This is a genomic window from Rhizobium sp. P1_C7, assembly GCF_056406295.1.
The window spans coordinates 111,898-168,226 of the sequence record NZ_JBFUAL010000001.1; the positions used below are offsets into that span (position 1 = coordinate 111,898).

Genomic DNA, 56,329 nt, shown 5'->3' on the forward strand with positions numbered 1-56,329 from the left:
GAAAGGGTGTGGAGGTTCGAGTCCTCTTCTGGGCACCATTCCATTTTGAGAAAGCCCTATTTCTCAGCATATTCAATGGTTGGATACCTCCGGTTCGCCGGAGGAACCATTCCCGGAGAACGAGCCGGGACGATGCGCGTGCTTCTGGAAATTCTCAAAACAGTTCGTGATGTGCTCGTCGCGCCGCACGCCATTTGCTGGTTAGCGAACCGGCTGATAGTGGCCGCGGCGCGGCACCTGTGTGCCCGTCGTCGCGATGCCGTCGCGGTCGCAGACGTAGACGAGTGTCGGCATGCCTCCGGAGCGGAATACCTCGTCGTAACGGCGGCGGATCAGTCTCGTTTCGGTCCGGCAGGTGAACTGCTCTTCCACGGTCTTGTCGGGCTGCTCCTTCACGCCCGGCAGATCCTGGTAGGGATAGAGCGGCGGAACGCGTGTCTGACCCGCGCGGTTCCAATCGGTCGCAGACGCGGTGGCGGTCAAGCCTGACGCCAGGGTTAATGGCGCCAGGGTCAGCGCCGCCAGTAGCATCGTCACAATTCGCATCGCATGGATCTTCTTCCGGAAGTCTGGCAGTGGTTTCCTTCATTGCATGTAGGCAGGCGCGGGGTTGGCATCAAGCCAATGCAGTTGCGCACAATACCACGTCGCAGAAACGTGAGCTCAGGCCGGCCTGCGGATGTAGCCCCTGACAACCGGATGCGCGAGGAGGCTTGCGAGGATTGCAAATCCTGCGCCGGCGGCAAAACCCGCCAGAAATCCGCCAATCACACCGGCGATAAGCAGCAGCTTCTTGCCGGGACCGTCAGCCTTCACTGGCAGCTCGGCTTCGGAAATGATGCGCATATTGTTGCGCGCCAGATTTTGCTCCTCGGTCGTCTGATCGGAGCGCTTCAGCAGCGCCTCGTAGATTTCGCGCGCGGCTGCTGCTTTGCGCTGCAACTCGTTGAGCTCAACCTGTTTGTCGGAGGTGTTGACCTGAAGCGCCTTCTGTGCGGAGAGCTGCTTGGAGACGGCCTCCTCTGCCTTCCTGGCCTGGTCGTATTGCGAGCGGGCCGATGTGGCGATCCGTTCCAGCTCGCTTCGGACCTCGTTGGCGATACTCTGCAGCGAGGACCGCGCGGCCAGCAGCCGCGGATGCCGGGCACCCAACTGGCTCTCCAGATTGCCGATGAGCGCCGCTTGCGTCGCATATTGCTGGCGCAGGCTGGCGAGTGCCGTCGATGTGGCGTTCTGGTCCTGCTGGCTGCCGGCGACGACCTGCTCGAAACTGAGCTTGGAGGCGGCATCGGCACGGGTCTTGGCCTGGATTGTCTTGTCCTGCGCCGCGACAAGCAGCGTATTGAGCGATGTCAGGCGTTGATCGGAGATCAATCCCTGCTGTGTCGAGGCCATGTCGTTGTCGGCGCGGTAGGTTTCCACCGCTTGTTCTGCCTGCTGCAGCTTCTGGCGCAGATCGGTTAACCGGCCGTCCAGGGCAATTGCCGTGTTTTCGTAAAGACCGGTGGATGCGTTGCTTTCCTCCCGCAGGAAGGAGGAGACCACCTGGTTGGCAAGCTTCGCGGATTTCTGCGGATCGCGCGTTGTCGCCGCCAGAGAGACGACATAGGTCGTTGCTTCCCGCGTAATGACGACCGCCTTTTGCAGCGCGCTTATGACAGCCGCTCCATCCGAGCGGCCGGCGGTGAATTCCGGATCCTGATAGAGGTTCATAGCATCGGCGACGCGCCGCAGCACGTTGCCGGAGGTCAGGATCTGGGCCTGGCTGTCGACGAGCGCGGACATCATTTCGGGAGATGAACCCGAAGATGAAAACGATTGATCGGCCACACCGATCGGGCGGGGATCGAAATAGAGGCTGGCCTTCGCGGTGAACTTCTGTGGCGCCATGGGTACGACGACGCCGCCTGCAAGCGCGCCAAGAAGCGAGAGGCCGAGCACGATCAAACGACGGTTCCAGATGGCGGAGATCGCCGATCCGAGGTCCAGGAGCGGCACGGCCGCTGGTGTTCTCTGTACTTCCGGCATGGACGTGCGCGCAGGAGCGGAGGGTTCCGCACGGGCTTGCCGCGGCTGCGGGATCGCTCGGTCCGGGGCGGGCAGGACGTAGGGCAGGAGCGAATCGGGCGGTATGTCTGCGGGGGGCTCTCTCACAACGGCGACTGGTCGCGGCTGGGCAAAGTCGCTAGGTCGCAGCGCAGGGCCGCGCGCCGGTCGCTTTGGCGCCAAGGCATCGTCGTGCTCGTAGCTGCGCCATTGCGGCAGCCGACTGACCTTGCTTTTGTCGAACTGATTCATGCCTTGACTCCGGCGCTCCGGCCGGTTTCAGCCGCACTCCCCGTACTTTAGAAATTCTTAGCTAACGGACCGTTAAGCTGTGTAAACAACGTCGTTTTCAAGAAGTGTCGCAAATGATTCGCCGCAAATCAAAGGGGTTCCGGACGATCGCGGTCGCGATGGCTGTCTTTGCGGGATCGACTGGCGTGAAGGCGTCGCAGGACCAACCTCTTTGCTACCGGGGTGTCAATCTGTCTGGTGCCGAATACGGCGATCGCTCCGGCGTTTACGGCACGAACTACACCTATCCTTCCGAGACGACGATTGGTTATTTTGCGGGCAAGGGCATGACGGTCATTCGCTTGCCGGTCCGCTGGGAGCGCCTCCAGCCTACGCTGAATGCTGCTCTTGATGTCGATGAACTGCAGCGCTTGGCGGATACAGTCGCGCTGGTACGCAAAAGTGGCATGTCGGTTGTCATCGATCCCCACAACTTCGCCTATTACGACAAGACGCGGATCGGCAATTCGCCGGTCACCAACGGCGCCTTCGTTGATTTCTGGGCGCGGCTTGCCGCCGAATTCTCCAATCAGGATGGCGTGCTTTTTGGACTCATGAACGAGCCGCACGATATTCCCTCGGAGGACTGGTTGAAGGCGGCGAACGCGGCGATCCGCGGTATCCGAGCGGTTGGAGCCAGGAACCTGGTTCTCGTGCCGGGAACGGCGTGGAGTGGCGTTTCGACATGGCAGAATGACGTCGTCGGCGGTGCCAACGGCCGGGTGATGGTCGGCGTTCGCGACCCCGCCAACAACTATGCCTACGAGGTGCATCAGTATCTGGACGCTGATTCGTCGGGAACGCATGCGACCTGCGAAGGCGCCGACGCCGCGATCGATGCTATCGGCCGGATGACGTCGTGGCTCAGGCAAAATGGCAAGCGCGGGTTCCTGGGCGAGTTCGGCGTATCCTCCATGACGCCCTGCGTTCAGGCGCTCGATGTGATTCTCCGGCAGATATCCGACAACAGCGACGTTTGGCTCGGCTGGTCTTATTGGGCCGCCGGCGAATGGTGGCCGCCCTCGGAGCCATTCAATGTGCAGCCGCCGCATGACGGCAGCGAGCGACCGCAAATGACGACGCTCGCCCGCGCCTCCTTTGCAGACGGCAAGCCGCCGGCAAGCTGCGCCGGCGTGGCGCATCCGGGAGACTGAGGATGGATGCTGCATCGGCCTCGTCAGGGCGCAGGGAAGGCACTCATGAGCTGTCGCTTCGGCCGGGGCGTGCGGCTGTGGTATCGGCCGCAAAACAGCCCATCGACTATTCGATCCTGACCCTTGGGCTACTGTCTGTGCTCTATAACGGGCTTCTTGCCTACATAAACCACAACATCACGCTACTCTCGATGACGCACGTCGCCGCGATGGAAGGCGTCATCATGGTCTGGTCTGTCGCCTATCTCCTGAAGAGAGGCATATTCGAGGACGACCTCCCGACGCTTTTCTTCATGCTCTTCACATTGTTCGTGTCGGTCTACATCAGCGTGCTCAACAAGATGGCGTTCGTTGACCATTTCCGGAACGTCCTGATCATTTTCTGCTTTGCAGGCCTTGGTAGCTGGTGCAACGAGCGGACGCTGAAGCTCGTCTTTCGCATTGCCGCGCTGGTGGTCTTCGTCTTTCTCCTGTTCGAGATTGTCGATGTGAAACTCTACGTCAGCCTCGTGCATCCGTCGGACTATTTCGCCAATACACGCGGCCTGAAGCCCTACAGCTTCAACACGACGGGTCTTTTTCAGAATGCGCTTGGCTTCCCCGGACGGTTCTCCTTCGGAATCATCGATCACAGATCGTCATCGATCTTTCTCGAACAGGTCTCGCTTGCAAATTTCTGCGGGGTCATGGCGATTTATCTCGCCTCGATGTGGAACAGGCTCGGCCGCGGTGACCGCACCCTCCTGATCGCGACCGCAGTGCTGATCCTCACGACAAACGACACCCGCACGATGCTGATTTTCAGTCTGGCATGTATCGGCGGCTATTTTGTTTTTCCGCTGATTCCGAAATTCTGGAATCTGGCGCTGATGCCGCTGATAGTCGCTGCTGGATTTCTGGTTTTCTCGGTCAATCCGAATGCGACCGGAGACAACTTTACCGGCCGTATCAATCTGACGATGCACAAACTGATGGAAGTCGATTCGCTGGCGCCGCTTGGCCTTGCGGCCGATCGCATCGCCGAGTTTGCCGACAGCGGCTATGTCTACCTCATCTATGGAGCGACCGTCTTCGGTGTCATCGCCTTCTGGCTTTTCGTCTGCCTCTACCCTGCGGGTCACACGCCGGCGCAGCGTCGTGCGGCGCATTCACTTTCTCTTTTCATTTTCCTGAATATGATGATCGGCGGAACCGCAATCTTCTCCATGAAGATCTCCGGGCTCCTCTGGCTGCTGATAGGCCATATGCGCTTCACCGATAGGCCGCGGGTCGCTTAACGTTGTTCGAATACTGTATTGCGTTGATGTGTGGTGCCTCACGCGAAGATGGTGCCGCTGGATCGAAGGGAGCGCTGGGCTCGATGCTGTTCCAGCTTCAATATCTAAGAGCGATTGCCGCACTGCTGGTGGTCTATTTCCACTCCGTGCTGCAGTTTCAGAAGGTCGATGCCGGCTTCGATCCGGTGCCCTACACGTTCGGCGAGACCGGCGTGGACATCTTCTTCGTGTTGAGCGGCTTCGTCATGTGGCTGACGACGAGGGGGCGTGCCATGACGCCTGTCGAATTCTATCGCCGCCGCATCAAGCGCATCGTGCCGCTTTACTGGCTCGCCACCCTGTTTTCGGCCGCAATCGCTTTCCTGGCGCCACGGCTGTTGAAGTCGACCGAGTTCGATCTGCCGCATCTTTTAGCCTCGCTTTTCTTCATCCCCTGGCTAAATCCCGCCGATACGACGCTGATCGCCCCGGTTGTCGTGCCCGGCTGGACCCTGAACTACGAGATGTTCTTCTATCTCGTCTTCGCACTGCTCCTGCCGATTCCGGAGCGCTGGCGCCTTCCCGCACTCGGTGCGGCTTTCGCCGGCATCCTGGCCATCTGCCACATTTTGCCTGCAACGACGGCGACCGAGTTCTATGGCAAGCCGATTATCCTCGAGTTCCTGGCCGGCGTCGCGCTTGGATGGCTCTATTCTGAAAAGACACTCCTGCCAAAAAACCTCGCGTGGCTGGCGCTTGTCGTGGGCGCGATTTTCCTGTTGTTGAACGAGAAGCTGACAGGACCTGGCAGCCGCTTCTACGCGTGGGGAATACCTGCGGTCTTTATCGTCTATGGTGCGGTTTCCATCGATTTTTCCAGGCTGCCGTTTATCGGCTGGCTGAACTATCTCGGGGATTGTTCATACAGCATCTATATCACGCATGCCTTCACGCTTGCCTTCCTGAGGATCGCCTCCGGGCACCTGCCCACAGGCCTGCTGCACCACCCCGTCTCTTTCGTTGTCGCTTGTCTTTTGCTGTCGTCCATCGTCGGCGCGATCATCCACGAGATAACCACGCCACGGAAAAAAGCGGCGCTCGCCGTCTGACAATGCCGACGCGGCGGGGATACGCGTCTCTACGGCGCAAGCGGAACGGAGTTTTGAGCGCGCTGTCGTAAGTTGATGCGGGTGGTGGGCGGCCGGCTGGCATCAGTGGGACCGTTTCTCCAGTAAATCGCTGCGCGCCTGAGAGCGTCTGCTTGATCGGCTGCTTCGCTTTGATCTAAGCAGGCCTGCCGGCAGATGCCGAAAGAGGAATGGAAAGCATGACGAAGTATGTATTGACGGTCACGTGCAAATCGACGCGCGGCATTGTTGCGGCCATTGCCAACTATCTCGCGGATCAGGGCTGTAACATCATCGATTCCTCGCAGTTCGATGATCTGTCCACCGGCAAGTTCTTCACCCGCGTTTCCTTCATTTCGGAAGAGGGGGTAGCGCTACCCGTGCTGAAGGAAGGTTTCAGGCCGATTGCCGAGAAGTTCGGCATGGACGCCGAAATCCATGACGGCGAGCAGCGCATGAAGGTATTGCTGATGGTGTCCCGCTTCGGCCACTGCCTCAACGATCTGCTCTACCGCTGGAAGATCGGCGCGCTGCCGATCGATATCGTCGGCGTCGTCTCCAATCATTTCGACTATCAGAAGGTCGTGGTGAACCACGACATTCCCTTCCACCACATCAAGGTGACGAAGGAGAATAAGCCGCAGGCCGAAGCGCAGATCCTCGATCTCGTCGAGCAGACGGGAACCGAACTCGTCGTCCTGGCGCGCTATATGCAGGTATTGTCCGACGCCATGTGCAAGAAGATGTCCGGCAAGATCATAAACATTCACCACTCCTTCCTGCCAAGCTTCAAGGGCGCAAACCCCTACAAGCAGGCCTATGAGCGCGGCGTGAAACTCATCGGCGCGACGGCGCACTACGTAACGGCCGATCTCGACGAGGGCCCGATCATCGAACAGGATACGGCCCGCATCACCCACGCACAGAGCGCCGACGACTACGTATCGATCGGCCGCGACGTCGAAAGCCAGGTTCTGGCGCGTGCCATCCATGCCCACATCCACCGCCGCGTCTTCCTCAACGGCAACCGCACGATCGTCTTCCCGGCAAGCCCCGGCAGCTACGCTTCCGAGCGCATGGGCTAACTGGCGCGGGAACGTCGCGATGGTCCGAAGGGATGTGATCTGACCGCTTGCCGATAGCAAGCATTCGATTATCTGCTTATTGTGCAAGATCGAATCGCGCGGTGGGGGATATCATGACCGATGAAACGCTTGCTCGGCGTCTCGAGCTTTCGCGTCCGGATGTGACGGCCGCGGAGGCCAGCGACATTCTCCTGTCGCGTTATGGTCTATCCGGCGCGATCAACGAACTTGGCAGCCAGCAGGATCGCAACTACCGGGTCGATACCGGCGAGCGTCGCTATGTGCTCAAGATCTGCAACGTGGATTACCAGACGGTGGAGCTGGAGGCGCAGAATGCGGCGATCCGGCATCTGGGCGCAAAAGACGACGCACCGCGCGTTCCCCGGGTCGTCGCGTCGACGGATGGGCAGGATATCGTCGCGGTTACGGTTCGCGACCAGACATTCCAGGTTCGCCTGCTGGAATATCTCGAAGGCGAAGGGCTGACACAACGCAAATATCTTCCGAAGGAATCCGTCTCCGCACTCGGAGCGCTATGCGCGCAGTTGGCGCGGTCGCTTGCGGATTTCGATCATCCGGGCCTCGATCGCACTCTGCAATGGGATCTCCGTCGCGCCGGACCGGTGGCCGTCCAGCTGCTCTCGGCGATCACCGACAGCGCGGCCCGCGATCGTATCGCCAAGACCATGGTTGCAGCGGTGCGCCGCATTCAGCCGTTCGCGACCGCGCTTCGCCTGCAGGCGGTGCACCACGACGTGACCGGCGACAATGTCGTCAGCCGCCGTGACGCGCATGGCCGCCTGATTCCGGACGGCGTCATCGATTTTGGCGATATCATCCGCGGCTGGCTGGTCGGCGATCTTGCCGTCACCTGCGCATCGCTTCTGCACCAGGCGGACGGCGACCCCTTCTATGTGTTGCCCGCCGTCAAGGCCTATCACGACGTCTATCCGCTGAAGGACGAGGAGTTGAAGGCACTCTGGCCGCTCGTCGTCGCGCGCGCCGTTATTCTGGTTGCCAGCAGCGAGCAGCAGATTTCCATCGATCCGGACAATGACTATGTCCGTGGGAATCTCGAACTGGAAAGGCGTATCTTCGATGTGGCCATGTCCGTTCCGTTCGAGCTGATGGAAGTTGCTATCCTGAAAATCGCCGGGATCGAGGTGGCGAGCGTTGCGACAGACGATTGGCAGCCATTGTTCACCGATCTCGATCCGGAACGTCTCTCCTATGTCGATCTCGGCGTCCAGAGTCATCACTTTGTTGCAGGCAACTGGTCGCAGGGCGATATGGACTGGCGGCTGCTCGCACGCGCGGCTGCCGAAAGTGGAGCGGCCGCGACCCGCTATGGCGAGTACAGGCTGTCGCGCGCCAGCCTGCGAAGCGCAAAGCCGTCCGCTACCTTTGCGCTGCATGCCGACATTTGTTTACCCGCCGGAAGCACCGTTGCGGCGCCCTTTGCCGGCAAGATCGGCTGGCAGGATCATCATCTCGTGCTGGCCGGCGAGCGGATAAGCCTCCATCTTGATGGTTTGGACCTTGTCGCCGGCGATGGCGCCGAGGTCGAGCCGGGCCAGGAAATCGGCACCGTCTCCGGCGAACCATCATCCCTGGGAGGGTTGCGGGTGCAGCTGTCCACGCTTCGGGGAGCAGAGCCGCCGCTCTTTTGCGTGCCGTCCGAGGTTTTTGCCTGGGCCGCACTTTGCCCGTCTCCCGCGGCCCTGCTCGGCGCAGGTGTCGAGGCGCCGGCGCCTTCGACGACAACGCTCTTTGCTCGTCGCGAGGCGCATTTCGCCCACCCCCAGAAGCACTACTACAATGCCCCGCCGCAGATGGAGCGCGGCTGGAAGGAGCACATGTTCGATGTCGAGGGGCGCGCCTATCTCGACATGGTCAACAACGTCACCACTCTCGGCCATGGCCATCCGCGCCTGGCAGAGGCGGTCAGCGAGCAGTGGTTGCGGCTCAACACGAATTCGCGGTTCCACTACGCAGCGATTGCCGAATTCTCGGAGCGTCTTGCGTCTCTGGCCCCGGAAGGATTGGACACCGTCTTTCTCGTCAACAGCGGCTCGGAAGCGAACGATCTGGCGCTGCGGCTTGCCTGGGCTCACACCGGCGCCCGCAACACACTTTGCCTGCTGGAGGCCTATCATGGCTGGTCGGTGGCCAGCGATGCGGTCTCGACCTCGATTGCCGACAATCCGCAGGCTCTAACGACAAGGCCGGAATGGGTGCATCCCGTCATCTCGCCCAATACCTACCGCGGGCAGTTCCGCGGTCCGGATTCAACCGGCGACTATCTGCAGAGCGTGCTGACGGCAGTGGAAGAGATCGAAAAGAGGGGCGAGCGGCTCGCCGGCTTCATCGCCGAGCCGGTCTACGGCAACGCCGGCGGCATCGCGCTTCCGAACGGGTATCTGGGTGCCGTCTATGCGCAGGTGCGCGCCCGTGGCGGCCTCTGCATCGCCGACGAGGTGCAGGTCGGCTATGGTAGGCTCGGTCACCAGTTCTGGGGCTTCGAGCAGCAGGGAGTCGTACCCGATATCATCACCGTCGCCAAGGGCATGGGCAATGGTCATCCGCTCGGGGCGGTCATCACGACGCGCGCCATTGCTCAATCGCTCCAAAAGGAAGGCTACTTCTTCTCCTCGACAGGCGGCAGTCCGGTGAGTTGCGTCGTGGGAATGACCGTGCTCGACATCATGGCCGACGAGCGGCTGCAGGAGAATGCGCGCGAAGTTGGCGATCGCCTGAAAAGCCGCCTGTGCGGGCTGCTCGAGCGATTTCCGCTTGTGGGAGCGGTTCATGGTACCGGCCTCTATCTCGGTCTGGAGTTCGTCCGCGACAGAACGACGCTTGAACCTGCAACAGAGGAAACGGCGGCAATCTGCAGCAGACTGCTCGATCTCGGCATCATCATGCAGCCGACCGGCGATCACCTCAATGTGTTGAAGATCAAGCCGCCGCTGTGCCTTTCGGCAGAGAGCGCGGATTTCTTCGCGGACGCCCTGGAAACGCTGCTTTCCGACGGTTGGTGAACATGTCGCGGCGGCGTTAACCATTTCGGTCATTTCGAGGCTTCTCGCTTTTTAGTCAAATGCCCATTGCCGGAATCAGTGGTGCTTCCTATGTCTGGTTGCGAGCGACGGAGAGCTTCCTTCCGTCACACGAATTGCACAAAGAGCTGATAGTAGTTCCAGTGAATTCGGTTGTGGCGGAATTATTTTTTCCTAATCGCCGACATTTTGATATGTTTCGGAATATGTTTCCGAAAAGCTGTCCTGTATTGTCTACAAATAAAGTAGATTAAGAAAGACAGTCATCACCGGTCCCGGTGTTCCGGGGCCCAAAGCAAGCGCAACGCCAAGAAAGGAACGAGACTTGAAAGACATCAATATTCTTGCCGCGCTCCTTGAGCGACCCGTGCTTGGAAATGACCGTCCGGGCGCTCTCTCCCGCCCGAACTGTCGAATGTGACGTTCGTCCCCCTTTAAACGGTCCAGACAAGTCAATTCGCCATCGCCAGCGTATTCGCGCGGCAGGAGTTCTACGTATGAAAAAAGAAGTTATCGAATATGCAGGCGTTCCCGTCGGGATCGTCATTCCGGATGAAAACCGGCTGAAGTTCATCGCAGTGAAGTATCACGTCCATGACCTCGACGAGCAGCATTTCGGCTCGCCGGCCGAGGTGAAGCTCGCAATTCACGACCTGATGACGCGCCGCCATCCAAAACCCATCCATGCCTGAGGGCATGATACCGTAGCGGCTATGCACGGCCACCAGACATCTCCGACCGGTCCCGCCAGAAGCAGGGCCGGTCTTGTTTTTTGGTCGTTCTTGCGATCCTACCGCGCACTCCCTGATCAAGATCCGATCGAAGGAAGGATGCCGCACTTGCTCAATCTCCTCACCGACGTCGAAGGTATTTCCATCGGCCACGCGACCGATCTGACCCTCGGCTCGGGCGTGACGGCAATCGTTTTCGACGAGCCCGCGACTGCATCTGGCGTCATCCTGGGCGGTGCGCCGGGCGGGCGCGATACCGCGCTGCTCGATCCGTCGATGACCGTCGGCAAGGTGGATGCTTTCGTTCTCTCCGGCGGTTCTGCGTTCGGTCTCGATGCGGCAGGCGGCGTCCAGGGCGGCCTGCGCGAAATCGGCCGCGGCTTTCCGGTCGGCAACATGCGGGTGCCGATCGTGCCGCAGGCGATCCTCATGGATCTCCTGAACGGCGGCAACAAGGACTGGGGTACGCACTCACCCTATCGCGACATGGGATACGAAGCCTTCCGGGCGGCATCGAAGGGCAGATTCGAGCTCGGCACGGTAGGCGCCGGGACTGGCGCGACCACCGCGACATTCAAGGGTGGCCTCGGCTCCGCAAGCGCGCAGAGCAGCGCCGGTCATCGCATTGCCGCGATCGTCGCCGTCAACGCGCTTGGATCCGCAACGATCGGCGAGGGGCCGCATTTCTGGTCCGCTCCATTCGAGCGAGACGGTGAGTTTGGTAGTCTCGGCCTGCCGTCGTCGATAACGCACTGCGACACGGCAATGCGTCTCAAGGGCATGAACACCACGGCAACGACCATAGGCGTCATCGTGACCGACGCCGAATTGACCAAGGCCGAAGCGCACCGACTGGCTGTTATGGCCCATGACGGCTTCGCCCGCGCCTTGCTGCCGGCGCATCTTCCGCTCGACGGCGACACCGTCTTTGCGGCGTCTACGGGCAAGAAGGCGCGCGACGGCCTGCGCGATTTCATGGAGCTTTGCCACCTTGCAACGCTCGTCACGGCCCGCGCCATCGCGCGTGGCGTCTACGAGGCAACGGCGCTTCCCGTCGAGGGCGCGCAGGAAGCCTGGAGTGACCGCTATCGGGATCGTCGCTGATCGCTTACATAGTTTCGGTATTGCCTGAAGCGGCGGGGAAGGTGACATGCAGATTCGGGCCTTGTTGTATTTCGACGAGCTGGTGCGGACAAACTCCATGCGCCAGGCCGCGGAGAATCTGAACGTCGCGCCGACTGCGATCAGCCGGCAGATCGAAAATCTCGAATATCACTTCGGCGCGCCGCTGGTGGAGCGCAGCGCGAGGGGCGTCAAGCTTACCGCGGCAGGCGAACTGCTCGCAGCTCGTGCGGGGCGCACCCTGCGCGAACTCGACCACGTCGGCCAGCTGATCGAGGACCTGAAGGGTCTGCAGCGAGGCCGCGTCCGCATCCATGCAAACGGTGCGACGGTCGCCAACTTGCTTGCCCCTGCGCTCGCCGAATTCAGCCTGAAATACCCGAAGCTGCGTTTCGAGGTGTCGATCACCAGCGCCCGCCAGGCTGTCGAGGCGGTCAACGGTGCGGAAGCGGATATCGCGGTGACGCTGTTTGCGCCGCCGATGTCCGGCACCAAGGTACGGCTCCGATCGCAAATCGGCTATGATCTGATTGTTGCGCCCGGCCATCCCGCGATCGCAAAGAGCGAAGTCCACATCCGGGATCTTGCGGACTATTCGCTGGCGCTTCCGGACCAGTCCTTCGGCTTTCGCCAGGCGTTCGATGCGCTATGTGAAAAGGCCGGGTCGGCCTTCGAACCGGTTTTCGTGACGAGTTCGCTCGACATGCTGAAGGAACTGGTTCTGAGCGGTGCGGCTGTGACCTTGTTGCCCACGCTGACTGTTCGCCGCGAGATCGATGCCGGCCAGCTCTGCGCCGTGCCGCTTGCCGCCAAGAGCGCTATAAGCACGCACGTCGATCTCTGCGTGGCGCCCGACCGCCAACTCTCCTTTGCAGCGACCAAGCTACTCGACTTCATCGAGCGCTTCATGCGCGATCGCGCCGACAGCGAGCCCAAAGAGTAGCGCGGTGGGCTTGCATCGCCGCAGGAATTCCGGTGTAGCTTTTTCGGCTACGCTGAGCACACAAAATCGTCGTTGTGTGTGCACTGTTGCAATGACACTCTAATTCGCAATGGGCCAGTTGCAGACAGCGGCGGCCAGACAGGGGAACATGATGATCAACGTTTCGCTCGCGCCATCCGCGCGGCTCGTCCGGCGACTTTCGTTCGGAGCGGCCGTCTCGGCCGGCCTCGTCGTTCTGAGTTTGACGCCCGCCGAAGCCGCCAAGACAACGCTCAATCTCGGCATGACGATCGAGCCGGCCGGGTTGGATCCGACGATCGCTGCCCCAGTCGCCATCGGGCAGGTCACCTGGCAGAACGTGTTCGAAGGCCTTGTGATGATCGATGAGACTGGCAAGGTGCAGCCGCAGCTCGCAAGGAGGTGGGAGATTTCGGATGACGGTCTCACCTATACGTTCAAGCTGCAGACCGGTGTGAAGTTCCACGACGGAGAGGCGTTCGACTCGGCGTCGGCCAAGTTCGCGCTGGATCGCGCCCGTGGCGCGGCATCTGTCAATCCCCAGAAGCGTTTCTTCGCCTCGATCGCCTCGATCGATACGCCCGATCCCGCAACGCTCGTTCTGCACCTGTCGGCGCCGACGGGCAGCCTGCTTTACTGGCTCGGTTGGCCGGCCTCGGTCATGGTGGCGCCGAACTCAGCCGCTGATGACAAGATCAAGCCGATCGGCACCGGTCCGTTCAAGTTCGTGAACTGGGCCAAGGGCGACAAGGTAGAACTCGAGAAGAACCCGGACTATTGGAACACGGCGGCTTCGGTGAAGCTCGACAAGGTCACTTTCCGCTTCATCGCCGATCCGCAGGCGCAGGCCGCGGCACTGAAGTCGGGAGACGTCGATGCGATCCCGGAATTTGCCGCACCCGAGCTGATGGCCTCCTTCGACGGCGACACGACGCTCCTGACCCGGATAGGCCATACCGAACTCAAGGTCGTTGCCGGAATGAACAACGCCAAGAAGCCGTTTGACGACAAACGTGTGCGCCAGGCGCTGATGATGGCGATCGACCGCAAGACTGTGGTGGAGGGCGCCTGGTCCGGCCTCGGCACACCGATCGGCAGCCACTACACGCCGAACGATCCGGGCTATGTCGACCTCACCGGCAAGCTGGCCTACAATCCGGAAAACGCAAAGGCACTGCTCGCCGAAGCCGGCTATCCCAACGGCTTCAGCTTCACCATCAAGTCGCCTCAGATGGCCTATGCGCCGCGCAGCGCCCAGGTCATGCAGGCGATGCTGGCTGATATCGGCGTGACGATGAACATCGAGCCCACCGAATTCCCGGCGAAATGGGTTCAGGACGTCATGAAGGACCGCGCCTACGAGATGACGATCGTGGCCCATGCAGAACCGATGGATATCGATATCTACGCGCGCGACCCCTATTACTTCAACTACCGAAATCCGGCTTTCAACGACCTGATGAAGAAAGTGCAGGAGACCTCGGATCCGGTCGCCCAAGCAAAAATCTACGGCGAGGCGCAGACGATCCTCGCCGAGGACGTCCCCGCGCTCTATCTTTTCGTCATGCCGAAACTGGGCGTCTGGAACAAGAAGCTGAAGGGGCTCTGGGAGAACGAGCCGATTCCCTCGAACGTGCTGACGAACGTTTCCTGGGAGGACTGAGGGTAGCGTGAAAAGCGGAATTGGCGATGAATAACGGCATCAGCTCTGGACAGTCGAATATGGTTTTACTCGCTCGTGATCTCGGCATCCGCCTTGAGGGTTGCGGATGCGGGTTTCGCCTCAGCGCGTCCGACAACGGCGGTTCCAGCTCCCCCAACAGTGCAAGAGCCGCCGCATGATCGCTCTTCTCTCGCGCCGCCTCGCAGGTCTTCTGGTGACGCTTGCGGTCGTGTCCTTGCTGATCTTTGCGGTGATGGACCTCCTGCCGGGGGATCCTGCCGCCATCATGCTCGGGACATCTGCGACGCCGGAAACACTCGCGGCGCTGCGGCATGATCTTGGCCTCGACCGGCCGCTGCTCCTTCGCTACGGCCAATGGCTGGTGGGTGTCTTCTCCGGCAATCTCGGGCAGTCCTATACCTATGGCGTTCCGGTCTCCGGTCTCATCCTCGACCGTCTTGCCGTGACACTCCCGCTTGCATTGATGGCGATCGTCCTGTCGGTTGCGATCGCAATCCCGCTCGGCGTTCTCGCCGCGTCGCGTCGCGGCGGTGCCTTCGACGCAATCGCGTCCATCTTCTCCGAGATCAGCATAGCCGTCCCCGCCTTTTGGGTGGCGCTCCTGCTGATCATTCTGTTCTCGACGACGCTCGGTCTGATGCCGGCCGGTGGCTTCCCCGGCTGGGGCGCCGGTATCTGGCCCGCCGTCAAGGCACTGCTGATGCCCGCAGTGGCGCTCGCCCTGCCGCAGGCGGGCGTGCTGACGCGCGTCACGCGCTCCGCCGTTCTGGAAACCCTGCACGAGGATTTCACCCGCACCGCCTTCGCAAAGGGTCTCTCGGCCAAGAAGGTGCTGTGGCGGCATTCGGTGCCGAATGCGCTCGTCCCGATCTTCACCGTCCTCGGGCTGCAGTTTACCTTTCTCGTCGCCGGCGCCGTTCTGGTGGAGAACGTTTTCAATCTGCCGGGTCTCGGCAGGCTTGCCTATCAGGCGCTCTCACAGCGCGACATCGTCGTCATGCAGGATGTCGTGCTGTTCTTCGCCGCCCTCGTCATTATCATGAACTTCGTAGTAGATCTTTCCTATCTGGCGATCGACCCTCGCTTGCGGAAAGGCGTTTGACGATGGCGCCCTTCGTCTCCGCTGAGGTAAGCGTTCGACGCAGACGGCCGAGAATTAGCCGACGAATGAATTTGATCGCTGGAGGGGCGATTATTGCATGCCTTGCCGCCATCGCGGTGTTATCGTTGGTCTGGACGCCTCTGCCCCCGGCCAGGATGCAGATCATTCACAAGCTGCAGCCGCCGTTCAGCTTCGGCGTTCTCGGCACCGATCAGTTCGGCCGCGACGTGCTCTCGATGCTGATGGTCGGGTGCTGGAATTCGCTGTCGATCGCCCTGATCGCAGTCGCCATCGGGGGCACGCTCGGCTCGATCGCCGGAATTTCGGCGGCGGCGTTCCGTGGTCTCTTCGAGAGCCTGCTGATGCGCGCCTGCGACGTCGTTTTCGCGCTGCCACCAATCCTCTCGGCAATGATGCTCGGGGCCTTCCTTGGGACGGGCCGCATGACGGCGATCATCGCGATCGCGACCTTCATGATCCCGGTCTTCGCACGCGTCACATTGGCGAGCGCGCTGCAGGCCTGGAGCCGGGATTACGTTTTGGCGGCCCGCGCGATCGGAAACTCCCGCTTCACGATCTCGGTCCGCCATGTGCTGCCGAACATCGCCAGCCAGATTATCGTGCAGGTGACGATCCAGCTCGGTCTCGCTGTCCTGACCGAAGCCGGCCTGAGCTTCCTCGGTCTCGGTGTTGCGCCGCCGGCGCCGACGTGGGGTCGCATGCTGGCCGATGCGCAGACCTACCTCGCGCTTGCTCCCTGGCTGGCGATCCTGCCCGGCCTTGCCATCGCGTTTTCCGTTTTCGGGTTCAACATGCTTGGCGACGGATTGCGCGACCTACTTGATCCGCGCGACGCGAGCCGCTGATTGCTCCAAGACGAAAAAGATCCTCCCATGACCGAAACCGATGTTACCATTCGCGAACTGAGACGGCGTTTTGCAGACCGGAGCCTTTCTCCGCTCGAATACTGGCAGGCCCTCGAAACACATATCGAAGCGTGGGAGCCGTCGATCTGCGCCCTCTACGCCTATGAACCAGAGGCAGCCCGCAAGCAGGCGCGGGCGTCGACCGACCGCTGGATGAAGGGCGAGACCCTGGGCGTATTGGATGGCGTTCCGGTGACGCTGAAGGAACTGATTGCCACCAAGGGCCAGCCGGTGCCGCTCGGCACCAGAGCGGTGGAACTGAAGCCCGCCTCCGAAGATGCTCCGGTTGCCGCAAGGCTTCGCGAGGATGGTGCGGTGATCTTCGCCAAGACGACATGCCCCGACTACGGAATGCTATCTTCCGGCCTGTCGAGCTTCCACCGCCTCAGCCGCAATCCCTGGGACACCACGCAAAATCCCGGTGGCTCCAGCGCCGGAGCGTCCGCTGCCGCCGCCGCGGGCTACGGCCCGCTGCACGTCGGCACCGATATCGGCGGTTCGGTGCGCCTTCCCGCCGGCTGGACCGGCATCTTCGGCTTCAAGCCAAGCCACGGCCGGATTCCCGTCGATCCTTATTATGTCGGCCGCTGCGCCGGGCCGATGACGCGCACGGTCGAAGATGCCGCCTTTGCGATGGCCACATTGTCGCGCCCGGATTGGCGCGATGGAACCAGCCTGCCGCCGAACGATTTCGATTGGCTGGATCTCGACATCGACGTGCGCGGCCTGAAGATCGGCCTCATGCTCGATGCCGGCTGCGGCCTTGCGGTCGATGACGAGGTGCAGTCGGCGGTCGAAGCTGCCGCAAGACGCTTCGAACATGCCGGCGCCATCGTGATCCCCGTGGCACCGGTGCTGACGCGCGCGATGCTCGATGGCCTCGACAACTTCTGGCGCGCCCGTTTGTGGGGCGATATCGAGGCGCTGAGCGAAGAGCGGCGCAACAGCATTCTTCCCTACATCCACAGCTGGGCAAAGGGTGGCACGCGTATCAGCGGGGTCGATGCCGTCAGGGGCTTCAACCAGACGATCGAGATGCGCAAGACCTGCGGAACGCTGTTCACCGAGGTCGACGCAGTCTTGTCGCCGACCAACCCTGTGGTCTCCTACCCGGCAGAGTGGGCATCGCCCACGAACGATCCTGCCCGTCCCTTCGAGCACATCGGCTTCACGGTTCCGTGGAACATGTCGGAGCAGCCGGCGGCCTCGATCAATTGCGGCTTCGCGAAATCCGGCATGCCGATCGGACTGCAGATCGTTGGCCCGCGATTCGATGACATGCGCGTGCTGAGGCTGTCGAAAGCCTTCGAAGTTTGGACCGGCGGCGTCACAGTCTGGCCGCAGCCGCCGGTCAGCTGATCGGACGGCGATACCCCGTCGGCTGCTCGTAGAGCCAGCCGATCCGCTTGATCGCCGCCTCCAAGTTCTCGCGGACGACGGTCATGGTGTTGCCCGTGGCGTGGATGATCGTTTCGGGATCTTCCATTGTTGCGACATGGCCCTTCCAGAAAACCAGATCGCCGCGACGCAACTCCACACGGTCGATCGGACTGCCAAGTGTTGCCGCCTGCATGTCCGTGTCGCGAGGCGCGCGCCGGCCTGTCATCAGCATAGAAAGCTGGACAAGGCCTGAGCAGTCGATTCCGAGACCTGAACGGCCGCCCCAGAGGTACGGCGTCTCCAGAAAACGCGTTGCGATATCGACATAGTCGCCACCGTCACCCGCGCCGAGCGGCTGGACGTGCTTTTCGAAGATTGCGGTGCCGTCCTCCAGCATCGCGTAGCGATTGCCGCGTACCTCCGCCACTCCGATGATCCGAACGCGGCTTCCCATCGAAAGGATGGTTTTGTATGGCTTGCGCAGTTCCGGTTCGCGGTAGAGGAAGGTGCGCTGCACCGTGACGATGTGTGTGGGCGCCTCTTCGCCGTCGCTGAGCGCACTGTCTTCGATATAGCCGACATACCCGTCCGACGCGGCCTTGACCCAGCACCAGCCACCAGCGCGGTCGAAAACGGTGACGTCCTCGCCAAGCAGGAGCTCGGTATCGATGCCCGTCGCGAAGTCCGGCTTCGGCCGCAGACCGATGACAGATACCGCAACTTGGGCCGGCGTGCCGTCCACGAAGCGCAACGCTTCGACTTGGCCCTGAAGGCCACTCTCGGCGAGATCCGGCCTGTAAGCGTGCAAGCGGCGATCGAGCATGGTCATGTTATTCCTCTCAAATGATAGCCAGCCTCTCAAGGTGCCGGCCTCTCAAGGTGATAGGCGGCGGCCCTGCTCGCGCACCCGGTCGCCGAGCTTTTCCAGATAGAGCGCGCCTCCGACAGTTCTCTTGATCACGACGTTGCGCCTGTCGCGGTTGTCGCGCACGCGATCGACCAGACCCATCTCGCCCATCGTATCCAGCGCCCGTGTGATCACCGGCTTGGTCACATTCAGTTCTGCCGCCAGTCCGCGAACGGTATGCGGCGGCGGCACCAGATAGATATGCAGCAGGATTGCCATCTGGCGCAACGTCAAATCGCGGTCGTCATGGCGCACCTGGTCGAGCGCGACGCCATGCCAAAGCCCCAGTGCCTGCGAGGCAGTCAGTTCGATCGGCACGGGCCCTCCGAAAACTCGTTACGCTAGCGTTTCATTTTCCGGTACACGACTGCTCAACGCAATGGGGCGGCAAAACTGCCGCGCCGCAAGGTGAAGAGAATTTTAACGATCGGATCAGCGCACTCTTTGGCGAATATGGTGAAAGAGCGCGCGGATCGCTTGCGCTTCGCCGCCGCCCGGCGAATGCGGACGCTCGGTAGGCGCCCAGCCGTAAATGTCGAAATGCGCCCAGCTCGTGGTTTTGCTGATGAAGCGCTTCAGGAACAGCGCCGCGGTAATCGCACCCGCCATGCCGCCCGCCGGGGCATTGGTGATGTCGGCGAACTTGGCGCGAATGTCCTTTTCGTAGCCGGCGTAGAGCGGCAGCCGCCACAGTGGATCGTCGGTCTCCAGGCTCGCCTCCATCAGATCCTGGGCGAGGTCCGGATCGTCGGTGAAGTATGGCGGCAGATCGGGGCCGAGTGCCACGCGGGCGGCGCCCGTCAGCGTTGCCATGTCGATCAGAAGATCCGGGGAATCCTCATCCGCATAGGCCAGGGCGTCGGCAAGAATAAGCCGTCCTTCGGCGTCCGTGTTGTCGATCTGGACGGTAAGGCCCTTGCGGCTTCGGTAGATATCGCCAGGGCGGAAGGCGTTCGACGAAATCGAATTCTCGACCACCGGAATAATGACTCGCAGATCGACCTTGAGCTTTGCATCCATGATCATCAGTGCCAGGCCCATGACGTTGGCAGCGCCGCCCATGTCCTTTTTCATGAGCAGCATCGAGGACGCAGGCTTGATGTCGAGGCCGCCGGTGTCGAAGCAGACGCCCTTGCCGACAAGGGTAATCTTGCGATGACCCTTCTTGCCCCAGCGCAGCTCGAGCAGCCGCGGCGCATCGGCGCTGGCGCGGCCGACCGTGTGAATCAACGGGAAATTCTGCCTGAGGTCCTCGCCGCCAACGACGGAGACTTCCGCCTTGTAGTGAGCAGCGAGACCGCGAAACGCGGCTTCCAGCTCGTTCGGCCCCATGTCATTCGTCGGCGTGTTGATGAGGTCGCGTGCGAGGAAGACGCCGGCGAGCTGGCGCTTTATGTCGGCGCCGTCCGCGTCGCGCGGGATCGTCAGCGTCGCAGCCGGGACCTTCTCCGACTTGTAACGATCGAAGCGATAGCTTCCGAGGCCGAAGCCCAGCGCAAGACGGTTCGCTGTCAGCGGCGCGGTTTCGATGTGCCAATCGCCGGCCGGTAGTGAGCGCGCCAGCTTGCCGGTGATGTAGGGCTGCTCCGAGGGATTGGTCCCCAGGCCGAAAAGCGCGCCGCCAAGGTGACCGTCATCTGTCGGGATCAGCAGCATCGAACCGCTTTCGGCCTTGTACCCAGCCTTTGTTGCCCAATCGAGTGCAATCGGGTCGATGGTGCCTGTCTCGATATGGGCAGGCGTAACGGCGAAGATGGGTAAGGTCGAACCTCCCTTGGTGTTGAAAGGGGTCGGTCTCTCGATGAATTGGTAGGGGGCCATGATTATCCTTCGGGGGCGTCCGAGAATCGCTTTTTAACGGTATGTTAGGGTTAACAGACTATTGCTGGAGTGAAGATTGCGTCAAAGCCTTTCCCTGTGCTGCTTTTAGGTCAGGCGCCAATGTCGGATTTCAGGAAAGCGCGATGCCTTCTTTGGCGAACCATCTTATCAAAACCCGCATTTTCCATGGCGTGGCGCTGGCGCTGGTCGCCCTCGCCCTTGCTGGCTGCACGACGACACAGGACCGGATGACGACCGGTTCGGTGCCGAAATTGACGAAACCAGTCGAGACGATGGACGATCAGGAAGTTCGCGCCGCGACGGAGCGCGTGGGACAGGCCTACGAGAGGAACCCTCGGGATCCGGAAAACGGCGTCAACTATGCCAATCTCCTGCGCATGCAGAGCCGGGATGCCCAGGCTCTTGCCGTGATGCAGCAGGTTGCGATCAGCAACCCGTCGGATAGAAACGTCCTTGCCGCCTATGGCAAGGCACAGGCTGCGGCCGGCCAGTTGCAGCAGGCTCTCGACACCATTGGCCGTGCCCAGACGCCTGATCGTCCGGATTGGAAGCTGATCTCGGCGGAAGGCGCGATCCTCGACCAGCTGGGTCGCTCCCCCGAGGCGCGCCAGCGCTATCGCGACGCGCTCGACATCCAGCCGACCGAACCCTCGATCCTGTCCAATCTCGGCATGTCCTACGTTCTTACCGGCGATCTGCGCTCCGCGGAGACCTATCTGCGCCAGGCGGCCGCCCAGCCGACTGCCGACAGCCGAGTCCGCCAGAACCTTGCGCTTGTCGTCGGTCTCCAGGGTCACTTCCCAGAGGCCGAACAGATCGCGCGCCGGGAATTGTCGCAGCAGCAGGCCGACGCCAACGTCGCCTATCTGCGCTCCATGCTGTCGCAGCAGAATTCTTGGCAGAAGCTTGCGGCCAAGGACGCCGGCGATGCGGGCAACAGCACCAACTGACGGTTCACCGGCCAGTCAGCCCGGAAACGACCAGCTGCAGGCCAAGCCCCGCCATGACGGTGCCGGCAGCACGGTCGATCCACATTTTCGCCGCAAGGTAGATCCGGCGCGGGTGCCGCGCCGAGAACGCCAGCGCCACGATCGTGTACCAGCCAGCCTCGACGAAGAATACGCCGAGCGGCAGCGCAACGAAGAGGCCGAGCGGAATGTCTTTCGGCAGCAGCGCCGCAAAGATACTGGCATACACGACAATGGTCTTCGGATTGCTGACTTGCGTCAGAAGTGCGGTCGTAAAACTACGCCCCAGCGCGCGACTGCTCACCGCCTCCTCGCCGACATCGAGGGGCTCCTTGGCGCTGCGCCAGATCTTGAATGCGATGTAGGCAAGATAGGCACCACCAGCCACCTTGAGGGCCAGGTAGAGCCATTCGAACCGCGAGAGCAAGGCAGTCAGTCCCGCTAGTGCCAATATGCTGAACGCGACGCCGCCGAGCCCCATGCCGAGGGCCGCCGCGAGGCCATCTGGGCGCGAGCGTGATATGGCGATGCGGGAGACGACAACGAAGCTCGGCCCGGGGCTCATGGCACCGATCGACAAGGCCGCAATGATGCTGACAAATACGCCAAGGGAAGACATCGGTGGCTCCGAACGGTTCAGGAGATAGACCCGGAACACTGTGTTCCATGCTTTCCGTTCGTCGTCCACCCGTGAACCGCTGACCGTGCGACGTTCTGAAATGGGCTTGTTCGTCACAACCGGCAGCAATGCCTAGAATTTGTCGGCGACCTGAATCCCGGCGGGTCCAAGAATAACGGCGACCAGAACCGGCAGGAAGAAGAGGATCATCGGCACTGTGAGCTTCGGAGGCAGGGCAGCCGCTTTCTTCTCGGCTTCATTCATGCGCTCGTCGCGCCCTTCCTGAGCAAGCACGCGCAGCGCCTGCGAGATTGGCGTCCCATAGCGGTCGGCCTGGATAAGCGCCTGAACGACTGACTGAACGATCGGAATCTGCGTGCGCGTGCCGAGGTTCTCGAGCGCGACACGCCGGTCTGGCAGGAAGGAGAGCTCGGCCGTCGTCAGCACCATTTCCTCAGCGAGCGGCGGCGAGGCTTCGGCAAGCTCGTCCGACACACGGCGCATCGCCGCTTCGATCGAGATCCCCGACTCGACGCAGATCAGCATCAGGTCGAGCGCATCCGGCCAGGCACGCTTGATCGAGTGCTGACGCTTCCCCATGCGGTTGGAAATGAAGATGTTCGGAGCATAAAAACCGGCATAGGCGACGAACAAGGTCAGCAGGAAGCGGATCGGTGTCGGTTTGTCGACGAGGTGGTCGAGGCCGAAAACCCAGAAGATCGCCAATCCAAAGAAGGCGAAAGGCAGTAGGAAGCGAGCCACGAGGAACATGTTCAATGCGTTCTCCGACCGATACCCGGCCGCGCGCAGCTTGTTCATGGTGTTTTCGTCGACCAGCGCTTCACGAAGGTTGAACCTCTCGACGATCTGACGAACCGAGCGATTGTTCTGCGTGCGCAGCGATGCCTTGCTGCCTGATTCGGTGTTCATGCGGGCGCGTTCGCGCGCGCGAATCTGTTCGCGTTCCGTCGACACGGCCTTCATGCGCTTGGCGAGGTCTCCGCGCTCGAAGAACGGCATGGCAAGAGTATAGAAGCTCGCGAAGACCGCGAGCGCCACGAGCACCGCAATCAGCATGGAGGGGTCGGTCAGTCTTGTGGCGAGATCGGATGACACCGCACTTCCTCCTGCTAGATGTCGAAAGAGACCATGTTGCGCATGACGTAGATGCCGATGGACATCCAGACCGCGGAACCGCCCATGATGAGATGTCCCCTCGGATCGGTAAACAGGATCATCATGTATTCGGGAGACGTCAGGTAGACGAGCGTGGCGACGATGAATGGCAGCGCGCCGATGATGACGGCCGATGCCTTTGCCTCCATCGACAGCGCCTTGACCTTCGCCTTCATCTTCTTGCGTTCACGTAGCACCTTCGCCAGGTTGCCGATCGCTTCCGACAGGTTGCCGCCGGCTTGCGACTGGATGGCGATGACGATCGCAAAGAAGCTCACTTCCTGCAGTGGCATATGGTTGGACATGCGCGCGCAGGCGTCGGGCACACTGAGGCCAACCTGCTGCGACTCGACCACCCTTCGGAATTCACCCTTAACCGGCTCCTTGCCTTCGTTGGCGATCAGCCGGATCGCATCGTTGAGCGGCAGGCCGGACTTGATGGAGCGGACGATGACATCGAGCGCATTTGGAAATTCATCAAGGAACTTGTTCTGGCGGCGCTTAATGAGAAAACCAAGCACCCAGCGTGGCAGCCCGAGGCCAGCGATGACTGGTGTGCCGAGAATCACCATCAGCGGGGCCCCGGCCACAAAGGCGATGAACATCAGCACAACACCGAAAATGGCACTGAACATGTAGAACCGCGCAGGAGTGACGGACATGCCCGCCTGGGTCAGCCGCGACTTTAACGTCAGTTTCTTCTTGGCGTTTTCCTGTTGCCGCTTTTCCAGGTCCTTGAGATTGTCCTGCACCGATTTGCGGCGTTTGGACATTTCCTGGACACGGTCGCGGGCGGCCTTGACATTCGCCTTGTCGAGCTGCGCCGATGCGACGCGATTGACGCGGCTTGCGGCTTTCTTTTCGGTCTCGATCTGTGAGAATAGCAAACCATAGCAGACCGCGCCCGCCGCGACGGCGGCAAGAACGATGATGGCAAGAACTGTCGGATCGATACCGAACATCTGTTATTCCTTCGACTTGGCTTCCATTTCGTCGAGCGCGGCAGCGAGGCGCTTGTCCTCGTTGAAGTAGCGCGCACGATCCCAGAAATGTGGCTTGCCGATACCAGTCGACTTGTGGCGACCGATCAGGCGTCCGGATGCGTCCTCGCCTTCGATTTCGTAACGCATCAGATCCTGGGTGATGATCACGTCGCCTTCCATGCCGATCACCTCGGTGATCTGTGTGATGCGACGGGAGCCATCGCGCAGGCGTGCCGCCTGAACAATGATATCGACCGAACCGGAAATGATCTCGCGCACCGTCTTCGCCGGCAGGGTGAAACCGCCCATCGCGATCATCGACTCGATACGGCTGAGGCATTCGCGCGGTGAATTCGAGTGGATCGTACCCATGGAGCCGTCGTGACCTGTGTTCATCGCCTGCAGCAGGTCGAAAACCTCCGGTCCGCGCACTTCGCCGACGATGATCCTTTCCGGACGCATACGCAGGCAGTTCTTGACGAGGTCACGCATGGTGATCTCGCCTTCGCCTTCGATGTTCGGCGGGCGCGTTTCAAGGCGCACGACGTGCGGCTGCTGCAACTGCAGTTCGGCGGTGTCCTCGCAGGTGATGACCCGCTCGTCTCTGTCGATATAATTTGTAAGGCAGTTAAGCAGCGTCGTCTTGCCGGAGCCGGTGCCGCCCGAGATGACGATGTTGCAGCGCACGCGACCGATAATCTGCAGGAGCGTTGCACCTTCGGGCGTGATCGCACCGAAGCGGACGAGCTGGTCGAGTGTCAGCTTGTCCTTCTTGAACTTGCGAATGGTAAGAGCCGGACCGTCGATGGCGAGCGGCGGCGCGATGACGTTGACGCGCGAGCCGTCGGGAAGACGTGCGTCGCAGATCGGGCTCGATTCATCGACGCGGCGGCCGACCTGGCTGACGATGCGCTGGCAGATAGACAGAAGTTGAGAATTGTCGCGGAACCTGACCTCTGATTCGATTGTCTTGCCCCCGACTTCGATGAAGGTACGGCCCGAGCCGTTGACCATGATGTCGGCGATGTCGTCGCGCGCAAGCAGCGGCTCGAGGGGTCCGTAGCCCAGTACGTCGTTGCAAATGTCGTCCAGCAGTTCTTCCTGCTCGGAGATCGACATCGCGAAATTCTTGATCGTGATGATGTCGTTGACGATGTCGCGAATTTCTTCGCGCGCACTTTCCCCATCGAGTTTGGCAAGCTGCGAGAGGTCGATCGTATCGATCAGCGCGGAAAAGACCTGTGCCTTGGTGTCGTAGTATTCCTCTGTGCGGGCTGGACGCTTGCGCTGCGGCGTCTGCATTGGCGGCGGTGAGACCTGCTGGCGCCCAGGCTCGCGCTGCGGCTCGACCAGAACCGCCGGTGACGACGAGGAGCTCGGTGCAACAGCCTGAGGCGGAGCGATGCTACCGCCCGTCCTGCCAAAGCCATCGTTTCCGCGTTTTCCGAACATGCCTTATTCCAATCCACTCTTGGCGGGTGTCATTTGCGCTTCAGCAGACCGAGCAGACCGCTCTTTTTTGCCTTCTTGACGGCTATTCGACCCGTGACGATGTGCGACAGCTGCGAGAAGGTCTCCGCGGTCGGCGATTTCGGGTCCATTTCCGAGATCATGCGGCCGCTGTTGGCTGCAGTGCCGAAGAGGTTGCTGTCGAACGGAATGATGGCGATTGGCTCGCTTTCGAGCGGCTCGCAGAAATCGGACGGGCTGATTTCCGGCCGCTTGGGCATGCCGACCTGATTGAGGATGAGATGCGGTGCCTTGTCGTTAGGCCGTATCTTGCGCAGTGCATCCATCATGTTCTTGGTGTTGCGCAGGTTGGCGAGATCGGGAGACGCGCAAATGACGACCTCATCGACGCTTGAAAGTACAGAGCGTGTCCATTCCGACCACGCATGGGGGACGTCCAGAACGGTGACGGGCGCGCTCCGCTGCAGCACGTCCAGCACGGGCTGAAACGCCTGCCCTTCGAAATCATAGGCGCGGTCGAGGAGCGAGGGCGCCGCGAGCAATGAAAGATATTCCGAGCACTTTGTCAGCAGACGATCGAGAAACACTTCGTCCAGTCGCTCGGGCGCGTAGACCGCCTCGGCGATACCTTGCGTCGGGTCCTGGTCGAAGTCGATGTTGGCGGTGCCGTACGGCAGGTCAAGGTCTGCCAGAATTGTTTCCGTCGAAAACAGGCGGGAGATGCCGAACGCGCAGTTGTGCGCGATCGTCGAGGAGCCCACGCCGCCCTTCGCACCGATGAAGGCGATGCTACGACCGAGCGGTTCCGAATCCGGGTCGACAAAGATGGTCGCCATCGCCCCCATGATATCAGGCATGGCGACCGGCTGAACCATGTATTCGGAGATACCGTTGCGCACCAGTTCGCGATAGAGCGCGATGTCGTTGTAATAGCCGATGACGACGACCTTCGTCGAAGGGTCGCAGACGCTGGCCAAAGGAGCCAGTTCGCTGAGCAGGCTGCTGCTGTTTGCCTTGGTTTCGAGAATGATGAGGTTCGGCGTCGGTGCGCTTGCGAACATGTTCGCGGCCGCGGCGATGCCGCCGCTTGTAATCCGCAGGCCGACCTTCGACATCCGGCGGTCGTTGCCGCAGCGCTCCATCACCCGCTGAAGCTCCTCGCTTTCGCAGAAGGCGTGCACGGAGATGCGCGGCAACGGCCGCATGTTCTCGAGTTCCGCCATCCGCATCGCTTCTTCAGCGTGTCGGAGCTCGGTGGTGTTCTGGATGTCGTATTCGACCGTACCCATCGTGAATCCTACGTTGATCAGAAGTTGGAGTTGCCGCTGACTTCTTCGATCGTGCTTGTCCGCTCGCGATATTCCTTGATGGCGGCGTTGCGGCGCGCGGCATCGATCGGCGTCATGCCGCGCGGGGCAACCAGATCCTCGGGGTTGGCAATCTGCGCGGCGAGATTGTTCTGCGTCGCACAACCGAAATTGTAGTAATTCTGATTGTTGAAGTCGTTGATCATGTCCTTCGGCCACTGGCCGCATTGCGATGTCATCGCCGTCGTGCCGACGAAGGTCAGTCGGATCGGAGCGGCATCGCCGATAGTGTTGGCCGCATAGGAGCTGTTGACGATCTTGGAGCTTGAAATGCCGCGTGCTGAGAGTTCGGCACGGACCTGGCCGCGCAGCTGGCGCGCGGCTGCCGAGTTCGGCGATCCCTCTGGTGTCAACAGATAGACCGGTCCGGTGGCTCTCGATCCGTAATTCTGAGCGAAGCCGCGGATCATGTCGCGTTGCGCGGTGTTGAGCCGGCGGTCGGTGGAGGCAACCGGGATGTCGACCGATTGCTCCGCTTCTGTAACGACGATCGGGTGACGCTGGCGATAGTCGTCCGGAATGCCCCCGGTCGTCAGGTCGTCGCGTGACGCGCAGCCGGACAGCATCGCCGCGGTCACTGCCGCAACGACGAGCAGCGACTTGGACTTGTAGGTCATCTGGGGGCGGGCCATGTAGGCGCTGGTATTGGTGTGAGCCATCGGCCGATCTCTGTGTTTTGCCATTGCTGATCCCGCTTCGCTCATTTGTAGATGAACCCGATTGAGCCGTGGAACTGGGTATCTGCGATCGGTACTTGCCGGCCGCCGTAGACCTTGTTGACGCGATTGAGCAGGAACGCGGATGCGTCGCCTTCCGGGCTGAAATTGTCGTCGGGGCGGTTCAGCTGGTTGCGGGCGACCGGACGGACGAGATACGGCGTCGCTATGATCACCAGTTCGGTCTCGTCACGCTCCACCGTCCTCTGCCGGAAGAGCGTGCCGAGCAGCGGGATCTTGTTGACGCCAGGGGTCCCGTTCGAAGTCTGCAGGACGTTGTCCCGGATCAGTCCGGCAAGCGCAATGGAGCCACCGGACGGAAGCTCGACGGACGTCTCGGCGGAGCGACGCTGATAGGTCGGCGTGGAGCCGGAGACCGAGGGCGCCGGTTCCGATACGTTCGTCTTGATCTCGAGGCTGATACGCCCGGACGACAGGACAACAGGCTTGAAGGCGAGATTGATGCCGTAATTGTACGGGACGATCGTAACGTTCCCGTCATTGTCAGTTGTCGAATACAGCACCTGGCCGCCTGAATTGAACGTTGCGGCCTGGCCTGAAATGGCCGTAAGCGTCGGCTCGGCCAGCGTCTTGACGACTTTCGCCTGTTCGAGCGCGCTCAAATAGGTGGAGATATCGTATTTACCGACGGAGCTTTTGAAGAGTGCGGCCAGACCGCCACCGAGGGTTGCCGCCGCATTGCTGGCGCTCGGCGCGCCCAATTGGGCAACAGTCAGGCCCTTCGAGTTCGACACCAGATTGTCAAAGCCAAGCTGCTTCAGGATCTCGCGCCGCACTTCTGCGATCGTGACCTTCAGCGTGACCTGATCCTCGCCCTCGATCTGCAACAGGTTGACGACCTGCGATTCCTGCCGGTTTTCGGCAAAGAGCGCGACATCGCCGCCCTTGGAGCTGGCCGTCTCTGTGCGTGTAGTCGCTTCGCCGCCCTTCAGGAAGACCTGCGCCAGGTCCGCAGCCTGCGCGGCATCCTGCGGCGTGCGGACGCTGCCGGTCAAAACGATGTTGTCGGAGACGATCTCGACGTTGATGCTGGAATCGGGGATGAAGCGTCGAAGGGTTTTCTGCAACCCTGCGACGTCGCGTTCGATGGCGATGTCGAGGCTGACGATCTGCTGGCCGTCGGCGCCGAAGATGAAGATGTTGGTCTGCCCGACGGTCTTCCCGAACAGATAGATGCGCCGCGAAGAGCGGGTCACCGCGTCAGCCATCGACGGGTCGGAAACGAGAATGTCATGCGCATCGACGGGAAGATCGATAACGATCGCTTTTTTCAGACCGAGCTTCAGGCTGCGATGCGCACCAGGACCGGCTTGAGTGATGTTAATCATGCCGTCAGATTCCGCCTGCGCGGTCCTGGCGCCGATCGTCCCATCAAGGAAGTCTGGTACCATGCCCGTGACGCCGATTGCAAAGGACAGGCAGCCTGCCATCAGGGGCTTCATGCGTCGCTTTGAATTGCCCATTTTCATTTCCTTTACTCGGCCTTCGCAGCGGGGGTGTCGCTGACGATGGAGCCGGACTTGATCACCTGGACGAGGGCGCTGCCGTTGTCGCCGCTGAGCAGATAGTCTGCCGCGCTGGTATCCTGCTCCCGGGCGTCGGCGACCGAACGCAGGGCTAGCGAAAGCCGGTCTGCCATTTGCTGCGCGACTGCGAGCACCTTCGTCTGGTCGGGGGTGAGTTCCAGTGTCGCCGTGGTGCCGACGACGGCCTTCGACCCGTCATCCTTTTCCTGGATCTGCTGGTCGATCGCGAGGACGCGCACATTGTTGAGCACGGTCTCAGTCAGATATTTGTCGCCGGTCTTGGCCTTCCGGACCATGATGACATCGACGCGGTCATTCGGCAGGATGAACCCGCCGGCGCCGGTGGCGACGGAGATCTCCGTGGCCACCGCCCGCTTTCCGGACGGCAGGAGCGAAGACAGGATACGGCTGTTGGAGTCGGCGATTTTTTCCGCCCGGATAGGTTCGCCTTCGAAAATCGGGAGGCGGACCACAGCACCCTGCATGTCCTTGACCGCGTCAGGCTTGTCGGTCTCCGTTATGAAACCCTGAACAACGCCGCCCTGCGGCCAGGCCATCCAGTGCACGGCCTTGTCGTCAAGTCTGGCGCCCACCGGCAGATTGGCGCTGGATACCAGCACGTTGACGGAGGCTTCCTTCTCGACAACCTGTTTGACCTGGGTAACGACCGAGCCGCGGCCGGCAAGGCTCATCGCAAGCACGCCGGCAAGGCCGGCCGCTACGACAGCCACTCCAAGTATCAAAAGGCGGGCGGGTTTCATCGGTCGTTCCCCGGAGATTCGAGATATTCGATCCGGAGAATGGACTGCAATTGGTGTAATTATAGTTAACGAAAGGCTTCGATCTTAGGTTAACCGAGGCTTAATTTGCCTTTACTTCAGGCTCTGCAGCGCAGCCAGGAACAACGGGCTCGATGGGAAGGCCATGAAGCCGCCGATCGCGATCGCGATTCCGTACGGGATCTTCTTGGCAAGGAGAATGGAACTGGGAACAGGCAGGCCAATCGCCAGAATGATGTTTGCCTGCGCGCGTACGATCAGGATCAGCAAAGTCGCAGCACCGCCCATGATGCCGACATAGGCCAGGAACTCGACAAGCGACTGATTGAAGCCGAACCAGAGCGATGTGGCGGCCAGCAGCTTTGCATCGCCTCCGCCCATGATGTTCGTCGCGAAGAGCGCGAAGCAGACGGCAAAGACGGCGAAGGCGCCACCGAGATGGGCGCCGATCTCGGAAAGCGGGACCCCGACAATTGGCGCTATTGCGAAGAAAGAAAGGACAAGAATGATCGATGCCCGGTTGGGGATCGTCATCGTGAACAGATCGGAGAATGCCGCGACGGCAAGGCATAGCGGGAAGACCACGAAGATTGCAGCTGCGGCCATTCTCATGCTCCATCAGGAGAAAGGCCCACGGCCGTTTGCCAGTGAGCCCTTCAGAAATATACTCGTGTTCAAGCTCGGCCGTTAGGCTGCCTGCATCACGGCAAGGTAGCCGGAGCTTGCTTCCCGGCTTGGTCCATTGTCACGGACAGGTTGTTGAACATTATGTTCAGTTTGCTGCCTAGCGCGGTAGCGCCGGTGATCAGTGCTACGGAAATGAGCGCTGCGATCAGGCCGTATTCAATTGCGGTCGCGCCGGATTCGTCCTTGAGAAAACGGCTTACAAGCTTGGTCATGATAACTCCTAACTCCAGTTGATGTTCAGCACGTCCGCCAACTGTTTGCCGTTGATCGGATTGGGCCAACCTAGCGAACCGCTCTTTCCATCAACTTAAAGAATTGGGTTACCGATCTGTAAACACAGTGAAGTGTTGGACGATGGTAAGTATCTGTTTTCGAAACATCGTAAAAATTTAAGTAATCGCCCTGGACCATATTGAAAAGAGCGTCCCGGTTGCTTGGCGATAGGCATGAAGGGTTATCATGCGCCGAAAGCCTGATGATGTTGATTCCTATATGAGGCGCAAAGGCCTATTCGTTGATGAATCGCAGCGGAATTAAAGCTTCGTTCACCATTTTTTCTCATGCTGTCGACAAGTTCCGTTGAGATCGTGAAAGAGAGCCAATGTCTTCGAGCGGCAAAAGGATATTCCTCGCCGGCATTCTTGCCGCCCTCGGCATTTGCGATTCGGCGTTTGCCCAGCAACAGGACATGCTGCGGGTCTATATGGATCAGGCGCGCGTGTTAAAGCTTGACCGGCCGGTGAGCAAGGTCATCATCGGCAATGCCAAGGTTGCGGATGCGACCGTTGCCGACGCGAGGACGATCGTTCTCACCGGGCGTAGCTTCGGCAGCACCAACCTTGTCCTGCTCGACGCCGACGGCAATGCGATCCTCGACCAGAGCATTCTGGTGTCTATCGACGAAGCCAACACCGTCAGGGTATTTCGCCAGACGGAGCGCACCGTCCTGTCCTGCACTCCCAACTGCGAGCAGCACAGCGATACCACGGCGGCTGCCAGCCCCTGAAACGCTTGGGGGGAAGCCTCTTCGTTAAACTCTTGAACCGGCTTGAAACGGAAAATCAACGAACGCCGCTTACAAGTGCGTAATCGAAGCTGTCTCGGATGCAGGCCATGGTGGAACCGGATCAAGCAGCGGAACTGGTCGATCTGCGTGGCTGCACGCGGCGGCGACCACTGGCCGCTTTCGCACGTTCGCGTGACGGGACAGCCGCAATTGAATTTGCGCTGCTCGCGATTCCTTATTTCATGGTGATATTCGCCATCATCGAGACGTTCATCGCCTTTGCCGGCGAACAGCTTGTTTCCAACGCCGTGGATACGCTGAGCCGCAAGATACGAACGGGCCAGATTACGTTGGCAAATACAGACCGCACGGCCTTTCGCACGGCATTCTGCAGCGAGGTCTCCATTCTGATCAGATGCTCTACGACGGAAGCCGCAACACCCAACAAGCTCTATGTCGATGTTCAGAAGTTCGCGACATTCGCGGCTATTCCAACCACCATTCCCAGGGTTTCCACGGCTGCCGATGCAGATATCAAAACCTCGGCTTTCCAGTATGCGCCGGGTGGTGCCGGCACGATCAACATGGTTCGCGCCTACTACCGCTGGCAGGTCCTCGCTGACCTGATCCGCCCCTACATCACCAATGTCAAACCCACCGACGGCTCCTCGGCCTACTTTTTGATTGTCGCTACGGCGGCGTTCCAAAACGAGCAGTATCCGTGATGGCCCCGCAGAATATGCTCAAGAGAATTCGAGCGCTTTGCCTGCGGTTCGCCGGCGACAGGGAGGGCGTTGGCGCAATCGAGTTTGCGATCCTCTTCCCGATCCTCGTGATGCTCTACGTCGGCGCCTTCGAGATCACGATCGGTCTCAGCATCAGCAAGCGGGCTGCCCGGTCGTCTGCGGCGATCGCCGATGTCGTGACGCAGCAAAAGTCGGTGACGAAGGCCTGGCTCGACGACATGCCGTCCGTCGCCGCGGCGATCTTCGCACCCTACGGCACGACCGGTCTGACCGTGAAGATTACTGGCATCGGCATCGATGCAACGGCAAATCCGACGGTGAAATGGTCCTGGCAACAGGACAAGACGAGGCCTTATGCGGTCAATTCTGCGGTGACGATCCCTTCGGACTTGAAGAAGGCCGATACCTTCCTCGTCCGCACCGAGCTCAGCGTGCCTTACAAGCTTTTCCTTTTTGCTCCCAATCTGATGCCGAACGAGAGCACCTTGACGATCAGCCGCACCTATTTCTATCGCCAGCGTCAGGGCGTTAGTGTCCCTTGCACCGATTGCTGACCTCCAGCCCGCCGACCGTAATATTTGCCAATCGGCGTTCATCGCTATAATCCTGATTGTGACGAGCCCGCGATGCGGCACGTCGTCCTGCGTCTCTCGGGTGAAACATGCCGCGTGCTTTTCTTTTCGTTCTGGATTCCTTTGGTGTCGGCGGCGCACCGGACGCTGCGACCTATGGAGACGAAGGCGCAGATACGCTCGGGCATATAGCCGAATTCTGCGCTGCCGGGGCTGCTGATCGAGACGGGCTGCGTGCTGGACCCTTACGGCTGCCGAATATGTCCGCGCTTGGGCTTCTCCACTTGGCAAAGGGGGCTTCCGGGCGATTTCCCCAGGGAATGCCGGTCCCGGAAAAGCTCTACGGAATATTCGGTTCCGCCAGCGAGGTGTCGCGCGGCAAGGACACACCCTCCGGTCATTGGGAGATTTCGGGCACCCCCGTGACATTTGATTGGGGATATTTCCCAACCGAGGGCGATGCATTTCCTACCGAGTTTATCGAAGCGCTGTGTACTGCAGCAGATGTGCCCGGCATACTCGGCAATTGTCACGCTTCGGGCACGGACATCATTACCCGCCATGGCGAGGAGCACATTCGGACAGGCAAGCCGATCTGCTACACGTCGTCCGACTCCGTCTTCCAGGTTGCCGCGCACGAGACCCATTTCGGCCTCGACAGGCTGATGACGTTCTGCACCATCGCACGCGCCCTGCTCGACCCGATGAACATCGGGCGAGTGATCGCCCGCCCATTCGTCGGCGAAACGCCGGCAAGGTTTGAACGCACCGGAAATCGTCGCGATTTCTCCGTTCCTCCGCCCGAGCCGACGCTGCTCGATCGCCTCGTGAAGGAAGGCCGCTCGGTCCACGCCGTGGGAAAGATCGGCGATATCTTTGCGCATCAGGGCGTGTCGCGTGTCATCAAGGCCAACGGCAATCAGGCTCTGATGGACGCTACGCTGCAGGCCATGGACACAGCCGAAGACGGCGATCTGGTTTTCACCAATTTCGTCGATTTCGACATGGTCTACGGCCACCGCCGCGACGTCCCGGGCTATGCGGCGGCGCTCGAGGCCTTCGACGCCCGTCTGCCTGAGGTCGGCGGCAAGCTGAAACCTGGCGATCTCGTAATTCTGACAGCCGATCACGGCTGCGATCCGACGTGGCGCGGCACCGACCATACGCGGGAGCGTGTTCCGATTATTGCCTACGGCCCCGGCCTCGGCTCGCGTGACATCGGGATCCGCCGCACCTATGCCGATATCGGCGAAACGATTGCACGGCACCTGCGTATTCCAACGGGGCCGCACGGGAGAAGCTTTTTATGACAGCGCATTTGAAGAAGGTCGAGCTGCACTGCCATCTGGAGGGTGCTGCACCTCCGGCGCTCACCTTGGCGCAGGCCCGCAAGTACAACATCGACATAAGCGCCTACCTCAGCGAGGGCGTCTACGTCTGGCATGATTTCGCAAGCTTCCTGCAATGCTATGACAAGATTTCCGAGGTCTACAAGACGGAGGAAGACTACGCGCTGCTGACTGAAACTTATCTTGATGAGCTCGCTGGTATCGGGACCATATATAGCGAGCTCATCGTCTCGCCGGACCATGGAAAGCGCATCGGCCTGGGCGCAGATGCGTACATATCAGGTGTCTGCGAAGGCATTCGCCGCGCCAAGGCGGCCGGCGGGATCGAAGCGCGGCTGATCGTCACCGGTGAGCGTCATTTCGGCCCGGAAAGCGTCGTGGGCGCAGCAGAGTATGCAGCGAGGGCGCAGAACCCGCTGATCACCGGTTTCAATCTTGCCGGCGAGGAGCGAATGGGCCGCGTTGCCGATTACAGCAGGGCTTTCGATATTGCTCGGGACGCTGGGCTGGGCCTCACCATTCATGCCGGCGAAGTCTGTGGCGCTTTCAGCGTAGCGGACGCCCTTGATGTCGTGCACCCATCACGTATTGGCCATGGCGTGCGCGCCATCGAGGATGCCGAGCTGGTGATGCGCCTTGCGGACCAAGGAACTGTTCTGGAGGTCTGTCCTGGCTCCAACATCGCGCTCAACGTCTTTCCGGATTTCCCGTCCCATCCATTGCGGCGTCTGAAGGAGGCTGGTGTGCGGGTGACCATCAGCTCGGACGATCCGCCGTTTTTCCACACCTCGCTCGAGCGCGAGTATGACCTTGCTGCAGGGGTCTTTGCGTTCAGCGACGCCGAAATCGACGAGATGACGCGGACCGGCATCCAAGCGGCATTCGTCGACGAGGCCACGCGCAAGGCGCTTCTTGCTCGTCTTTAGGCGGTTGAGACTGGGGATCTGCATTGCAAAACGCCCTCCGCTCTTGCGGCGGAGGCGATTTCCATGAAAGAAACATCCGATAAGAACAGCTAAAGAAAGGGCTCGGCCATGGACGGCGTTACGGTCATCGATCATCCGCTTGTGCAGCACAAACTCACCATCATGCGGCGCAAGGAGACATCGACCGGCAGCTTCCGCCGCCTGCTGCGCGAAATCTCCACACTGCTCTGCTATGAAGTGACGCGCGATCTCGAGTTGACGATGGAAACGATCGAGACGCCGATGCAGACGATGCAGTCTCCGATCCTGGAAGGCAAGAAGCTGGTGTTCGCGTCGATCCTGCGTGCCGGTAACGGCCTGCTGGAGGGCATGCTCGATCTGGTGCCTTCGGCACGCGTCTCCCATATCGGCGTCTATCGCGATCACGACACCCTGCAGCCGGTCGAATACTATTTCAAGGCACCGGAAGATATCTCCGAACGCCTGATCATTGTCGTCGATCCGATGCTTGCGACCGGCAATTCGTCCATCGCCGCGATCGAGAAGCTCAAGGAGCGCGGGGCGCACAACATTCGCTTCCTCTGCCTGCTGGCGGCCCCCGAGGGTATCAGGAACTTCCGCGAAGCCCATCCCGATGTCCCAGTTTTCACGGCTTCAATCGATAGCCATTTGAACGAAAAGGGCTACATCGTCCCCGGCCTCGGTGATGCCGGCGACCGTATGTACGGCACGAAATAATCTGACTTTATCAACAGGTAAATGGCCCGGAACGAAGCTCCGGGCCACATGTTTTCCCTGTATTAGCAACTTATCAGCAATTTTGGTGTAGCTGCTAGAGACATGGCCTCGCATGATGCGCGGTTTATACAGGAAGGATTTCTGTTTCCATGCTCGTGCGTACTGTCATATTCGCAAGCATCGCTGCGGTGTTTGCCACACAGGTTCCATCCTTCCTGGCAACCGACCGGACCCGGCCCGAGGGGCCCGTTTCCGCGAATTTTGTTTCCGGCTCGATTGAACCTGCGCAAGCGCCCACCATCGGTTCCGCCAGCGGAACAATGCACCTTCGCGCAGATGCCCAGGGACATTACACGGGCGACTTCAGGATCAACGGCAAGACGGTGCAGGGCATGATCGATACCGGCGCGACCTATGTAGCGCTGAACGAAAGCCTGGCGAGACGCCTTGGTTATGCGGCCAATCAGCTTGATTTTCGTTATGCTGTGAATACGGCGAACGGACAGACCAAGGCTGCGCATGTGACGCTCGATCGTGTCGAGATCGGGGGCATCCGTGTTCGCGATGTCGAAGCCTTCGTGTTGAAGGACGACGCCCTTTCCTCCACGCTGGTCGGCATGAGCTTCCTGCAGAAGCTCGCCTCCTATTCGGTCGCGGATGGATCCCTCAGCCTGAAGCAGTGACCCTTCAGAGCCGCGCGGAAATGACTGCGGGCAGCGCAGGTTGGCTGTCGCCGATCCCGTAGTTGGCGCCAAGCGCCGACATCGCAGCCTCTGCCGCGCTCTCGTCGGCCGCGTGCACCATCCCGATAGGATCGCCGCACTCGACATATGTGCCGAGCGGCAGAAGATCTGAGAAGCCGACACGATGATCGATCCTGTCGCTTGGGTGCCGACGTCCGCCACCGAGGTCTATGACACGCATGCCGATTTCGCGGGCATCGCAGGCGCAAAGCCAGCCAGACCGCGGTGCAGGTACGGGCCGGATGCACGGCGCTCGCACCAGATAGGCGTCCGGTCGCTCCAGAAGATCCGATGGTCCGCCGAGCACATGCACCATGCGCGCGAAGACGTCCCCCGCCTTCCCGGACGACAGGGCCTCGGCGGCTCTCTCATTGCCTTCATCAGGCGAGGCAACGATGCCGGAGCTCGCCAGCATTTCGGCCGCAAAGGCGAGCACGATCGTTTCCAGCCGCGTTCCCTTCTTTCGTCCTGCCAGAAAATCGAGGCAATTTCTGATTTCAACCACATTGCCGGCGGCGTCGGCAAGCGGCTCGTTCATGTCGGTGATCAGCGCCGATGTTTTCACGCCTGCGCCGTTGGCCACTTCGACAAGCGATTGTGCCAGCGCCAGGGCGTCGCTGCGCTCGGACATGAAGGCGCCGTTGCCGACCTTGACGTCGAGCACCAGTGTCTGGAGACCTGCCGCAAGCTTCTTCGAAAGGATTGATGCGGTGATAAGCGGAATGGAATCGACGGTTGCAGTCACATCGCGCACCGCATAGAGCTTGCCGTCGGCGGGGGCTAGCGCCCCGGTCTGGCCGATGATTGCGCACCCCACATCCCTGACGGCCTTGCGAAAGAGCGTCGCGTCGGGCGTAATCGCATAGCCGGGAATGGATTCCAGCTTGTCCAACGTACCGCCCGTATGCCCAAGGCCGCGTCCGGAGATCATCGGAACGGCAAGTCCGCAGGCAGCGGCGATCGGGGCGAGCATCAGCGATACGTTGTCGCCGACGCCACCCGTCGAGTGCTTGTCGGCTATAGGCCGGTCGATATCGGCCCAGCTCAGAATATCGCCCGAGCGGGCCATCGCCGATGTCAGTGCGACAGTCTCATCGCGCGTCATTCCCTTGAACCAAACCGCCATGGCAAACGCGCCGATCTGGCCCTCGGAGAGCCTGCCGGCCGCAAGGGCCGCTATGAACGACTGTATGTCCCCCGCGGAAAGCGTATTCCCGTCCCGTTTCCGGCGGATGATCTCCTGCGGGATCATCCTAGTAGCTCGTGGCTGCCGCAGGCGTGGACTGCGTGCCGCCGAGAACTGCAAGAATATCGTCGAGTACGCCGGAAGCCCCGAAACGAAAGGTCGACGGCATCGGCCAGTCCGGCGCCATGATCGTTTCGGCAAGGCTCAGATAGAGCGCCGCGTCCGCAACCGATCCGATGCCGCCGGCTGGCTTGAAGCCGACCTTGCGGCCGCTCTGGCGGATCGCACGGAGCATGATGTCGGCGGCTTCGAGCGTCGCGTTGATAGCGACCTTGCCGGTCGATGTCTTGATGAAATCGGCGCCGGCGCCGATGGCGAGTTCCGAGGCGAGACGGATGAGTGCCGTGTCCTTGATTTCACCGGTTTCCAGAATAACCTTCAGCAGGACCGCTCCCTTGCATTCGGCGCGAACGGCCGCGACCATGTCAGTGACGGCCGTGCTGCTACCCGCCATGAATTTGCGATAGGGAATGACGAGATCGATTTCGTCGGCGCCGTCGGCAATCGCCTCGCGTGTCTCGGCTGCCACGTCGGCGATCTCCATGTCGCCGGACGGGAAGTTGACGACGGTGGCAATGCGCACCGGGTGCCCGCTCCCGAGGACGGCGCGGGCATGGGCAACGAAGCGCGGCCAGATGCAGACGGCGGCCGTATTGCCGTAGGGCGTCTGCGCGCGGGCGCACAAAGCCTCGATCTGCGCTTCCGTACAGTCGTCCTTGAGGTTGGTGAGATCAAGAAGAGACAGCGCGACGGCCGCGGTCTCCTTGAGGGAGTGGTTGCTCATTCTGTGTTTCCTCCGGCCGCGATCATCTCTTTCAGGATGGCGGCGAGACGGGCGCCGCCAATGGGCGCCATGTCCTTGGTTTCCTCGTGGCTCAGCTCTGCGCCGGTCATTCCAGCCCCATAGTTGGTGATAACGGAGGCCGCTGCAACCCTCAGGCCGAGCATTCGAGCGATGATGACCTCGGGCACCGTCGACATGCCGACAGCGTCCGCACCGAGGATGCGCGCCATGCGGATCTCGGCCGGCGTTTCGAAGCTAGGGCCGGAAAACCACATGTAGACGCCCTGCGAAAGCGGAACCTCGACCTTTTTGGCCGCGGCCCGCATGGCATCCGCCAAAGCGTTGTCGTAGGCATTCGTCAGGCCGACGAAGCGGCGATCGCTTTCCTCGCCGATCAGCGGGTTGATGCCGGAAAAGTTGATGTGGTCGGCAATCTGCATCACCGAACCGGGTGCCAGGTCTTCGCGCAGCGACCCCGCCGAATTGGTGAGGATCAGCGCCTCCACTCCAAGACCCTTCAGGACCTCGATCGGCACGCGCATCGCGCTGGCATCGCCCTTCTCATAGAAATGGACGCGGCCGGACAGCATGACCACTGGGGCGCCGCCAAGGCGGCCCGCAACAACTTCGCCCGCGTGACCGGACACCGCGCTCACCGGGAAGCCCGGCAGATCCTTGTAGGCGATCCGAACCGGGTCCGTGAGCTGGCTGACCAGCGAGCCAAGACCGGAACCGAGGACGATGCCGCAGCGCGGGGCAAGCCCGCCGAGCTTGCCGGCAAGCAGATCGAGCGCGGCTTTCATCCGAGTTCCGTCTCGAAGCTGAAGGGAAGGAGTTCTTCCATGGTCATTGTCTTCTTCACGCCGGCTTCGTCGCAGAGGTAGATTTTCGTAGCCTTGGACGCAAACTCGGAGATCTTCTGGCGGCAGCCGCCGCAAGGCGGGCAGAGCGGCAGCTTCTCTGCTATGACGGCCATCTCGATGATTTTCCTGGCGCCACCCATGATCATCGCGCTGATCGCCGTCGGCTCGGCACACCAGCCCTGCGGGAAAGAGAGGTTCTCGATATTGGCGCCGGTATAGATCTTGCCGTCCTCGGCGCGGATGGCCGCACCGACGGGGAATTTCGAGTAGGGAGCATGGGCAAAGGCCATGGCGCCGCGGGCGGCTTCGAAAAGGTCGTGGGACATGTTCTCAACGCTCCTTGGTATAGGGGACGCCGCCGGCCTTCGGCGGCGTTGCGACGCCGATGAAGCCGGCGAGCAGGATGCAGGTAAGGACATAGGGCAGTGCCTGGAAAATCTGCACTGGCACTTCGCCGATCAGCGGCACCTGCTTGCCTTGCATGAAATTGGCCAGCGCATCGAGGAAGCCGAAGAGCAGGCAGGCGAACATGACGGGCACGGGCCTCCACTTGGCGAACACCAGCGCCGCGAGCGCGATATAGCCCTTGCCTGCGGACATGTCCTTGATGAAAGCGGCCGACTGCGCGATCGCGAGATAGGTACCGGAGAAGCCGCAAAGGATGCCGGCGCAAATAACGGCGCGGTAGCGCAGCCAGCTGACGGAGATGCCGGCCGTGTCGACTGCACCCGGGTTTTCGCCGACAGCGCGCAGACGCAGGCCGAATCGCGTGCGGTAGAGAATCCACCATGAGAACGGAACCGCCAGGAAAGCCAGATAGGTCAGGATATTGTTGCCCGAGATCACATTCGCGTAGAGTGGCCCTATGATGGGCACCTCCCGCAGTGTGTCGGCGCCCGGCAGGATGATCGGCGTAAAGCGCGCGTCCCCCGCCAGCTGCGGAGTACGCCCGCCCTGTCCGAACCAGGCTTGCCCGAGAACGATCGTGATACCTGCGACGAAGAAGTTGATGGCCACGCCGGAAATGATCTGGTTGCCGCGATTGGTGATCGACGCGAAGCCGTGCACGAAGCTGAGTGCGACCGAGCAGACGATCCCCGCACCCAGGCCGAGCCAGGCCGAGCCCGTGAGATAGGCAATGCAGGCGGCCGCGAAGGCCGAGCCGAGCATCTTGCCCTCGAGGCCGATGTCGAAAATGCCGGCACGTTCGGAGAAAAGACCAGCAAGAGCCGTGAATATCAGCGGTATCGACAGGCGTATGGTCGAGCTCAGAACGCTGAGGAAGATGTCGTAATAATCCATCGTTCGCTCTCCTTACGCGCGCTTGAACTGTTGATAGACGCGCACCAGCGCCGGGCGGAACATGTATTCCAGGGCGCCGGCAAACAGGATGACGAGACCCTGGATCACCAGGATCATCTCGCGAGTGATGTTCGGCATTTCGAAGGAAATCCAGTCGCCGCCCTGATAGAGGATACCGAACAGGATGGCAGACAGAACTATCCCGACCGGATGGTTCCGGCCCATCAGCGAGACCGCGATTCCGACGAAGCCGGCGCCGCCGACGAATTCCACCTGCAGGCGGGCGGAAGAGCCCATGACGGGGTTCAGCGCCATCATGCCGGCAAGCGCGCCGGAGAGCAGCATGGCGATCATGACGGTACGGGCATAGGGGATGCCCGCGTAGGAGGCGGCACTAGGGCTGACGCCGAGCGTGCGCATCTCGAAGCCGAGCTTGGTGCGCCAGATCAGCAGCCAGACGAAATAGGAGGCGACCAGTGCGATGATGAAGGAGACGTTAAACGGAGCAGCGCCGAGTTTTGCTCCAAACATGTTCATCAGCCAGCCGAGCTTCGGCAGCTGGCCGCCTTCGAGGAAAGTCCGCGTTTCCGGCGCCATCTTGCCGGGAACGATCAGCACGTGCACCAGCAGGTAGACCATCAGCGCAGCGCCGATATAGTTGAACATAATTGTGGTGATGACGATGTGGCTGCCGCGCTTTGCCTGCAGGAAGGCCGGAATGAAGGCCCAGGCCGCACCGAAAAGGCCGGCTCCGACCACCGCGACCGGCATGGTCACATACCACGGCACGTAGCGGTCGAGCGCCAGCGCTACCAAGGCGCATCCGAGACCACCGAGATAGGCCTGGCCCTCGGAGCCGATGTTGAAGAGACCGGCGTGGATGGCAACGGCGACCGAGAGGCCGGTGAAGATGAAACTGGTGGCGTAATACAGCGTGAAGCCGATGCCTTCGCCGCTGCCCAGCGCGCCTTCGATCAGAAGCGACAGGGCTGCCAGCGGGCTTTCGCCGATAAGCCAGACGACAAATCCGGAAATCAGGAAGGCGACGACGAGGTTCAGGATCGGAATGAGGCCGTAGTTGATCCAGTTTGGAAGCGGGACGGAAGCAGTGCTCATTGAGGCCTCACGCGGCAATGCCGGCCATCATCAGGCCGAGGGTCTGTTCACCGGCATCGGGCGTCTTCTCGCCGACCACGTGGCCGGCAAACATGACAAGGATACGGTCTGAAAGGGCGCGGATTTCGTCGAGTTCGACGGAGACGAGCAAGATGGCCTTGCCCGCGTCGCGCATCTCGATGATCCGGCGGTGAATGAACTCGATGGCGCCGATATCGACGCCGCGGGTCGGTTGGCCGATGATCAGCGCCGTCGGATCGCGCTCGATTTCTCGCGCGACGACGATCTTCTGCTGGTTGCCGCCGGAAAAGTTCGCCGTCTTCAACCGCGGATTCGGCGGGCGGATATCGTATTTCTCGATCTTTTCCATGGCGTCCTTGCGGATCGCCTCCAGATCGAGCAGCGGACCCTTGCTGTAGGCCGAATTGCGGTGATAGCCGAGTACGGAGTTTTCGTACTCCTCGAACTTCAGCACCAGGCCCATATGATGGCGGTCTTCGGGAATATGAGCGAGGCCGAGCTCACGAAGGCGCGCCGGATCGGCCTTGTCGATCGGCTGGCCGTCGAGCAGGACTTCGCCGGAATGCGGCTTGCGGATGCCCGCGATCGCTTCCAGGAGCTCTGACTGCCCATTGCCAGCAACGCCTGCCACACCGACGATTTCGCCGGCATGGACGTCAAACGAGACATTGTCGACCATCACCACGCCGCGGTTGTCCTTGACCGTGAGATTGCGCACGGACAGCACGACCTTGCCGGGATTGGCTTCGCCCTTCTGGACACGCAGGAGGACACGGCGACCGACCATCAGTTCTGCCAGTTCCTCGACGGTTGTTTTCGACGTCTTACGGGTCGCCACCATCTCGCCGCGGCGCATGACGGAAACCGTATCGGTGATCGCCATGATTTCGCGCAGCTTGTGGGTGATGAGAATGACCGTCTTTCCCTGGTCGCGCAGTACGCCGAGGATCTTGAACAGATGGTCCGCTTCGGCGGGGGTCAGAACGCCCGTTGGCTCGTCGAGAATGAGGATCTCGGCGCCGCGATACATGGCTTTGAGAATTTCGACGCGTTGCTGCAGGCCGACTGGGAGCTGCTCGATGACGGCGTCCGGATTGACTTCCAGCCCGTAGTCTTTCTCGAGGCGCCGCAGCTCGGACCGGGCCGACGCGACACCCCTAGCGAGAAGCGCGCCGCCCTCGGCGCCAAGCATGATGTTTTCCAGCACCGTGAAATTGTCGACCAGCATGAAGTGCTGATGCACCATGCCGATCCCGGCCGAGATGGCGGCCTGGCTATCCTTGATGGTCACGGGGGTACCGTTGACGCGGATCTCACCGCTGTCGGCGTGATAAAAACCGTAGATGATCGACATCAGTGTCGATTTTCCGGCACCGTTTTCCCCGATGATCCCGTGGATCGTGCCCTTGGCGACGGTGAGATTGATATTCTTGTTGGCGTGAACGGCACCGAATTTCTTGTCGATGCCCACGAGTTCGATAGCGGGCGTGTCTGTCACTGCAGGCTCCAAATACGAAAAGGGCGTATGGCGAAAAGATTCCACCATACGCCCGTCTCAGTCGCGGATCACTTCGGGCAGGCGTTGTCCGAGGTGTAATCGTGAACCTTGATGGTTCCTGCAATGATGTCGGCCTTTGCCTTGTCGACCGCAGCCTGCATTTCAGGCGTGATGAGCGCCTTGTTGTGCTCGTCAATGGCGGCCGCGACGCCGTCTTCCTTGACGCCGAGCGACTGCACGCCGGCGGTGAACTTGTCACCCTTGACGTCGGTAAAGGCGTTGAAGACTGCGAGGTCGACGCGCTTGACCATGGAGGTCAGAACGGAGCCCGGATGCAGGTAGTTCTGGTTGGAGTCGACGCCAATCGAGAACTTCTTGTTGTCGGCCGCCGTCTGCAGAACGCCAAGGCCGGTGGCACCGGCTGCCGCGTAGACGACGTCTGCGCCCTGGTCGATCTGGTTCTTGGTAAGCTCGCCGCCGCGAACCGGGTCGTTCCATGCTGCACCGGTCGTGCCGGTCATGTTCTGGAAGACCTCGATCTTCGCATTGGCTGCGCGAGCGCCCTGCTCGTAGCCGCATCCGAACTTGCGGATGAGGGGAATGTCCATGCCGCCAACGAAACCGACCTTGCCGGATTTCGACGCCATGCCGGCCAGAAGACCGACGAGGAACGAGCCTTCTTCTTCCTTGTATACGACCGAGCGGACGTTCGGCTTGTCGACAACGGCGTCAACGATGATGAACTTGGTGTCCGGGAATTCGGCTGCGACCTTCTCGATCGCGGAGGTCCAGGCGAAGGACACGGCTACAACCGGATTGAAACCGCGGCTCGCGAAATTTCGGATGGCCTGTTCGCCTTGGGTGTCGCCGGTCGGCTCGAAGTCGCGATACGCGACGCCGGTCTCCTTCTTGAACTTCTCGGCGCCATTGAAGGCTGCTTCGTTAAATGACTTATCGAACTTCCCGCCGGTGCCGTAGACCAGTGCCGGCTTGACATCGGCGGCCAGCGCCGTCGTGGACATGGCAGCCACGGCAAGGAGAGTCAGAAGGGATTTTTTCATAGTGCAGCCCTGTTGTTGCTATTAGTTAGGGGTCCTCCCGCAAGCCCGTTTTCAGGCATGTCTGCGGAACCACCGACCTCCCCCCGGAGGCCTGGCTGCCTGCATCCTTGCATGGCTCAAAAGAAAATTCACGAGAAATTTTTCGACTGGTAAAAATTTGCCGTAACTGCCAAAAATCAGCTCAAGCGGGCTGATTTTTACGCAAAATCATCGATAGATTGTGATTTTTCTAGGCAAGCGGGCGGCTGTCACCCGTTTTCTACAGCTAGGCGGCGAAGCGGCCGGCAACCGGAGGCTTCTTGTATCCGGCCATCCACAGCAACAGCGAAAGTACGAGAAACACGGCAAAAGCCGGCTGCATCATGAGCCACTGGAAGGCTAGCGTATAGAAGCGCGGGTGTATGTAGTAGGAGATGGACGATTGCAGGGCGTCAAGAGACGAAGCGTTCAGATCCTGCCATGCCGCACCCATGGGCGTGATGACCACAGATGAGGCTGCCACGGATTGAATGGAATCGATGGTTCCTGCAATCACGGCAACAGCCAGCGCAACAAGACTCGCCAAACGCAATAGGAAACGCATCGATCTCTCCGGCCTCTGATCCGCCGGACAACTGCCGGCCAGCCGCATCATTCTCCACCTGGCACCAAGAAATAGCGACGTGCCCGAGGAACTGCAATGGAGGCTCTGCCGCACTTTTACCGGAAGAAGTCAAAAAACTGTTAGATTTAGGTTGATCGCCAAAAATTCATCGGTATATATCGCGCCGTTCCAACGATTTGCGTCTCACGGTGCAGATCGACAAAGGACAGGTGGCCGAGTGGTTTAAGGCGCACGCCTGGAACGCGTGTGTACGTGAAAGCGTACCGTGGGTTCGAATCCCACCCTGTCCGCCATCAAGCCCCAAACCCAGTGCCCACAGATAGCCTCGATCCGGGTCGTCGCTGAGGGCGCGCCAGAATTGCTGGGCGCGTCAGCCTTTCTTTGGCAGTACTGCCGTCAGGTGTTGCGCTTCGCCAACACGTCCTTTCGAATGCCTGGTACGTTTGCTCTTTTCAGCGTTGGAAACACATTTTGGTCACGGATGGTCGTGCAGGGAGACCCACCACCCAATCTATTGATCATCGGAATCTTTGAAATTGCATTTGTTTTCTGTTCTTCGGTTGCTGTCCGCTGCAGCCGGCGCTTCCTTTCTCGCGGCCTGTACACAATTGCCGAAAGAGCCAATTGTCGTCGAGATACCCAATCCGCCGATCACCAAGGCGGCGCTTTCGGAAGCTTCAATTCCGCGGCCCACTCCACACAATCCACACAATCCGGACTATCCGGCTATCTATGCGGACGTCGACGATGGAGATTACCATTTGCCGGCAATCGACCATGCGCAGGTCGATCCGTATTATCTCCGCCAGGAGGTTGACTACGAGACGAACGAACCTGCTGGCTCGATCGTCGTCGATACCGAAACGAAGTTCCTGTATTTCATTCTGAAGGACGGGCGGGCGATCCGTTACGGCGTCAGCCTTGGTGCGCAGGGCCGCGCCTGGAAGGGCCGCGCAATCATCCAGTGGAAGCGAAAATGGCCCACCTGGACCCCGACGCCCTCCATGATCGGCCGCAATCCAAAGCTGGACCAGTGGAAAAAGGGCATGCCGCCCGGCCTGCAGAACCCGTTGGGAGCGCGGGCACTCTACATTTTCCAGGACGGCAAGGACACGCTCTATCGCATCCACGGATCGCCGGAATGGAAGACGATCGGCAAGAATGCCTCGTCGGGCTGCGTGCGCATGTTCAATCAGGACGTCATCGATCTCTATGATCGGGTAAAAGGCAAAGCGATACTCGTCGTGAAGTGATGTCGAGTGCGCGAGCGCCGATGAACCGGCGCTCGCATCACGTCAGACGAAAACGGCCTGATCGACGCGATCTTCCGTACCGAAGAATTTCAGATAGCGCTGGACCTCCTCTGGATCGCCGGTCGCCTTTTGCGGATTGTCGGACAGCTTGACGGCCGGGCGGCCATTGGCGTCGATGACCTTGCAGACCACGGAAATCGGGTTGAGACCCGAGATCTCGGTTGGGGCGCAGCCGGCAAAATCGTTGGTGAGGTTCGTGCCCCAGCCGAAGCTCATGCGCACGCGCCCTTCGAAATGCCTGTAGGTGTCGATGATCGCGCCGACATCGAGTCCGTCGGAGAAGATGAGCAGCTTCTGGCGCGGGTCGCGGCCCATTTTCTTCCACCAGTCGATGATCTTCTCGCCGCCCTCGATCGGCGGGGCGCTATCGGGGCGGAAGCCCGTCCAGTCGGCTACCCATTCCGGCGCGTCGCGCAGGAATGCCGCGGTTCCGAAGGCGTCGGGCAGCACGATCAAAAGGTTGCCGCCGTAGAGCTTGTTCCAGTCGCGCAGCACCTTGTAGGGCGCGTTGTGGAGCTCCTCGTCGCTCCGCGCCAGGGCGGCTGCCACCATGGGCAGTTCGTGCGCGTTGGTACCCACCGCTTCCAGATCGGAGTCCATGGCGAGCAAGACGTTGCTGGTGCCGGTGAAGGCCGGGCCGATGCCTTCCTTCAGCGCTTCCACGCACCAGCGCTGCCACAGGAAGCTGTGGCGGCGGCGCGTGCCGAAATCGGAGATGCGCAGGCCGGGCAGCTCACGCAGTCGTTCCACCTTCTCCCACATGCGGGCCTTGGCACGGGCATAGAGCACGTCGAGCGTGAACGGGCCGAGCGCCCGCATGGCCGATCGGGACCTGAGTTCGTTGATGATGGCGAGTGCCGGGATCTCCCACATCGTGGTTTCCTTCCACGAGCCGTGGAAATCCAGGACGTACTGTCCGTCGCGCTTTGACAGCTCGTATTCGGGCAATTGGAAATGCGAGAACCAGGCCAGGAACTCCGGCTCGAAAATCTGCGCGCGGCCATAGAAGCTGTTACCGGCCAGCCAGATCGTTTCCTTCTTCGAAAGCTTGAGCGTGCGCGCGTGATCGAGCTGTTCGCGCAGCTCGCCTTCATCGATCTCTTCGGCGAGATGGACGCGTTTCGTGCGGTTAATCAGCGTGAAGGTAGCATCGACGTCGGGATAGAGCTTCCAGATCATCTGCAGCATCAGTAGCTTGTAGAAGTCCGTATCGATCAGGCTGCGGACGATGGGGTCGAGCTTCCACGCGTGATTGTAAACGCGCCGTGCGATGTCGGTCTTGGCCATAAACTCCACCCATTCATCCGTGCGTGGCGCGCCAAAGCCGGCGCGCGACGACCGGTTCGTGCCCATTCTTATCGAAAAAACGGCCGATAATGTCCAGCTCTAATAACCGGCTGTCGGGTGCGGCGGGTGCCGATCGCTTCGCGAGGTTGCCGAAAGGTTTCCGCCAGCGTCAGTAGCCGGCCGCGCGGTCGATCACGAATTGCAGGGGCTCGCCGCGCTCGAAGCGGGCGATTTGCTCTTCGACATGTCGGAAAAGCGCGTTCTCCTCGGAGACCGCCGCATCGTGCGGCGTGAGGAAGACGTTTTCCAATGCCCACAGCGGACTTTCGGCGGGCAGCGGTTCGACCGCGAACACATCGAGCGAGGCGCCGCCGAGCACGCCGCCTTCGATTGACGAGACGATATCGGCTTCCACCTGGCTCTTGCCGCGTCCGGCATTGATGAAGACAGGCTTGCCGAGCGCTCCTCCCTGCCGAAGCTTGGCAAACAGTTGGGCATTGTAGAAACCCGTTGTCTCCGGCGTCAGGGGAAGCAGGCCGACGAGAATGTCGGTCTTCGCCAGAAACTGGGCGAGTTCGCTGGCGTCGAAGGTCTCGATGCCCTCCAGCTCCTTGGCGGTGCGCGACCAGCCGATGACGTTGAAGCCCATAACCCGGAGTTTCGACGCGGCATCCTGGCCGAGAACGCCAAGACCCATGATGCCGACGGTGATTTCGGCGGCCTCCGGTGCGATCAGCTTGCCCCAGGTCCGTTCCCGCTGGTGCTGTTCATGCTTGTGCTGCTCGCGCAGGTGCATCAGGCATTGCATCACCACCCACTCGCTCATCCGCGTCGTCAGGCTGCGATCGACGAACCGGACGATCGGCACGTCTGGCAGCCCCGGCAGGGTCAGGAAGCTGTCGACACCGGCGCCGCCCGAGAAAATGAGCTTCAGGTTGGGCGCACGCTCGAAAAGGTCGGCGTCTGGCTTCCAGAGCAGCGCATAGTCGATGCCGCTGAGGTCGCGGTCCTTGGCGGCGGGATCGGCCAGACTGATGCTGCCGCGATCGGCAAAGGCGGTCTTCAGAATGCGGGCAATTGCTTCGGCATTGAACTTGAGATCGATGAGAACGGGAGGCGTCACGGACATGGTCTTCATTATTGTTGAACGGCCGGCGTCGGCACGGCCTCGATGTTGAAGGCGGCTGCCATCAGCGCCTTGGTGTACTCGTCCTTGGGGGCGCGGAAGATCTCGGAGGACGAGCCTTGCTCGACCACCTTGCCGAAGCGCATGACGATGACGTCGTTGGCGAGCGCCTTCACTACCTTGAGATCGTGGCTGATGAAGAGATAGGCGAGATCGTGCTTCTTCTGCAGATCTCGCAGGAGGTCGACGACCTGTGCCTGTACACTCATGTCCAGCGCCGAGGTCGGTTCGTCGAGCATGACGAAGCGCGGCTTCAGCACCATCGCGCGGGCAATCGCAATGCGCTGGCGCTGGCCGCCGGAAAATTCGTGCGGATACCGCCACCGCGTCGTTGGGTCAAGGCCGACCTCCTCCAAGGCCCAGCAGACGCGCCGGTCGCGTTCCTCATATGACAGCGACCGCTCATGAACCTTCAGCCCTTCGGCGATGATGTCACCGACGGACATGCGCGGGCTGAGCGAACCGTAGGGATCCTGGAACACGACCTGCAGCTGGTTGCGCAACGGCCGCATCTCGGTAAACGAATAGTCGGCTATATCCTTGCCGACGAAGCTGATCCGTCCCTGCGAAGAGATGAGCCGCGTCAATGCGAGGCCGAGCGTCGTCTTGCCGGATCCGGATTCGCCGACCACCCCGAGTGTTTGCCCGGCGCGCAGCGACAGGTCGATCCCGTCCACGGCCTTCACGTGGTCGACGACCCTGCGCATCAGCCCCGCCTTGATGGGAAACCACACGCGGATATCGAACCCCTGCATGACGATCGGCTTGGAGCTGTCGGAAAGCGGCGGTTCGCCACGCGGCTCGGAGGCCAACAGGTGCCGCGTATATTCATGCTTCGGATTGGCGAAGACCTCTTCGACCGTGCCGGTCTCGACGATCTTGCCCTTGGTCATCACGCAGACCCGGTCAGCGAACTTTCGCACGATGCCGAGGTCGTGGGTGATGAACAGCATGGACATGCCGTGCTGCCCCTTCAGCTGCCGCAGCAACTCAAGAATCTGCGCCTGCACGGTCACGTCGAGCGCCGTCGTCGGCTCGTCGGCAATCAGCAGCTCCGGGCGGTTCGCCAGCGCCATGGCGATCATCACGCGCTGCCGCTGGCCGCCGGAAAGCTCGTGCGGGTAGGCCTTCAGTCGTTTCTCCGGCTCTCGGATACCGACCTGGTTCAGCAGTTCCAGCACGCGCGTGCGCGCGGGTTGCCCTGTCAGGCCCTGATGCAGCGCCAGGATCTCCGCGATCTGTTTTTCGATGCTGTGAAGCGGATTGAGAGACGTCATCGGCTCCTGGAAGATCATCGTTATGTCGTTGCCGCGCACCTCGCGCAACGCCTTGTCAGATGCTTTCAGGAGGTTCTTGCCCTTGAAGACAATCGCTCCGGAGGGGTGGCTTGCCGCCGGGTAGGGAAGGAGACGGAGGATCGAGCTGGCAGACACGGACTTGCCTGATCCCGACTCTCCTACCAGCGCCACCACTTCCCCCCTGTGAATGTCGAACGAGACGCGATCGACGGCCAGCGATGTGTCCCCGCCTTGGTGAAAAGCAACTGAGAGATCGCGGACGGAAAGCAGGGGCTCAGGAGTATCGCTCATTGAAACGTCTTCCTTGGATCGAATGCATCACGCACGGCCTCGCCGATGAAGATCAGAAGCGAGAGCATGATCGACATGGCGAAAAAGGCCGTAAGGCCGAGCCAAGGCGCCTGCAGGTTGGACTTCCCCTGAGCAATCATTTCGCCCAGCGAAGGGGAGCCGGGCGGCATGCCGAAGCCGAGGAAGTCGAGCGAGGTCAGAGTCGTGATCGACCCCGACAGGATGAACGGCAGGAAGGTGAGGGTCGCCACCATGGCGTTCGGCAAAAGGTGACGCCACATTATCGTGCGGTTGTTGACGCCGAGCGCGCGGGCGGCGCGCACATACTCGAAGTTTCGCGCGCGCAGGAATTCGGCGCGCACGATGCCGACGAAGCCGACCCAGGAGAACAGCAGCATGATCCCCAGGAGCACGAAAAAGCCGGGCGGCAGGATCGCCGCGATGATCAACAGGATGTAAAGCACCGGCATCGAAGACCAGATTTCGATGAAGCGCTGCAGGAGCAGGTCCGTCCAGCCGCCGAAGTAGCCCTGGATCGCGCCGGCCGCCACGCCGACGACGGCAGAGCAGATCGTCAGCACCAGGCCGAAAAGCACCGAGATGCGGAAGCCGTAGATGACGCGGGCAAGCACGTCGCGCGCCTGGTCGTCGGTGCCGAGCCAGTTGAGGTTGCTGAAGGTGCAGCCGGGATCATTGACGCCCTGCGGATAGCCGGAGCAGCGCGCCTCCTTGCTCATGATCCAGAAGGGTGCGGTCGGCGCCGAATGCGGGATGTTGGAGTTGACAGAGCGGTAGGAGTAGCGGATCGGCGGCCAGATCATCCAGCCGTTCGCGTTGATCTCGTCCGATATGACGTCGGAGCGGTAATCGGTTTCAGCCAGGAACCCGCCGAACTTCTCCTCGGGATAGTTGACCAGAACCGGAAACAGGATCTCGCCCTTGTAGGAGGCGACGATCGGCCGGTCGTTGGCGATGAACTCTGCAAACAGGCTGAGCACGAACAGCACGAGAAAGAGCCAGAGCGACCAGTAGCCGCGCCTGTTCGCCTTGAAGTTCTTCCATCGCCGGATGTTGGTCGGCGACAGCAGCCCCTTGCGCGGCGGCTTGACCGGCGTTGCGGTTACGGGATTGGCGGCGGTGTCCATCAGATGTCCCTCCGCTCGAAGTCGATCCGCGGATCGATCCAGGTGTAGATCAGGTCGGACACGAGGCTGACGAACAGGCCTAGCAGCGAGAAGATGTAGAGCGTCGCAAAGACGATCGGATAGTCGCGGTTGACCACCGAGAGGTAGCCGAGGCGCCCGAGCCCGTCGAGCGAGAAGATGTTCTCGATCAGTAGCGACCCGGTGAAGAAGGAGGAGATGAAGGCGCCGGGAAAGCCGGCGATGATGATCAGCATGGCGTTGCGGAAGACGTGGCCGTAAAGCACCTGCCGGTCGTTAAGCCCCTTGGCGCGGGCGGTCACGACATACTGCTTCTTGATTTCTTCGATGAACGAATTCTTGGTCAAAAGCGTCGTCGTCGCGAAGGCCGCGAGCGACAGCGAGATAAGCGGCAGCGCCAGGTGCCAGAAATAATCGAGGGGCTTCTGCCACCAGGCAAGCTGGTCGAAATTGTCCGAGACGAGGCCTCGCAGCGGAAACCAGTCGTAGAACGACCCCCCGGCGAAAAGCACGATCAGCAGGATGCCGAACAGGAAGCTCGGTACGGCATAGCCGATGATGATCACGCCTGAGGTCCAGACATCGAAGGTCGAGCCGTCCTTGACAGCCTTGCGTATGCCGAGCGGGATCGAGATGCCGTAGGAAAAGATCATGATCCAGACGCCGAGCGAGGCCGAAACCGGCAGCTTGTCCTTGATCAGATCGAGAACGGACGTGTTGCGGAAGAAGCTCTCGCCGAAATCGAAGCGGATGTAGTTCCACATCATCTCGCCGAAGCGGGTCAGCGGCGGCTTGTCGAAGCCGAACTGCTTCTCGAGCTTGGCGATCAGCTCGGGATCGAGGCCTTGCGCGCCGCGGTATTTCGAACCGCCTTCGTCGAGGCCGCCGCCCATCAGGTCGCCGCCACCGCCGGAAATGCGCGAATCCGCACCCTGTGCGTCGCCGGTCAGCTGCGCGATCACCTGCTCGACGGGGCCGCCCGGCGCAAACTGGATGACGGTGAAGGAGATGGCCATGATGCCGACGATCGTCGGGATCATCAAAAGCAGGCGTCGAAGAATATAGGCTCCCATCAGCGAGCGGCCTCCAGGGATTTCTTAGTCGAGCCTTCCAGTCTATTCCCGTTCAATCCGCCAGCCTTTTTTCGCCGGTCTTGTCCGGCCTTTGCTCTCGTTCCGAAGTGATTCGGATCGCTCATTTGGAGCCCAGCCATTCGGCCAATGCAAGCCCGCTCACTTGGCCGCTTTCGACCACCAGCTTTCGGGGAAACCGGTCGAATAGGTCGGCAGCTCGGCAGGGCGGTCGAATTTGTCCCAATACGCGATGGGGATGTCCGAGCGATAGTAGAGCGGCACGACATAGTGCCTTGCCAGCATCACGCGATCCATCGCCTTGATAGCGGCAATCTGATCGTCGCGGTTCGGCGCGAATATGATCTTCTTGATCAGTTCATCGACCGCGGGATCGGCAATGCCCGCGTAGTTACGAGATCCCTGCTGGTTGGCGGCGGCAGAACCCCAGTAGTCGGCCTGCTCGTTGCCAGGATTCATCGTCTCGGCCCAGACGTTCCAGATCATGTCGTAGTCGAAGCTGCGGACGCGGTTGGTGTACTGGGACGGATCGACGGTTCGCACACGCGCATCGATACCGATCTTCCTGAGTGCCTGCGTATAGGGAACGGCAACCCGCTCCAATGTCGGACTGCTCAGAAGCAATTCGAAGGAGAGGGGCTTGCCGGTCTTGGTGTTCACCATCCGGTTGCCCTGTATTGCGTAGCCGGCCTCTTTGAGGAGGCTGATCGCCTTGCGCAGGTTCTCGCGGCTCTTCTGCGGATCGCCACCGACCGGGTTGCTGTAGGGCGTGGTGAAAATCTCCGCCGGTACCTTGTCTTTCATGCCCTGCAGGATCTCCAGCTCGCGGCCCTCAGGCAGCCCGGATGAGGCGAGTTCGGTGCCGAAGAAGAAGCTGTTGACGCGATTGTAGGCGCCGAAGAAGACGGTGCGGTTCATTTCCTCGAAGTCGAAGGCGTAGTTCAGCGCCTCACGCACCCTTTCGTCCTTGAACATCTCGCGTCGCATGTTGGGCACCATGGCCTGCATGATACCGGTCGCGCGTAGCTGGTTCGGCAGTTCTTCACGCTTGATGCGTCCATCCTTCACGGCTGGGAAGTCGTATCCCGTCGCCCAGCGGCTCGCCTGGTTCTCCTGCCAAAAATCCACGTTGCCGGCGCGAAACGCCTCGAACTCAACATCCCTGTCACCGAAATAGCTGTAGGCAATGGTGCCAAAGTTGTTCTGCCCGATATTCACATTGACGTCCTTGCCCCAGTAATCGTCCCGCAGCTCGTAGGTGATCTTGCTGCCGGCTGAAAAGGCACCGATCTTGTACGGTCCCGAACCCATGACGGGTTCGAGCGTGGTCTTGGAAATGTCCCGCGGCTTCGCGTCCGCTCCCTTGCCTTCCCACCAAGCCTTGGGCACGACCTGAAGCTGGCCGAGAATATTGGGAAGCTCCTTGTTTCCTCTCTCATCGAAGGCGAAGGTGACGTCGCGCTCGCCCGTCTTTTCGGCCTTCGCGACATGGCCGTAATAGTTCGAAAGAAGGGGATTGAGCTCCTTCGACTTCTCGAAGCTGAAGATCACGTCCTCCGGCGTCACCGGGGTTCCATCGGCCCACTTGGCTTCCTTGCGCAGCCGAAACGTCGCGCTGGATACATCCTCCGGATACGAGACGCCTTCAGCAAGCAGGCCGTAGGAGGCAAGCAGTTCATCGTCAGCCGATTTCATCAACGTTTCAAAAACCAGCCCGAGTCCCGTCACCGTCTCGCCCTTGCTGAGGAGCGGGTTGAATGTGTCGTATGTGCCTGTCGTCGAGAGCCTGAGATCTCCGCCCTTTGGCGCATCGGGATTGACGTAGTCGAAACGCTTGAAGCCGGGCTGGTACTTGAGGTCGCCGATTGTGGACGTGCCGATCCGGAAATTCTGCTCCTGCGACAATGCCTGCAAGGGGAGGGCAAAGACGCCAGCAAGAGAGAGAACCAAGCCCAGTTTCGACCATGCACGCGCCATTCGCCAGCCCCATATTGTTGTTCGCTTCGCCGAGAATAGGCGAAAAGCAGGCGAAAAACAGGTGACCCTTCAGTTTTTATGGGGCTCGCGGAATCGTGACCGTTTTGCCCGGGCCGCGCGCCTTCTGACCGAAATCGCTCGACGGGATACCCGCCACGCAGGTGGCCGGGTCAAAACATCGATTCACCAAAATTCCTTTTCACGGTAGGTTCGATTACAAATCACCCGACACAGAGTCGGCAGACGTTCAGGAAATGGCATGGTTTTCCGTATCTCTCACGCCCTTCGTACTGTAGGCAGGCTGGCCGTCGCCGCCGCGATAGGCGCAAGCCTCGTCGCCGGCGACGCCGCCGCGCAACAGAAACAGCCAAGCCCGGGAAGCGCGAAGGCGATCTTCGGTTCGGTCGAGCTGCCGACCCAGGGAGGTGCGCAGCCTTTCGGTTTCTATGCCAAGGGCTGCATGACCGGCGCGGTGGCGCTGCCTACCGACGGCCCGACCTGGGAGGCAATGCGGCTTTCGCGAAATCGGCGCTGGGGCAATCCGGCGATGATCGCGTTGCTCGAGCGGCTGTCACGCGATGCCGCCAAGTATGATGGCTGGCCGGGTCTTCTCGTCGGGGATATTGCGCAGCCGCGAGGCGGGCCGATGTTCAACGGCCACGCCTCGCACCAGATCGGCCTCGATGGCGACGTCTGGCTCACGCCCATGCCGTCTCACAGGATGAGCGCAGAAGAGAAGGAGACGATGCCCTTCACGACGATGCTGCAAAAGAACGCGTTCCTGACCATCAATCCTGATGTCTGGAGTGCCGCACACGCGCGGCTTCTGATGCGCGCGGCAAGCTATCCGCAGGTTGAGCGTATCTTCGTCAATCCGGCGATCAAGAAGAAGATGTGCGACACTTGGACCGGCGATCGCACCAACCTGGGAAAGCTTCGCCCCGAATACGGGCACGATTCGCATTTCCATATCCGCCTCAAGTGCCCGCCGGGCGCTGCAGGCTGCAAGCCTCAGGCACCCGTTGCCGCCGGCGACGGATGCGACAAATCTCTGGCGTGGTGGTTCACCAAGGCGCCCTGGGCTCCGCCGAAACCGCCCAAGCCCGGCACGAAGCCGGTCAAGCCGCGCGAGGTCATGGTGTCGGATCTTCCCAATGCCTGCT

52 protein-coding genes and 2 tRNA genes (2 of these 54 running past the window's edge) are annotated in these 56,329 nt (G+C 60.9%); 24 read left to right on the plus strand and 30 right to left on the minus strand.

The features are described from left to right. Positions 1 to 38 (plus strand) — tRNA-Leu (locus AC1D2R_RS00570) (it extends 49 nt beyond the left edge of the window). Between the two features lie 163 nt (positions 39 to 201). On the opposite strand, the gene AC1D2R_RS00575 is transcribed toward AC1D2R_RS00570, so the two are convergent. Then, positions 202 to 546: a hypothetical protein gene (locus AC1D2R_RS00575; protein WP_477963734.1), complete on the minus strand. Its 345-nt coding sequence runs from the start codon at positions 544 to 546 to the stop codon at positions 202 to 204. A 117-nt stretch (positions 547 to 663) separates the two neighbouring features. Next, on the minus strand, positions 664 to 2,298 hold the full coding sequence (locus tag AC1D2R_RS00580) for a GumC family protein (protein WP_477963736.1): 1,635 nt from the start codon (positions 2,296 to 2,298) through the stop codon (positions 664 to 666). Positions 2,299 to 2,456: 158 nt separating this feature from the next. Here AC1D2R_RS00580 and AC1D2R_RS00585 point away from each other — a divergent pair, with 158 nt between their 5' ends. The 12 genes from AC1D2R_RS00585 to AC1D2R_RS00640 all read left to right on the plus strand — a co-directional run bounded on the left by AC1D2R_RS00585 (position 2,457) and on the right by AC1D2R_RS00640 (position 17,903). Then, positions 2,457 to 3,491 carry a glycoside hydrolase family 5 protein gene (locus AC1D2R_RS00585; RefSeq protein ID WP_477964605.1) on the plus strand — a complete coding sequence of 345 codons (1,035 nt, stop codon included), beginning with the start codon at positions 2,457 to 2,459 and terminating at the stop codon, positions 3,489 to 3,491. A gap of 2 nt (positions 3,492 to 3,493) precedes the next feature. Next, positions 3,494 to 4,768, plus strand: a complete 1,275-nt coding sequence (locus AC1D2R_RS00590) for a hypothetical protein (protein WP_477963738.1) — start codon at positions 3,494 to 3,496, stop codon at positions 4,766 to 4,768. An 83-nt stretch (positions 4,769 to 4,851) separates the two neighbouring features. Beyond that, on the plus strand, positions 4,852 to 5,856 hold the full coding sequence (locus tag AC1D2R_RS00595; protein ID WP_477964607.1) for an acyltransferase family protein: 1,005 nt from the start codon (positions 4,852 to 4,854) through the stop codon (positions 5,854 to 5,856). Positions 5,857 to 6,074: 218 nt separating this feature from the next. Beyond that, positions 6,075 to 6,959, plus strand: a complete 885-nt coding sequence (gene purU / locus AC1D2R_RS00600) for a formyltetrahydrofolate deformylase (protein ID WP_477963740.1) — start codon at positions 6,075 to 6,077, stop codon at positions 6,957 to 6,959. Between the two features lie 113 nt (positions 6,960 to 7,072). Then, positions 7,073 to 10,000 (plus strand): aminotransferase, encoded by a 2,928-nt coding sequence (locus tag AC1D2R_RS00605; RefSeq protein WP_477963742.1) that lies wholly within the window; start codon positions 7,073 to 7,075, stop codon positions 9,998 to 10,000. A gap of 515 nt (positions 10,001 to 10,515) precedes the next feature. Next, on the plus strand, positions 10,516 to 10,710 hold the full coding sequence (locus AC1D2R_RS00610; RefSeq protein WP_477963744.1) for a hypothetical protein: 195 nt from the start codon (positions 10,516 to 10,518) through the stop codon (positions 10,708 to 10,710). Positions 10,711 to 10,848: 138 nt separating this feature from the next. Continuing rightward, a complete protein-coding gene (locus AC1D2R_RS00615; RefSeq protein WP_477963746.1) occupies positions 10,849 to 11,853 on the plus strand; it encodes a P1 family peptidase in 1,005 nt (334 codons plus the stop codon). Positions 11,854 to 11,899: 46 nt separating this feature from the next. Beyond that, positions 11,900 to 12,814, plus strand: coding sequence for a LysR family transcriptional regulator (locus AC1D2R_RS00620; protein WP_477963748.1), 915 nt, complete (start codon positions 11,900 to 11,902; stop codon positions 12,812 to 12,814). A gap of 151 nt (positions 12,815 to 12,965) precedes the next feature. Further along, entirely contained in the window at positions 12,966 to 14,495 is a 1,530-nt protein-coding gene (locus AC1D2R_RS00625; RefSeq protein WP_477963750.1) for an ABC transporter substrate-binding protein, read from the plus strand. 175 nt (positions 14,496 to 14,670) lie between these two features. Continuing rightward, positions 14,671 to 15,618 carry an ABC transporter permease gene (locus AC1D2R_RS00630; protein ID WP_477963752.1) on the plus strand — a complete coding sequence of 316 codons (948 nt, stop codon included), beginning with the start codon at positions 14,671 to 14,673 and terminating at the stop codon, positions 15,616 to 15,618. Positions 15,619 to 15,620: 2 nt separating this feature from the next. Beyond that, positions 15,621 to 16,484: an ABC transporter permease gene (locus AC1D2R_RS00635; RefSeq protein WP_477963754.1), complete on the plus strand. Its 864-nt coding sequence runs from the start codon at positions 15,621 to 15,623 to the stop codon at positions 16,482 to 16,484. A gap of 27 nt (positions 16,485 to 16,511) precedes the next feature. After that, complete coding sequence (locus AC1D2R_RS00640) at positions 16,512 to 17,903, plus strand: amidase (RefSeq protein ID WP_477963756.1); 1,392 nt, start codon at positions 16,512 to 16,514, stop codon at positions 17,901 to 17,903. On the opposite strand, the gene AC1D2R_RS00645 is transcribed toward AC1D2R_RS00640, so the two are convergent. From AC1D2R_RS00645 to AC1D2R_RS00655, 3 genes are all read right to left on the minus strand, one after another. Next, on the minus strand, positions 17,896 to 18,753 hold the full coding sequence (locus AC1D2R_RS00645) for a C40 family peptidase (RefSeq protein ID WP_477963758.1): 858 nt from the start codon (positions 18,751 to 18,753) through the stop codon (positions 17,896 to 17,898). The genes AC1D2R_RS00640 and AC1D2R_RS00645 overlap by 8 nt on opposite strands. A gap of 45 nt (positions 18,754 to 18,798) precedes the next feature. Next, positions 18,799 to 19,149, minus strand: coding sequence for a MarR family transcriptional regulator (locus tag AC1D2R_RS00650; protein WP_477963760.1), 351 nt, complete (start codon positions 19,147 to 19,149; stop codon positions 18,799 to 18,801). Between the two features lie 114 nt (positions 19,150 to 19,263). Beyond that, complete coding sequence (locus tag AC1D2R_RS00655; RefSeq protein ID WP_477963762.1) at positions 19,264 to 20,652, minus strand: leucyl aminopeptidase family protein; 1,389 nt, start codon at positions 20,650 to 20,652, stop codon at positions 19,264 to 19,266. 143 nt (positions 20,653 to 20,795) lie between these two features. On the opposite strand from AC1D2R_RS00655, the gene AC1D2R_RS00660 reads away from it, so the two are divergent. Further along, positions 20,796 to 21,623, plus strand: a complete 828-nt coding sequence (locus tag AC1D2R_RS00660) for a tetratricopeptide repeat protein (RefSeq protein ID WP_477963764.1) — start codon at positions 20,796 to 20,798, stop codon at positions 21,621 to 21,623. 4 nt (positions 21,624 to 21,627) lie between these two features. On the opposite strand, the gene AC1D2R_RS00665 is transcribed toward AC1D2R_RS00660, so the two are convergent. The 10 genes from AC1D2R_RS00665 to AC1D2R_RS00710 all read right to left on the minus strand — a co-directional run bounded on the left by AC1D2R_RS00665 (position 21,628) and on the right by AC1D2R_RS00710 (position 31,197). Continuing rightward, positions 21,628 to 22,260: a LysE family translocator gene (locus AC1D2R_RS00665; RefSeq protein WP_477963766.1), complete on the minus strand. Its 633-nt coding sequence runs from the start codon at positions 22,258 to 22,260 to the stop codon at positions 21,628 to 21,630. A 132-nt stretch (positions 22,261 to 22,392) separates the two neighbouring features. Beyond that, positions 22,393 to 23,376, minus strand: a complete 984-nt coding sequence (locus AC1D2R_RS00670; RefSeq protein WP_477963768.1) for a type II secretion system F family protein — start codon at positions 23,374 to 23,376, stop codon at positions 22,393 to 22,395. 14 nt (positions 23,377 to 23,390) lie between these two features. Next, positions 23,391 to 24,398 carry a type II secretion system F family protein gene (locus AC1D2R_RS00675; protein ID WP_477963770.1) on the minus strand — a complete coding sequence of 336 codons (1,008 nt, stop codon included), beginning with the start codon at positions 24,396 to 24,398 and terminating at the stop codon, positions 23,391 to 23,393. Between the two features lie 3 nt (positions 24,399 to 24,401). Next, positions 24,402 to 25,871 carry a CpaF family protein gene (locus tag AC1D2R_RS00680; RefSeq protein WP_477963772.1) on the minus strand — a complete coding sequence of 490 codons (1,470 nt, stop codon included), beginning with the start codon at positions 25,869 to 25,871 and terminating at the stop codon, positions 24,402 to 24,404. 29 nt (positions 25,872 to 25,900) lie between these two features. Next, positions 25,901 to 27,178, minus strand: a complete 1,278-nt coding sequence (locus AC1D2R_RS00685) for a CpaE/TadZ family protein (protein WP_477963774.1) — start codon at positions 27,176 to 27,178, stop codon at positions 25,901 to 25,903. Positions 27,179 to 27,195: 17 nt separating this feature from the next. Beyond that, positions 27,196 to 27,888: a CpaD family pilus assembly protein gene (locus AC1D2R_RS00690; protein WP_477964609.1), complete on the minus strand. Its 693-nt coding sequence runs from the start codon at positions 27,886 to 27,888 to the stop codon at positions 27,196 to 27,198. 68 nt (positions 27,889 to 27,956) lie between these two features. Next, entirely contained in the window at positions 27,957 to 29,456 is a 1,500-nt protein-coding gene (locus AC1D2R_RS00695; RefSeq protein ID WP_477963776.1) for a type II and III secretion system protein family protein, read from the minus strand. Positions 29,457 to 29,467: 11 nt separating this feature from the next. Beyond that, on the minus strand, positions 29,468 to 30,280 hold the full coding sequence (cpaB, locus tag AC1D2R_RS00700) for a Flp pilus assembly protein CpaB (RefSeq protein WP_477963778.1): 813 nt from the start codon (positions 30,278 to 30,280) through the stop codon (positions 29,468 to 29,470). A gap of 111 nt (positions 30,281 to 30,391) precedes the next feature. Then, positions 30,392 to 30,904 (minus strand): A24 family peptidase, encoded by a 513-nt coding sequence (locus AC1D2R_RS00705; protein WP_477963780.1) that lies wholly within the window; start codon positions 30,902 to 30,904, stop codon positions 30,392 to 30,394. 95 nt (positions 30,905 to 30,999) lie between these two features. Continuing rightward, positions 31,000 to 31,197: a Flp family type IVb pilin gene (locus AC1D2R_RS00710; RefSeq protein ID WP_477963782.1), complete on the minus strand. Its 198-nt coding sequence runs from the start codon at positions 31,195 to 31,197 to the stop codon at positions 31,000 to 31,002. Positions 31,198 to 31,586: 389 nt separating this feature from the next. Between AC1D2R_RS00710 and AC1D2R_RS00715 the strand changes: the two genes are divergently transcribed. From AC1D2R_RS00715 to AC1D2R_RS00745, 7 genes are all read left to right on the plus strand, one after another. Next, a complete protein-coding gene (locus AC1D2R_RS00715) occupies positions 31,587 to 31,991 on the plus strand; it encodes a pilus assembly protein N-terminal domain-containing protein (RefSeq protein WP_477963784.1) in 405 nt (134 codons plus the stop codon). Between the two features lie 107 nt (positions 31,992 to 32,098). Then, positions 32,099 to 32,716 (plus strand): TadE/TadG family type IV pilus assembly protein, encoded by a 618-nt coding sequence (locus AC1D2R_RS00720; protein ID WP_477963786.1) that lies wholly within the window; start codon positions 32,099 to 32,101, stop codon positions 32,714 to 32,716. Continuing rightward, positions 32,716 to 33,291, plus strand: coding sequence for a TadE/TadG family type IV pilus assembly protein (locus AC1D2R_RS00725; protein WP_477963788.1), 576 nt, complete (start codon positions 32,716 to 32,718; stop codon positions 33,289 to 33,291). The genes AC1D2R_RS00720 and AC1D2R_RS00725 overlap by 1 nt, the downstream gene beginning before the upstream one ends. A 107-nt stretch (positions 33,292 to 33,398) precedes the next feature. Next, positions 33,399 to 34,619, plus strand: a complete 1,221-nt coding sequence (locus AC1D2R_RS00730) for a phosphopentomutase (RefSeq protein WP_477963790.1) — start codon at positions 33,399 to 33,401, stop codon at positions 34,617 to 34,619. After that, positions 34,616 to 35,584, plus strand: coding sequence for an adenosine deaminase (locus AC1D2R_RS00735; protein WP_477963792.1), 969 nt, complete (start codon positions 34,616 to 34,618; stop codon positions 35,582 to 35,584). Before AC1D2R_RS00730 ends, AC1D2R_RS00735 begins: the two co-directional genes overlap by 4 nt. A gap of 108 nt (positions 35,585 to 35,692) precedes the next feature. Then, the gene (gene upp / locus AC1D2R_RS00740; RefSeq protein ID WP_037062786.1) at positions 35,693 to 36,322 is read left to right on the plus strand and encodes a uracil phosphoribosyltransferase; all 630 of its coding nucleotides are present in this window, start codon (positions 35,693 to 35,695) and stop codon (positions 36,320 to 36,322) included. 149 nt (positions 36,323 to 36,471) lie between these two features. Beyond that, positions 36,472 to 37,005: a TIGR02281 family clan AA aspartic protease gene (locus AC1D2R_RS00745; protein WP_477963794.1), complete on the plus strand. Its 534-nt coding sequence runs from the start codon at positions 36,472 to 36,474 to the stop codon at positions 37,003 to 37,005. Between the two features lie 4 nt (positions 37,006 to 37,009). On the opposite strand, the gene deoA is transcribed toward AC1D2R_RS00745, so the two are convergent. The 9 genes from deoA to AC1D2R_RS00790 all read right to left on the minus strand — a co-directional run bounded on the left by deoA (position 37,010) and on the right by AC1D2R_RS00790 (position 45,539). Beyond that, positions 37,010 to 38,317: a thymidine phosphorylase gene (deoA, locus tag AC1D2R_RS00750; RefSeq protein ID WP_477963796.1), complete on the minus strand. Its 1,308-nt coding sequence runs from the start codon at positions 38,315 to 38,317 to the stop codon at positions 37,010 to 37,012. A 1-nt stretch (position 38,318) separates the two neighbouring features. Next, a complete protein-coding gene (gene deoC, locus AC1D2R_RS00755; RefSeq protein ID WP_477963798.1) occupies positions 38,319 to 39,095 on the minus strand; it encodes a deoxyribose-phosphate aldolase in 777 nt (258 codons plus the stop codon). Continuing rightward, positions 39,092 to 39,898: a purine-nucleoside phosphorylase gene (locus AC1D2R_RS00760; protein ID WP_477963800.1), complete on the minus strand. Its 807-nt coding sequence runs from the start codon at positions 39,896 to 39,898 to the stop codon at positions 39,092 to 39,094. Before AC1D2R_RS00760 ends, deoC begins: the two co-directional genes overlap by 4 nt. Further along, complete coding sequence (locus AC1D2R_RS00765; RefSeq protein ID WP_477963802.1) at positions 39,895 to 40,284, minus strand: cytidine deaminase; 390 nt, start codon at positions 40,282 to 40,284, stop codon at positions 39,895 to 39,897. The genes AC1D2R_RS00760 and AC1D2R_RS00765 overlap by 4 nt, the downstream gene beginning before the upstream one ends. 4 nt (positions 40,285 to 40,288) lie before the next feature. After that, the gene (locus tag AC1D2R_RS00770; RefSeq protein ID WP_477963804.1) at positions 40,289 to 41,260 is read right to left on the minus strand and encodes an ABC transporter permease; all 972 of its coding nucleotides are present in this window, start codon (positions 41,258 to 41,260) and stop codon (positions 40,289 to 40,291) included. Positions 41,261 to 41,272: 12 nt separating this feature from the next. Continuing rightward, positions 41,273 to 42,376, minus strand: coding sequence for an ABC transporter permease (locus tag AC1D2R_RS00775; protein WP_037062768.1), 1,104 nt, complete (start codon positions 42,374 to 42,376; stop codon positions 41,273 to 41,275). Positions 42,377 to 42,383: 7 nt separating this feature from the next. Further along, entirely contained in the window at positions 42,384 to 43,895 is a 1,512-nt protein-coding gene (locus AC1D2R_RS00780; protein WP_477963806.1) for an ABC transporter ATP-binding protein, read from the minus strand. Between the two features lie 68 nt (positions 43,896 to 43,963). Beyond that, entirely contained in the window at positions 43,964 to 44,956 is a 993-nt protein-coding gene (locus AC1D2R_RS00785) for a BMP family lipoprotein (RefSeq protein WP_057467112.1), read from the minus strand. Between the two features lie 265 nt (positions 44,957 to 45,221). Continuing rightward, positions 45,222 to 45,539 carry a hypothetical protein gene (locus tag AC1D2R_RS00790; RefSeq protein WP_477963809.1) on the minus strand — a complete coding sequence of 106 codons (318 nt, stop codon included), beginning with the start codon at positions 45,537 to 45,539 and terminating at the stop codon, positions 45,222 to 45,224. Positions 45,540 to 45,763: 224 nt separating this feature from the next. Between AC1D2R_RS00790 and AC1D2R_RS00795 the strand changes: the two genes are divergently transcribed. Then, positions 45,764 to 45,853: transfer RNA gene (locus tag AC1D2R_RS00795), tRNA-Ser, on the plus strand. 243 nt (positions 45,854 to 46,096) lie between these two features. Beyond that, positions 46,097 to 46,813: a L,D-transpeptidase gene (locus AC1D2R_RS00800; protein WP_477963811.1), complete on the plus strand. Its 717-nt coding sequence runs from the start codon at positions 46,097 to 46,099 to the stop codon at positions 46,811 to 46,813. 42 nt (positions 46,814 to 46,855) lie between these two features. Here the strand turns inward: AC1D2R_RS00800 and pncB are convergent, their stop codons facing one another. The 6 genes from pncB to AC1D2R_RS00830 form a co-directional block, all read right to left on the minus strand. Continuing rightward, positions 46,856 to 48,160, minus strand: a complete 1,305-nt coding sequence (pncB, locus tag AC1D2R_RS00805) for a nicotinate phosphoribosyltransferase (protein ID WP_477963813.1) — start codon at positions 48,158 to 48,160, stop codon at positions 46,856 to 46,858. 169 nt (positions 48,161 to 48,329) lie between these two features. After that, positions 48,330 to 49,289, minus strand: coding sequence for a 2-hydroxyacid dehydrogenase (locus AC1D2R_RS00810; protein WP_477963815.1), 960 nt, complete (start codon positions 49,287 to 49,289; stop codon positions 48,330 to 48,332). Positions 49,290 to 49,297: 8 nt separating this feature from the next. Next, positions 49,298 to 50,935, minus strand: coding sequence for an ABC transporter ATP-binding protein (locus tag AC1D2R_RS00815; RefSeq protein ID WP_477963817.1), 1,638 nt, complete (start codon positions 50,933 to 50,935; stop codon positions 49,298 to 49,300). Then, positions 50,932 to 52,080, minus strand: coding sequence for an ABC transporter permease (locus tag AC1D2R_RS00820; RefSeq protein WP_477963819.1), 1,149 nt, complete (start codon positions 52,078 to 52,080; stop codon positions 50,932 to 50,934). Before AC1D2R_RS00820 ends, AC1D2R_RS00815 begins: the two co-directional genes overlap by 4 nt. Continuing rightward, positions 52,080 to 53,171 (minus strand): microcin C ABC transporter permease YejB, encoded by a 1,092-nt coding sequence (locus AC1D2R_RS00825; RefSeq protein ID WP_477963821.1) that lies wholly within the window; start codon positions 53,169 to 53,171, stop codon positions 52,080 to 52,082. The genes AC1D2R_RS00820 and AC1D2R_RS00825 overlap by 1 nt, the downstream gene beginning before the upstream one ends. Positions 53,172 to 53,330: 159 nt before the next feature. After that, a complete protein-coding gene (locus AC1D2R_RS00830; protein ID WP_477963823.1) occupies positions 53,331 to 55,166 on the minus strand; it encodes an extracellular solute-binding protein in 1,836 nt (611 codons plus the stop codon). A gap of 259 nt (positions 55,167 to 55,425) precedes the next feature. Between AC1D2R_RS00830 and mepA the strand changes: the two genes are divergently transcribed. Next, positions 55,426 to 56,329, plus strand: partial view of a penicillin-insensitive murein endopeptidase gene (gene mepA / locus AC1D2R_RS00835; protein WP_477963825.1) — the 5' portion only. It continues 170 nt past the right edge of the window; 904 of the gene's 1,074 nt are visible here — the first part of the coding sequence; the start codon lies at positions 55,426 to 55,428; its stop codon lies beyond the right edge, outside the window.

What these genes read in the sequence shown, in the direction of transcription:
- AC1D2R_RS00765 (WP_477963802.1), bottom strand. Translation starts at nt 40,284, where the DNA reads ATGTCCCACGACCTTTTCGAAGCCGCCCGCGGCGCCATGGCCTTTGCC.
- AC1D2R_RS00595 (WP_477964607.1), top strand. Translation starts at nt 4,852, where the DNA reads ATGCTGTTCCAGCTTCAATATCTAAGAGCGATTGCCGCACTGCTGGTG.
- AC1D2R_RS00705 (WP_477963780.1), bottom strand. Translation starts at nt 30,904, where the DNA reads ATGGCCGCAGCTGCAATCTTCGTGGTCTTCCCGCTATGCCTTGCCGTC.
- AC1D2R_RS00760 (WP_477963800.1), bottom strand. Translation starts at nt 39,898, where the DNA reads ATGAAAGCCGCGCTCGATCTGCTTGCCGGCAAGCTCGGCGGGCTTGCC.
- AC1D2R_RS00610 (WP_477963744.1), top strand. Translation starts at nt 10,516, where the DNA reads ATGAAAAAAGAAGTTATCGAATATGCAGGCGTTCCCGTCGGGATCGTC.
- AC1D2R_RS00695 (WP_477963776.1), bottom strand. Translation starts at nt 29,456, where the DNA reads ATGGGCAATTCAAAGCGACGCATGAAGCCCCTGATGGCAGGCTGCCTG.
- AC1D2R_RS00810 (WP_477963815.1), bottom strand. Translation starts at nt 49,289, where the DNA reads ATGTCCGTGACGCCTCCCGTTCTCATCGATCTCAAGTTCAATGCCGAA.
- AC1D2R_RS00725 (WP_477963788.1), top strand. Translation starts at nt 32,716, where the DNA reads ATGGCCCCGCAGAATATGCTCAAGAGAATTCGAGCGCTTTGCCTGCGG.
- AC1D2R_RS00815 (WP_477963817.1), bottom strand. Translation starts at nt 50,935, where the DNA reads ATGAGCGATACTCCTGAGCCCCTGCTTTCCGTCCGCGATCTCTCAGTT.
- pncB (WP_477963813.1), bottom strand. Translation starts at nt 48,160, where the DNA reads ATGGCCAAGACCGACATCGCACGGCGCGTTTACAATCACGCGTGGAAG.
- AC1D2R_RS00645 (WP_477963758.1), bottom strand. Translation starts at nt 18,753, where the DNA reads ATGACCATGCTCGATCGCCGCTTGCACGCTTACAGGCCGGATCTCGCC.
- purU (WP_477963740.1), top strand. Translation starts at nt 6,075, where the DNA reads ATGACGAAGTATGTATTGACGGTCACGTGCAAATCGACGCGCGGCATT.
- AC1D2R_RS00605 (WP_477963742.1), top strand. Translation starts at nt 7,073, where the DNA reads ATGACCGATGAAACGCTTGCTCGGCGTCTCGAGCTTTCGCGTCCGGAT.
- AC1D2R_RS00585 (WP_477964605.1), top strand. Translation starts at nt 2,457, where the DNA reads ATGGCTGTCTTTGCGGGATCGACTGGCGTGAAGGCGTCGCAGGACCAA.
- AC1D2R_RS00675 (WP_477963770.1), bottom strand. Translation starts at nt 24,398, where the DNA reads ATGTTCGGTATCGATCCGACAGTTCTTGCCATCATCGTTCTTGCCGCC.
- AC1D2R_RS00680 (WP_477963772.1), bottom strand. Translation starts at nt 25,871, where the DNA reads ATGTTCGGAAAACGCGGAAACGATGGCTTTGGCAGGACGGGCGGTAGC.
- AC1D2R_RS00625 (WP_477963750.1), top strand. Translation starts at nt 12,966, where the DNA reads ATGATCAACGTTTCGCTCGCGCCATCCGCGCGGCTCGTCCGGCGACTT.
- AC1D2R_RS00615 (WP_477963746.1), top strand. Translation starts at nt 10,849, where the DNA reads ATGCCGCACTTGCTCAATCTCCTCACCGACGTCGAAGGTATTTCCATC.
- AC1D2R_RS00825 (WP_477963821.1), bottom strand. Translation starts at nt 53,171, where the DNA reads ATGGGAGCCTATATTCTTCGACGCCTGCTTTTGATGATCCCGACGATC.
- AC1D2R_RS00660 (WP_477963764.1), top strand. Translation starts at nt 20,796, where the DNA reads ATGCCTTCTTTGGCGAACCATCTTATCAAAACCCGCATTTTCCATGGC.
- AC1D2R_RS00655 (WP_477963762.1), bottom strand. Translation starts at nt 20,652, where the DNA reads ATGGCCCCCTACCAATTCATCGAGAGACCGACCCCTTTCAACACCAAG.
- AC1D2R_RS00630 (WP_477963752.1), top strand. Translation starts at nt 14,671, where the DNA reads ATGATCGCTCTTCTCTCGCGCCGCCTCGCAGGTCTTCTGGTGACGCTT.
- upp (WP_037062786.1), top strand. Translation starts at nt 35,693, where the DNA reads ATGGACGGCGTTACGGTCATCGATCATCCGCTTGTGCAGCACAAACTC.
- AC1D2R_RS00580 (WP_477963736.1), bottom strand. Translation starts at nt 2,298, where the DNA reads ATGAATCAGTTCGACAAAAGCAAGGTCAGTCGGCTGCCGCAATGGCGC.
- AC1D2R_RS00590 (WP_477963738.1), top strand. Translation starts at nt 3,494, where the DNA reads ATGGATGCTGCATCGGCCTCGTCAGGGCGCAGGGAAGGCACTCATGAG.
- AC1D2R_RS00665 (WP_477963766.1), bottom strand. Translation starts at nt 22,260, where the DNA reads ATGTCTTCCCTTGGCGTATTTGTCAGCATCATTGCGGCCTTGTCGATC.
- AC1D2R_RS00775 (WP_037062768.1), bottom strand. Translation starts at nt 42,376, where the DNA reads ATGAGCACTGCTTCCGTCCCGCTTCCAAACTGGATCAACTACGGCCTC.
- AC1D2R_RS00685 (WP_477963774.1), bottom strand. Translation starts at nt 27,178, where the DNA reads ATGGGTACGGTCGAATACGACATCCAGAACACCACCGAGCTCCGACAC.
- AC1D2R_RS00640 (WP_477963756.1), top strand. Translation starts at nt 16,512, where the DNA reads ATGACCGAAACCGATGTTACCATTCGCGAACTGAGACGGCGTTTTGCA.
- AC1D2R_RS00735 (WP_477963792.1), top strand. Translation starts at nt 34,616, where the DNA reads ATGACAGCGCATTTGAAGAAGGTCGAGCTGCACTGCCATCTGGAGGGT.
- AC1D2R_RS00770 (WP_477963804.1), bottom strand. Translation starts at nt 41,260, where the DNA reads ATGGATTATTACGACATCTTCCTCAGCGTTCTGAGCTCGACCATACGC.
- AC1D2R_RS00790 (WP_477963809.1), bottom strand. Translation starts at nt 45,539, where the DNA reads ATGCGTTTCCTATTGCGTTTGGCGAGTCTTGTTGCGCTGGCTGTTGCC.
- AC1D2R_RS00820 (WP_477963819.1), bottom strand. Translation starts at nt 52,080, where the DNA reads ATGGACACCGCCGCCAATCCCGTAACCGCAACGCCGGTCAAGCCGCCG.
- cpaB (WP_477963778.1), bottom strand. Translation starts at nt 30,280, where the DNA reads ATGAAACCCGCCCGCCTTTTGATACTTGGAGTGGCTGTCGTAGCGGCC.
- AC1D2R_RS00690 (WP_477964609.1), bottom strand. Translation starts at nt 27,888, where the DNA reads ATGGCCCGCCCCCAGATGACCTACAAGTCCAAGTCGCTGCTCGTCGTT.
- AC1D2R_RS00635 (WP_477963754.1), top strand. Translation starts at nt 15,621, where the DNA reads ATGGCGCCCTTCGTCTCCGCTGAGGTAAGCGTTCGACGCAGACGGCCG.
- deoC (WP_477963798.1), bottom strand. Translation starts at nt 39,095, where the DNA reads ATGAGCAACCACTCCCTCAAGGAGACCGCGGCCGTCGCGCTGTCTCTT.
- AC1D2R_RS00715 (WP_477963784.1), top strand. Translation starts at nt 31,587, where the DNA reads ATGTCTTCGAGCGGCAAAAGGATATTCCTCGCCGGCATTCTTGCCGCC.
- AC1D2R_RS00745 (WP_477963794.1), top strand. Translation starts at nt 36,472, where the DNA reads ATGCTCGTGCGTACTGTCATATTCGCAAGCATCGCTGCGGTGTTTGCC.
- AC1D2R_RS00710 (WP_477963782.1), bottom strand. Translation starts at nt 31,197, where the DNA reads ATGACCAAGCTTGTAAGCCGTTTTCTCAAGGACGAATCCGGCGCGACC.
- AC1D2R_RS00830 (WP_477963823.1), bottom strand. Translation starts at nt 55,166, where the DNA reads ATGGCGCGTGCATGGTCGAAACTGGGCTTGGTTCTCTCTCTTGCTGGC.
- AC1D2R_RS00730 (WP_477963790.1), top strand. Translation starts at nt 33,399, where the DNA reads ATGCCGCGTGCTTTTCTTTTCGTTCTGGATTCCTTTGGTGTCGGCGGC.
- AC1D2R_RS00620 (WP_477963748.1), top strand. Translation starts at nt 11,900, where the DNA reads ATGCAGATTCGGGCCTTGTTGTATTTCGACGAGCTGGTGCGGACAAAC.
- AC1D2R_RS00575 (WP_477963734.1), bottom strand. Translation starts at nt 546, where the DNA reads ATGCGAATTGTGACGATGCTACTGGCGGCGCTGACCCTGGCGCCATTA.
- deoA (WP_477963796.1), bottom strand. Translation starts at nt 38,317, where the DNA reads ATGATCCCGCAGGAGATCATCCGCCGGAAACGGGACGGGAATACGCTT.
- AC1D2R_RS00785 (WP_057467112.1), bottom strand. Translation starts at nt 44,956, where the DNA reads ATGAAAAAATCCCTTCTGACTCTCCTTGCCGTGGCTGCCATGTCCACG.
- AC1D2R_RS00720 (WP_477963786.1), top strand. Translation starts at nt 32,099, where the DNA reads ATGGTGGAACCGGATCAAGCAGCGGAACTGGTCGATCTGCGTGGCTGC.